General features: G+C 62.0%; 64 protein-coding genes and 1 riboswitch (2 of these 65 cut by a window edge). Of the genes, 29 read left to right on the top strand and 35 right to left on the bottom strand.

From position 1 onward, the window contains the following. From tldD to DFR46_RS10270, 7 genes are all read left to right on the top strand, one after another. Positions 1–433 carry the final stretch of a metalloprotease TldD gene (tldD, locus tag DFR46_RS10300; protein WP_116237280.1) on the top strand. Its footprint begins 998 nt before the window's first position, so 433 of the gene's 1,431 nt are visible here — the last part of the coding sequence; the start codon falls outside the window, past its left edge; it ends in the stop codon at positions 431–433. Continuing rightward, positions 430–981: a DUF924 family protein gene (locus tag DFR46_RS10295; protein WP_116236366.1), complete on the top strand. Its 552-nt coding sequence runs from the start codon at positions 430–432 to the stop codon at positions 979–981. The genes tldD and DFR46_RS10295 overlap by 4 nt, the downstream gene beginning before the upstream one ends. 31 nt (positions 982–1,012) lie before the next feature. After that, positions 1,013–1,573 carry a pyridoxamine 5'-phosphate oxidase family protein gene (locus DFR46_RS10290; RefSeq protein ID WP_116236365.1) on the top strand — a complete coding sequence of 187 codons (561 nt, stop codon included), beginning with the start codon at positions 1,013–1,015 and terminating at the stop codon, positions 1,571–1,573. Positions 1,574–1,575: 2 nt separating this feature from the next. Continuing rightward, a complete protein-coding gene (locus DFR46_RS10285; protein WP_116236364.1) occupies positions 1,576–1,788 on the top strand; it encodes a putative signal transducing protein in 213 nt (70 codons plus the stop codon). Then, complete coding sequence (locus DFR46_RS10280) at positions 1,785–2,597, top strand: patatin-like phospholipase family protein (RefSeq protein WP_116236363.1); 813 nt, start codon at positions 1,785–1,787, stop codon at positions 2,595–2,597. The genes DFR46_RS10285 and DFR46_RS10280 overlap by 4 nt, the downstream gene beginning before the upstream one ends. A 152-nt stretch (positions 2,598–2,749) precedes the next feature. Continuing rightward, positions 2,750–3,088: a P-II family nitrogen regulator gene (locus DFR46_RS10275; protein WP_116237279.1), complete on the top strand. Its 339-nt coding sequence runs from the start codon at positions 2,750–2,752 to the stop codon at positions 3,086–3,088. An 8-nt stretch (positions 3,089–3,096) separates the two neighbouring features. Next, a complete protein-coding gene (locus DFR46_RS10270; RefSeq protein WP_425453127.1) occupies positions 3,097–4,431 on the top strand; it encodes an ammonium transporter in 1,335 nt (444 codons plus the stop codon). Between the two features lie 52 nt (positions 4,432–4,483). On the opposite strand, the gene DFR46_RS10265 is transcribed toward DFR46_RS10270, so the two are convergent. The 5 genes from DFR46_RS10265 to DFR46_RS10245 all read right to left on the bottom strand — a co-directional run bounded on the left by DFR46_RS10265 (position 4,484) and on the right by DFR46_RS10245 (position 9,937). Beyond that, on the bottom strand, positions 4,484–5,416 hold the full coding sequence (locus DFR46_RS10265; RefSeq protein ID WP_116236362.1) for a sterol desaturase family protein: 933 nt from the start codon (positions 5,414–5,416) through the stop codon (positions 4,484–4,486). Between the two features lies 1 nt (position 5,417). After that, positions 5,418–5,810 carry a hypothetical protein gene (locus DFR46_RS10260; RefSeq protein WP_116236361.1) on the bottom strand — a complete coding sequence of 131 codons (393 nt, stop codon included), beginning with the start codon at positions 5,808–5,810 and terminating at the stop codon, positions 5,418–5,420. Then, positions 5,807–6,235, bottom strand: coding sequence for a protein tyrosine phosphatase family protein (locus DFR46_RS10255; RefSeq protein ID WP_116236360.1), 429 nt, complete (start codon positions 6,233–6,235; stop codon positions 5,807–5,809). Before DFR46_RS10255 ends, DFR46_RS10260 begins: the two co-directional genes overlap by 4 nt. 71 nt (positions 6,236–6,306) lie before the next feature. Further along, positions 6,307–8,070, bottom strand: a complete 1,764-nt coding sequence (gene recQ / locus DFR46_RS10250) for a DNA helicase RecQ (RefSeq protein ID WP_116236359.1) — start codon at positions 8,068–8,070, stop codon at positions 6,307–6,309. 55 nt (positions 8,071–8,125) lie between these two features. Further along, positions 8,126–9,937: an ABCB family ABC transporter ATP-binding protein/permease gene (locus tag DFR46_RS10245; RefSeq protein WP_116236358.1), complete on the bottom strand. Its 1,812-nt coding sequence runs from the start codon at positions 9,935–9,937 to the stop codon at positions 8,126–8,128. A 109-nt stretch (positions 9,938–10,046) separates the two neighbouring features. Between DFR46_RS10245 and DFR46_RS14845 the strand changes: the two genes are divergently transcribed. Next, a complete protein-coding gene (locus DFR46_RS14845) occupies positions 10,047–10,274 on the top strand; it encodes a hypothetical protein (protein ID WP_162843463.1) in 228 nt (75 codons plus the stop codon). A 12-nt stretch (positions 10,275–10,286) separates the two neighbouring features. On the opposite strand, the gene DFR46_RS10240 is transcribed toward DFR46_RS14845, so the two are convergent. Beyond that, positions 10,287–10,616 (bottom strand): hypothetical protein, encoded by a 330-nt coding sequence (locus DFR46_RS10240; RefSeq protein WP_147297669.1) that lies wholly within the window; start codon positions 10,614–10,616, stop codon positions 10,287–10,289. 193 nt (positions 10,617–10,809) lie between these two features. On the opposite strand from DFR46_RS10240, the gene DFR46_RS10235 reads away from it, so the two are divergent. Then, positions 10,810–11,439 (top strand): hypothetical protein, encoded by a 630-nt coding sequence (locus DFR46_RS10235; protein WP_116236356.1) that lies wholly within the window; start codon positions 10,810–10,812, stop codon positions 11,437–11,439. Here the strand turns inward: DFR46_RS10235 and DFR46_RS10230 are convergent. From DFR46_RS10230 to DFR46_RS10220, 3 genes are all read right to left on the bottom strand, one after another. After that, complete coding sequence (locus DFR46_RS10230) at positions 11,436–13,520, bottom strand: TonB-dependent receptor plug domain-containing protein (protein ID WP_116236355.1); 2,085 nt, start codon at positions 13,518–13,520, stop codon at positions 11,436–11,438. The two genes, DFR46_RS10235 and DFR46_RS10230, sit on opposite strands and share 4 nt — an antisense overlap. Positions 13,521–13,729: 209 nt before the next feature. Next, entirely contained in the window at positions 13,730–14,155 is a 426-nt protein-coding gene (locus DFR46_RS10225) for a hypothetical protein (protein WP_116236354.1), read from the bottom strand. 11 nt (positions 14,156–14,166) lie between these two features. Continuing rightward, the gene (locus tag DFR46_RS10220; protein WP_116236353.1) at positions 14,167–14,970 is read right to left on the bottom strand and encodes a DUF72 domain-containing protein; all 804 of its coding nucleotides are present in this window, start codon (positions 14,968–14,970) and stop codon (positions 14,167–14,169) included. Between the two features lie 93 nt (positions 14,971–15,063). Here DFR46_RS10220 and DFR46_RS10215 point away from each other — a divergent pair, with 93 nt between their 5' ends. The 3 genes from DFR46_RS10215 to DFR46_RS10205 all read left to right on the top strand — a co-directional run bounded on the left by DFR46_RS10215 (position 15,064) and on the right by DFR46_RS10205 (position 16,965). Then, positions 15,064–15,612 carry a thermonuclease family protein gene (locus tag DFR46_RS10215; protein ID WP_116236352.1) on the top strand — a complete coding sequence of 183 codons (549 nt, stop codon included), beginning with the start codon at positions 15,064–15,066 and terminating at the stop codon, positions 15,610–15,612. Continuing rightward, positions 15,609–16,262, top strand: a complete 654-nt coding sequence (locus tag DFR46_RS10210) for a hypothetical protein (RefSeq protein ID WP_116236351.1) — start codon at positions 15,609–15,611, stop codon at positions 16,260–16,262. The genes DFR46_RS10215 and DFR46_RS10210 overlap by 4 nt, the downstream gene beginning before the upstream one ends. A gap of 520 nt (positions 16,263–16,782) precedes the next feature. After that, positions 16,783–16,965, top strand: a complete 183-nt coding sequence (locus DFR46_RS10205) for a PspC domain-containing protein (protein ID WP_116236350.1) — start codon at positions 16,783–16,785, stop codon at positions 16,963–16,965. A gap of 76 nt (positions 16,966–17,041) precedes the next feature. Here DFR46_RS10205 and DFR46_RS10200 read toward each other — a convergent pair whose 3' ends face one another. Next, positions 17,042–17,566 carry a GFA family protein gene (locus tag DFR46_RS10200; protein ID WP_245953800.1) on the bottom strand — a complete coding sequence of 175 codons (525 nt, stop codon included), beginning with the start codon at positions 17,564–17,566 and terminating at the stop codon, positions 17,042–17,044. On the opposite strand from DFR46_RS10200, the gene DFR46_RS10195 reads away from it, so the two are divergent. Both DFR46_RS10195 and ung read left to right on the top strand, forming a co-directional pair. Continuing rightward, complete coding sequence (locus tag DFR46_RS10195) at positions 17,560–18,189, top strand: Pr6Pr family membrane protein (protein ID WP_116236349.1); 630 nt, start codon at positions 17,560–17,562, stop codon at positions 18,187–18,189. The genes DFR46_RS10200 and DFR46_RS10195 overlap by 7 nt on opposite strands. Further along, a complete protein-coding gene (gene ung / locus DFR46_RS10190) occupies positions 18,186–18,890 on the top strand; it encodes a uracil-DNA glycosylase (RefSeq protein ID WP_116236348.1) in 705 nt (234 codons plus the stop codon). The genes DFR46_RS10195 and ung overlap by 4 nt, the downstream gene beginning before the upstream one ends. Positions 18,891–18,896: 6 nt before the next feature. Here the strand turns inward: ung and DFR46_RS14695 are convergent, their stop codons facing one another. The 4 genes from DFR46_RS14695 to DFR46_RS10170 are packed head-to-tail and all read right to left on the bottom strand — an operon-like array spanning position 18,897 to position 21,832. Continuing rightward, positions 18,897–19,319 carry a hypothetical protein gene (locus DFR46_RS14695; protein WP_147297668.1) on the bottom strand — a complete coding sequence of 141 codons (423 nt, stop codon included), beginning with the start codon at positions 19,317–19,319 and terminating at the stop codon, positions 18,897–18,899. Between the two features lie 44 nt (positions 19,320–19,363). Continuing rightward, complete coding sequence (locus DFR46_RS10180; RefSeq protein ID WP_116236346.1) at positions 19,364–20,680, bottom strand: flavin-containing monooxygenase; 1,317 nt, start codon at positions 20,678–20,680, stop codon at positions 19,364–19,366. A gap of 45 nt (positions 20,681–20,725) precedes the next feature. Next, positions 20,726–21,343 carry a LysE family translocator gene (locus DFR46_RS10175; protein WP_211306415.1) on the bottom strand — a complete coding sequence of 206 codons (618 nt, stop codon included), beginning with the start codon at positions 21,341–21,343 and terminating at the stop codon, positions 20,726–20,728. Positions 21,344–21,370: 27 nt separating this feature from the next. Then, positions 21,371–21,832, bottom strand: a complete 462-nt coding sequence (locus DFR46_RS10170; RefSeq protein WP_147297667.1) for a hypothetical protein — start codon at positions 21,830–21,832, stop codon at positions 21,371–21,373. A 117-nt stretch (positions 21,833–21,949) separates the two neighbouring features. Between DFR46_RS10170 and DFR46_RS10165 the strand changes: the two genes are divergently transcribed. Further along, a complete protein-coding gene (locus tag DFR46_RS10165) occupies positions 21,950–22,543 on the top strand; it encodes a 1-acyl-sn-glycerol-3-phosphate acyltransferase (protein WP_116236344.1) in 594 nt (197 codons plus the stop codon). Between the two features lie 12 nt (positions 22,544–22,555). Here the strand turns inward: DFR46_RS10165 and DFR46_RS10160 are convergent, their stop codons facing one another. The 3 genes from DFR46_RS10160 to DFR46_RS10150 form a co-directional block, all read right to left on the bottom strand. Then, positions 22,556–24,064 carry a flavin-containing monooxygenase gene (locus DFR46_RS10160; RefSeq protein WP_116236343.1) on the bottom strand — a complete coding sequence of 503 codons (1,509 nt, stop codon included), beginning with the start codon at positions 24,062–24,064 and terminating at the stop codon, positions 22,556–22,558. Between the two features lie 110 nt (positions 24,065–24,174). Continuing rightward, positions 24,175–24,660 carry a DUF2505 domain-containing protein gene (locus tag DFR46_RS10155; protein WP_116236342.1) on the bottom strand — a complete coding sequence of 162 codons (486 nt, stop codon included), beginning with the start codon at positions 24,658–24,660 and terminating at the stop codon, positions 24,175–24,177. A gap of 14 nt (positions 24,661–24,674) precedes the next feature. Continuing rightward, entirely contained in the window at positions 24,675–25,973 is a 1,299-nt protein-coding gene (locus tag DFR46_RS10150) for an O-acetylhomoserine aminocarboxypropyltransferase/cysteine synthase family protein (protein ID WP_116237275.1), read from the bottom strand. A gap of 284 nt (positions 25,974–26,257) precedes the next feature. Here DFR46_RS10150 and DFR46_RS10145 point away from each other — a divergent pair, with 284 nt between their 5' ends. From DFR46_RS10145 to DFR46_RS10140, 3 genes are all read left to right on the top strand, one after another. Beyond that, positions 26,258–27,631, top strand: coding sequence for a S41 family peptidase (locus DFR46_RS10145; RefSeq protein ID WP_342769836.1), 1,374 nt, complete (start codon positions 26,258–26,260; stop codon positions 27,629–27,631). An 82-nt stretch (positions 27,632–27,713) separates the two neighbouring features. Then, positions 27,714–27,851, top strand: coding sequence for a hypothetical protein (locus DFR46_RS14840; RefSeq protein ID WP_162843462.1), 138 nt, complete (start codon positions 27,714–27,716; stop codon positions 27,849–27,851). A 3-nt stretch (positions 27,852–27,854) separates the two neighbouring features. Continuing rightward, positions 27,855–28,169: an alkylphosphonate utilization protein gene (locus DFR46_RS10140; protein ID WP_116236340.1), complete on the top strand. Its 315-nt coding sequence runs from the start codon at positions 27,855–27,857 to the stop codon at positions 28,167–28,169. A 24-nt stretch (positions 28,170–28,193) separates the two neighbouring features. On the opposite strand, the gene DFR46_RS14835 is transcribed toward DFR46_RS10140, so the two are convergent. Then, positions 28,194–28,718 carry a nuclear transport factor 2 family protein gene (locus tag DFR46_RS14835; protein WP_162843461.1) on the bottom strand — a complete coding sequence of 175 codons (525 nt, stop codon included), beginning with the start codon at positions 28,716–28,718 and terminating at the stop codon, positions 28,194–28,196. A 189-nt stretch (positions 28,719–28,907) separates the two neighbouring features. Between DFR46_RS14835 and DFR46_RS10130 the strand changes: the two genes are divergently transcribed. The 3 genes from DFR46_RS10130 to DFR46_RS10120 all read left to right on the top strand — a co-directional run bounded on the left by DFR46_RS10130 (position 28,908) and on the right by DFR46_RS10120 (position 30,291). Continuing rightward, positions 28,908–29,354, top strand: coding sequence for a GFA family protein (locus DFR46_RS10130; RefSeq protein ID WP_116237274.1), 447 nt, complete (start codon positions 28,908–28,910; stop codon positions 29,352–29,354). 39 nt (positions 29,355–29,393) lie between these two features. Then, positions 29,394–29,801: a globin family protein gene (locus DFR46_RS10125; RefSeq protein ID WP_116236338.1), complete on the top strand. Its 408-nt coding sequence runs from the start codon at positions 29,394–29,396 to the stop codon at positions 29,799–29,801. A gap of 64 nt (positions 29,802–29,865) precedes the next feature. Continuing rightward, positions 29,866–30,291, top strand: coding sequence for an ion channel (locus DFR46_RS10120; protein ID WP_116236337.1), 426 nt, complete (start codon positions 29,866–29,868; stop codon positions 30,289–30,291). 38 nt (positions 30,292–30,329) lie between these two features. Here DFR46_RS10120 and DFR46_RS10115 read toward each other — a convergent pair whose 3' ends face one another. After that, positions 30,330–30,710, bottom strand: coding sequence for a DUF6632 domain-containing protein (locus DFR46_RS10115; RefSeq protein ID WP_116236336.1), 381 nt, complete (start codon positions 30,708–30,710; stop codon positions 30,330–30,332). A 128-nt stretch (positions 30,711–30,838) separates the two neighbouring features. Here DFR46_RS10115 and DFR46_RS10110 point away from each other — a divergent pair, with 128 nt between their 5' ends. Then, positions 30,839–31,594, top strand: coding sequence for a sulfite exporter TauE/SafE family protein (locus tag DFR46_RS10110; RefSeq protein WP_116236335.1), 756 nt, complete (start codon positions 30,839–30,841; stop codon positions 31,592–31,594). Between the two features lie 30 nt (positions 31,595–31,624). Here the strand turns inward: DFR46_RS10110 and DFR46_RS10105 are convergent, their stop codons facing one another. The 9 genes from DFR46_RS10105 to DFR46_RS10065 all read right to left on the bottom strand — a co-directional run bounded on the left by DFR46_RS10105 (position 31,625) and on the right by DFR46_RS10065 (position 39,925). After that, positions 31,625–32,002: a hypothetical protein gene (locus tag DFR46_RS10105; RefSeq protein WP_116236334.1), complete on the bottom strand. Its 378-nt coding sequence runs from the start codon at positions 32,000–32,002 to the stop codon at positions 31,625–31,627. 236 nt (positions 32,003–32,238) lie between these two features. Next, entirely contained in the window at positions 32,239–33,498 is a 1,260-nt protein-coding gene (locus tag DFR46_RS10100; protein ID WP_116236333.1) for a PIN domain-containing protein, read from the bottom strand. A gap of 193 nt (positions 33,499–33,691) precedes the next feature. Further along, entirely contained in the window at positions 33,692–34,069 is a 378-nt protein-coding gene (locus tag DFR46_RS10095; protein ID WP_116236332.1) for a hypothetical protein, read from the bottom strand. 5 nt (positions 34,070–34,074) lie between these two features. Further along, positions 34,075–35,997, bottom strand: a complete 1,923-nt coding sequence (gene thiC / locus DFR46_RS10090; RefSeq protein ID WP_116236331.1) for a phosphomethylpyrimidine synthase ThiC — start codon at positions 35,995–35,997, stop codon at positions 34,075–34,077. A gap of 38 nt (positions 35,998–36,035) precedes the next feature. After that, the gene (locus DFR46_RS10085) at positions 36,036–36,455 is read right to left on the bottom strand and encodes a hypothetical protein (protein ID WP_116236330.1); all 420 of its coding nucleotides are present in this window, start codon (positions 36,453–36,455) and stop codon (positions 36,036–36,038) included. 227 nt (positions 36,456–36,682) lie between these two features. After that, positions 36,683–37,645 (bottom strand): toll/interleukin-1 receptor domain-containing protein, encoded by a 963-nt coding sequence (locus tag DFR46_RS10080; protein WP_116236329.1) that lies wholly within the window; start codon positions 37,643–37,645, stop codon positions 36,683–36,685. Positions 37,646–38,102: 457 nt separating this feature from the next. Beyond that, on the bottom strand, positions 38,103–38,744 hold the full coding sequence (locus tag DFR46_RS10075) for a hypothetical protein (protein WP_116236328.1): 642 nt from the start codon (positions 38,742–38,744) through the stop codon (positions 38,103–38,105). A 127-nt stretch (positions 38,745–38,871) separates the two neighbouring features. Next, positions 38,872–39,294, bottom strand: coding sequence for a VOC family protein (locus DFR46_RS10070; RefSeq protein WP_116236327.1), 423 nt, complete (start codon positions 39,292–39,294; stop codon positions 38,872–38,874). Position 39,295: 1 nt separating this feature from the next. Beyond that, entirely contained in the window at positions 39,296–39,925 is a 630-nt protein-coding gene (locus DFR46_RS10065) for a pyridoxamine 5'-phosphate oxidase family protein (protein ID WP_116236326.1), read from the bottom strand. A 78-nt stretch (positions 39,926–40,003) separates the two neighbouring features. Here DFR46_RS10065 and DFR46_RS10060 point away from each other — a divergent pair, with 78 nt between their 5' ends. Beyond that, the gene (locus tag DFR46_RS10060) at positions 40,004–40,888 is read left to right on the top strand and encodes a LysR family transcriptional regulator (RefSeq protein WP_116236325.1); all 885 of its coding nucleotides are present in this window, start codon (positions 40,004–40,006) and stop codon (positions 40,886–40,888) included. Here DFR46_RS10060 and dinB read toward each other — a convergent pair. Genes dinB through DFR46_RS10030 form a run of 6 tightly spaced genes read right to left on the bottom strand, consistent with a single transcriptional unit; the run spans position 40,885 to position 46,617 of the window. Beyond that, positions 40,885–41,988, bottom strand: coding sequence for a DNA polymerase IV (dinB, locus tag DFR46_RS10055; RefSeq protein WP_281270030.1), 1,104 nt, complete (start codon positions 41,986–41,988; stop codon positions 40,885–40,887). The genes DFR46_RS10060 and dinB overlap by 4 nt on opposite strands. 27 nt (positions 41,989–42,015) lie before the next feature. Next, complete coding sequence (locus DFR46_RS10050) at positions 42,016–42,444, bottom strand: DUF2141 domain-containing protein (RefSeq protein WP_116236324.1); 429 nt, start codon at positions 42,442–42,444, stop codon at positions 42,016–42,018. Beyond that, on the bottom strand, positions 42,392–43,165 hold the full coding sequence (locus DFR46_RS10045; RefSeq protein ID WP_116236323.1) for a sterol desaturase family protein: 774 nt from the start codon (positions 43,163–43,165) through the stop codon (positions 42,392–42,394). The genes DFR46_RS10050 and DFR46_RS10045 overlap by 53 nt, the downstream gene beginning before the upstream one ends. A gap of 32 nt (positions 43,166–43,197) precedes the next feature. Further along, positions 43,198–44,139: a cobalamin-binding protein gene (locus tag DFR46_RS10040; RefSeq protein WP_116236322.1), complete on the bottom strand. Its 942-nt coding sequence runs from the start codon at positions 44,137–44,139 to the stop codon at positions 43,198–43,200. Then, entirely contained in the window at positions 44,139–44,681 is a 543-nt protein-coding gene (locus tag DFR46_RS10035) for a hypothetical protein (RefSeq protein WP_116236321.1), read from the bottom strand. The genes DFR46_RS10040 and DFR46_RS10035 overlap by 1 nt, the downstream gene beginning before the upstream one ends. Before the next feature lie 13 nt (positions 44,682–44,694). After that, entirely contained in the window at positions 44,695–46,617 is a 1,923-nt protein-coding gene (locus DFR46_RS10030; protein ID WP_116236320.1) for a TonB-dependent receptor plug domain-containing protein, read from the bottom strand. Between the two features lie 175 nt (positions 46,618–46,792). Beyond that, positions 46,793–47,009: riboswitch (cobalamin riboswitch) on the bottom strand. A 134-nt stretch (positions 47,010–47,143) separates the two neighbouring features. On the opposite strand from DFR46_RS10030, the gene crtY reads away from it, so the two are divergent. The 4 genes from crtY to DFR46_RS10010 are packed head-to-tail and all read left to right on the top strand — an operon-like array spanning position 47,144 to position 51,233. Next, entirely contained in the window at positions 47,144–48,343 is a 1,200-nt protein-coding gene (gene crtY, locus DFR46_RS10025; protein ID WP_116236319.1) for a lycopene beta-cyclase CrtY, read from the top strand. Beyond that, a complete protein-coding gene (locus tag DFR46_RS10020; RefSeq protein ID WP_116236318.1) occupies positions 48,340–49,821 on the top strand; it encodes a phytoene desaturase in 1,482 nt (493 codons plus the stop codon). The genes crtY and DFR46_RS10020 overlap by 4 nt, the downstream gene beginning before the upstream one ends. A 30-nt stretch (positions 49,822–49,851) precedes the next feature. Beyond that, on the top strand, positions 49,852–50,754 hold the full coding sequence (locus DFR46_RS10015) for a phytoene/squalene synthase family protein (RefSeq protein ID WP_116236317.1): 903 nt from the start codon (positions 49,852–49,854) through the stop codon (positions 50,752–50,754). Positions 50,755–50,756: 2 nt separating this feature from the next. Further along, positions 50,757–51,233, top strand: a complete 477-nt coding sequence (locus tag DFR46_RS10010; protein WP_116236316.1) for a hypothetical protein — start codon at positions 50,757–50,759, stop codon at positions 51,231–51,233. Here the strand turns inward: DFR46_RS10010 and DFR46_RS10005 are convergent. Continuing rightward, on the bottom strand, positions 51,230–51,763 hold the full coding sequence (locus DFR46_RS10005; protein WP_116236315.1) for a sterol desaturase family protein: 534 nt from the start codon (positions 51,761–51,763) through the stop codon (positions 51,230–51,232). The two genes, DFR46_RS10010 and DFR46_RS10005, sit on opposite strands and share 4 nt — an antisense overlap. 65 nt (positions 51,764–51,828) lie before the next feature. Here DFR46_RS10005 and DFR46_RS10000 point away from each other — a divergent pair, with 65 nt between their 5' ends. Together DFR46_RS10000 and sucC are read left to right on the top strand one after the other, a co-directional pair. Continuing rightward, positions 51,829–52,188, top strand: a complete 360-nt coding sequence (locus DFR46_RS10000; RefSeq protein ID WP_116236314.1) for a hypothetical protein — start codon at positions 51,829–51,831, stop codon at positions 52,186–52,188. Positions 52,189–52,250: 62 nt separating this feature from the next. Next, positions 52,251–53,248, top strand: partial view of an ADP-forming succinate--CoA ligase subunit beta gene (gene sucC, locus DFR46_RS09995; RefSeq protein ID WP_116236313.1) — the 5' portion only. The gene runs 196 nt beyond the window's last position; only the first 998 of its 1,194 coding nucleotides appear in the window; it begins with the start codon at positions 52,251–52,253; the stop codon falls past the right edge of the window.

Here is a 53,248-nt window from a genome sequence, read left to right as displayed (position 1 = left end):
CCGGCTGATGGGCGTGCCGGCGACCGGCAACGGTCGGCGTGAGAGTTTCGCCCATGCGCCGATGCCGCGCATGACGAACACCTTCATGCGCGCGGGGAATGACGATCCGGCGGAGATTATGAGCCGGGTCAAGGACGGCATCTTCGCCAAGAGCTTCGGCGGGGGCCAGGTCGATATCACGAGCGGCAAGTTCGTGTTCAGCTGTACCGAGGCGTACCGGGTGAAGGATGGCAAGATCGGCGCGCCGATCAAGGGTGCGACGCTGATCGGCGACGGCCCCACCGTGCTCACCAAGGTCGCGGCGATCGGCAACGATCTGGAGCTCGACGAAGGCATCGGCATCTGCGGCAAGGCGGGCCAGTCTATCCCGGCGGGGGTCGGACAGCCGACCCTGCTGGTCGACGGGTTAACGGTCGGCGGAACGGCGGGGTGAACACCGTTCCGGCATGGGCGCGGGATATCCTCGCATTCTGGTTTGCCGAGCTGACGCCGAAGGACTGGTATCGGAAGGACGATGCTGTCGATGCTGCGATGCGCGAGCGCTTTCTTGGCGACTGGGAAGGCCGGCAAGGCGAACCGGCCGATAGCTTTATGGACAATGGCGATACGGCGCTGGCTGCCGTTGTCCTGTTCGATCAATTTTCACGCAATATGTTCCGTGACGATCCGCGGGCCTTTTCGTGCGACCCATTGGCCCGCGCCATAGCGAACGCCGCAATAGCACGCGGCTTCGACAGCGAATATGAAGAGAGCCATCGCCAGTTTTTCTACATGCCGTTCATGCACAGCGAGGACCTTGCCGATCAGGATCGCTGCCTGGCCCTGTTCGAGACATTTTCGGGAGAAGGCTCGCTTGGCTATGCGCGGGCGCATCGTGCGGTGATCGCGAGATTCGGCCGCTTTCCGCACCGCAATGCCGTGCTGGGGCGCGAGACGACGGATGAGGAAAAGGCGGCTATCGAAAGCGGCGCTATCTGGTAAGTTGTAACGGTTCTATGCGACGGAGGAACGAATGGCCGATTTTTTCGATGAGCTGACCGACAAGCACATCGCTTTTGTCGAAAAGCAGCCGATGTTCTTCGTCGCAACGGCGGCGCCGGAGGGCCGGGTAAACCTCTCGCCCAAAGGGTATGACGCTTTTCGTGTGCTTTCGCCCAGGCGCGTCGCCTATCTCGATCTTGCCGGGTCGGGCAATGAAACCCATGCTCATCTCGTCGCCGACGGCCGCATCACCCTCATGTTCTGCGCGTTTGAGAATCCGGCGCTGATCTTTCGCATCTATGGCCGGGGCGTCCCGGTGCTGCCGCAGGATGCGGGCTGGGACGAGCTTGCCGCGCATTTCACGCTGCTGCCGGGCACGCGCCAGATATTCGATATCGCTATCGATTCGGTGCAAACCAGCTGCGGCTGGGGCGTGCCGATCATGGAACTGGTCAACGACCGCGAAACGCTCGTCAAATATCACGCCCAGTCCGATCCCGAGGCCTGGACAGAAAAAAGGCAGGGGCGAACACGCAGCATAGACGGTTTGCCGGTCCGTCAGACGGATCGCTATATCGGGGCGGATGCATAGTCATGGCGCTGGTTGAACTTGGCCGGTTTTCGAACGGTGTGGAGGCTTCAATAATCCGCGGCCGACTGGCGGCCGACGGGATCGATGCCGTCTGTTTCGACGCCGGTATGAACATTGCCGAGAGCGTGGGCATCATGATTCCTGTCCGGCTCATGGTCGATGAGAACGACCTGGAAGCGGCGCGCGTCGTTATCCGCGAGGCCGAGGCGCAATGACAATCGCCCTCGCCCTTGGCGGCGGCGCCGGGCTGGGCTGGGCCCATATCGGCGTATTGCGCGAACTGGAAGCGGCGGGTGTCGGAATAAAAGCGCTGACCGGCACATCGATCGGCGGCGTTGCGGCCATCGCCTTTTCCTCGGGCCGGTTGGAAATACTTGAAGAGCTTGCCCATTCGGCCTCTTCGGTTCGCTCGGTGGTTCGCTATCTGGGGCTGAACTGGCGTCCGGGGTCGGTGCTCAGCGGCAAGGCGATTGCCAAATTGCTCGACACCCATCTCGGCGACCTGACTTTCGAATCGCTTTCGATCCCGACGGCGGTTGTCGCCGCCGATCTCCTGTCCGGCGATACGGTGATCCTCGATCATGGTCCGGTCACCGATGCGATACACGCGACGATTGCGCTGCCCGGCATTTTCCAGCCGGTCCTGCATGACGGACGGATCCTTTCCGATGGCGGCGCGGTGATGCCCGTCCCTGTCGTTCCGGCGCGATCGATGGCAGGTGGCAGGCCGGTCGTCGCGATCAATCTCCAGGGCGATTATAAAGCGCGCCGGAAAGCCGTTGGAATCAGCGATGCGGAAAATCCCCGGCTTACAACGCTTTCGGTGGTGCGCAGCGCCACCGGATTGATGCTTTCGCAGCTTACGCGCCTGTCGCTCGACCGCGATCCGCCTGACCTCGAACTCGCGCTTCCGGTCGGCCATATCGACACGTCCAACTTCACGCGGGCCGAGGATCTGATCGCGATCGGCCGGCGCGCGACGGCCGAAGCGATGCCGGAAATCGAGCGACTGGCTCAGGCCTGATCTAAAAAAGTTTGCACCCGCACACTTGTCGGAAAACAGGGATTTGCCGCCACATCTGTAATTAAATTACAAGAAAAACGCTATTCTTATTGCTTTTACCATTTGACAGCTATGTTGCGATGCAGCAATCTTGGGTCGAACAGGGAGGCGATATGAAACTCATTATAGCTATCATCAAACCATTTAAGCTGGACGAGGTCCGCGAGGCATTGTCCGATGTCGGTGTCCAGGGGATGACCGCGATCGAGGTGAAGGGGTTTGGCCGGCAAAAGGGTCAAACCGAAGTTTATCGCGGTGCGGAATATGCCACGAACATGGTTCCCAAGATCAGGATCGAAACCGTTGTGAGCGACGATCTCGCGCCGCGGGTTGTTGAAACCATTGCCGCCGCCGCCAATACGGACTCGATTGGAGACGGTAAGATTTTCACGCTCGATGTTGGTGCTGCACTGCGAATTCGCACTGGCGAAACCGACGATACGGCTTTGTAAGGGGGTTTATGATGCGACTTTTCACCAAAATTTCTGCTCTGACGATGGCGGCGCTCGCCGCCGCGCCCGTCTGGGCGCAGGATGCCGCCGAAGCTGCCGAAGAGGTGGCTGCAGCGGTGCCCAATCCCGGCAACAATGCCTGGATGATGACGGCGACGATCCTCGTCCTGCTCATGATCCTTCCCGGCCTTGCCCTTTTCTACGGCGGCCTCACACGCACCAAGAACATGCTCTCCACGATGACGCAGATCGGCGCGGTATCGGCGCTCGCGATGATTATCTGGGTTGTCTATGGCTACAGCACCGCCTTCGGGCCGGAAGGCAACAGTTTCGTCAGTTGGGGCAATCTGTTCCTGGCGCAAACCACGACAGACAGCACAGCCGCGACCTTTTCCGACGAAGTGATCTCCGAATATGTGTTCATCTCGTTCCAGATGACCTTTGCGGCGATCACCGCGGCGCTGGTGCTCGGCGCGCTCGTCGAACGCGTGAAGTTCTCGGCCGTCATGCTGTTCACGGCTATCTGGCTCACCATTGTCTACTTTCCGATCGCGCACATGGTCTGGTGGGACGGCGGTTTTCTGTTCGACATGGGTGCGCTGGATTTTGCCGGCGGCACCGTGGTGCACGTCAATGCCGGTATCTCGGCGCTCGTGGCGGCGATGATCCTCGGCAAGCGCACCGGCTATCCGAAAGAACCGATGCCTCCGCACTCGCTGACGATGACGATGATCGGCACGGGCCTGTTGTGGGTCGGTTGGTTCGGCTTTAACGCGGGCTCCGAACTCGAAGCGGACGGCACGGCTGGCCTGGCAATGATCAACACCTTCGTCGCCACGGCATCGGCCGCGCTGTTCTGGATGCTTGCCGAGGCAGTGAATGGCAAAAAGGCGTCGGCTCTCGGCTTCTGTTCGGGCGTTATTGCCGGTCTTGTCGCTGTCACCCCGGCTGCAGGCAATTCAGGGCCGTTCGGCGCAATCATCCTCGGCGCTGTTGCTTCTATCGTCTGCTATTATGCGGTGGCGTTCCTCAAGCCGAAGCTCGGCTATGACGACTCGCTCGATGCCTTCGGCATTCACGGCATTGGCGGCATGGTCGGCGCTATCGGCACCGGCCTTGTCTACCAGCCCCTGTTCGGCGGCCCCGGCGACGGTTCGGTCGCCATGGGCGAGCAGGTCTGGATCCAGATCGTGGCGGTCCTCGTAGCCATCGTCTGGGCCGCCATCGGCACGGCAATCGCCGCCACCATCGCCAAGCTGGTGACAGGCGGGCGGGTCAGCGAAGAGGCCGAACGCGAAGGCCTCGACCTCGCCGAACATGGCGAGCGTGCCTATAACTATTAGAAATTCGTTCCCGCGAATAACTGGGCCGGCGGAGCAATCCGCCGGCCCATTTTTATTCTGTAGGGAGGGTTTCGGACGGATTCGCGTTCGGCTTGCTCTCGCGATCCTCATCTTCCCGCCACCGCGCCTTGATCGAGTCGCTGGTATCGCGCGACCCGTCATGGCTCCAGCCGGGTGGGCGGATCATATAGTTGAGCTTGTTGCGTAGCCCCCGAACAGCGAACACATCTCTCGAGATGCCGACCCATTCATGGAAGGCCGCCCATATCAGGTTGAAGCTCCCGAGATTCTTGATGATGCCGTAGCGCGGCCTGTCTTCGTCAAGCTCGGCGGTGAACGTGCCGAACATCCTGTCCCAGATGATGAAAACGCCCGCATAGTTTTTGTCGAGATAGCGCGGGTTGGTCGCGTGGTGGACGCGGTGGTGCGAGGGCGTGTTCATCACCGCCTCGAACCAGCGCGGGAAACGCCCGATCATCTCGGTATGGATCCAGAACTGGTAGACGAGGTTGAGTCCCGCGCAGAAGAACACCATCGTCGGCGGGAAAAACAGGAAGAGCGGCAGCCGGAAGATGAAGGAGACGCTGATAAAGCCCGTCCATGTCTGCCGGAGCGCGGTCGAGAGATTGTAATGCTGGCTGGTATGGTGGATGACATGGCTCGCCCAGAACCAGCGGACCCGGTGGGCGCTGCGGTGAAACACATAATAGGCCAGATCGTCGAGCAGGAAACAGAGCGGCCAGGCCCACCAGACATAGCCGATCTCGACCAGCTGGAACTGCGCCACCCATAGCGCCAGCGCGAACACCGCCGTCCCCGTCAGCGCGCCGGCCACCGTACTCCCGGTGCCGAGCAGCAGCGAGGTCAGCGTATCCATCGGCTCATAGCGCGCCGGGTTGACGCGCCGGGCGACCAGCATTTCGATGAGCACCAACAGAATGAAAACGGGAACTGCTATCTCGGTCGGGCTGGGAAGATCGGGCATGTTATGGTCTCCCCAGCAGTGCGGCCCAGCGGGCAGCCTCGTCTTCACCGAGCATCAGCGCCGCGTCGCCGAACATCCTCTCGTCGGTGGCGATCGTCAGCGTGGACCCCTTCCGGGTGGCCCTTGGCGGAGTGCGGAAAACCCGTGCGGCAATCTGCGCGCCGTGCGGACGCAACAGCACCGCCTCCCCCTGCTCGCCCAGCACCAGCGCCGCGCGCCCTTCCCCGTCGAGCGCGACCTCCGTCGGCCGAAACCCGCTATGCGCTTCCCGGGCCTGCCGTGCCGCCGCCTCGGGGCTCTCGATCCGGGGTTGATTGCCGAGCTTCAGCAGCCAGGCAATGCCGGCAAGGGCCAGCACCGCTGCGATCGAACCGAGAAGCACGGCCAGGTTCATTTTGCCGCTGCGAAAGCATCCATGATCGAACGGATCGGGGAAACGTTATATCCTGCATTCGCCGCCTCGCCGGCCACGGTTTCCGGGTCGCGCCCGTTATGCGTTTCGGCGAGCGCCCATAACAGGGTCGAGCGGGTGCCGGAGCGGCAAAAGGCGAGCGTCTTGCCCGCATTCTCGTCAAGCGCGGCGCGCATGGCCTCCACTTGCGGCACGGAAAAGCCGGCATGGGTCACCGGAATCGCCGCATAGTCGAGCCCCGCCTCGCTTGCCGCAGCGGCGATTGCGCTACCGCTCGGCTGATCCGGATCTTCCTCTTCGGGCCGGTTGTTGATGATGAGCGTCACCCCCTGCGCCGCCGCCTCGGCAATATCGGCGGTCGAGATTTGCGGCGAGGCTAGAAAGCTGTCGGTCACGGTACGGAACATGGGGGATCTCCTTCGCGCCGCTCTTATGGCGAGAAGGGGGCGGGAGGCAAGCGGGGAGGCGGCGGAGGCGCCTAGCCATGCTCCGCGATAACGGCCAGGAAATCTTCGCCGTACCGCGCGAGCTTGGCTTGGCCGATGCCGGAAATCTGCGACAGGGCGGAAAGGGTACGCGGTTTTGCGCTCGCCATTTCGCGCAGGGTGGCGTCATGGAAAACCACGTAAGGCGGCACGGCATTTTCGGCGGCAATCAGCCGGCGTTTCTCGCGCAGCGCATCGAACAGCGGATCGCCGACGGGGTTGGCGGCGCGACCTGCCCGGCTCTTGCGGGCGCGCTTGGGGGGCAGGATCAGCGCGACCTCTTCCTCGCCTTTCAGGATGGCGCGCGCGCCGGGGCCGAGCGCCAGCCCGCCATGTTCGGTCTGGATAAGCGCGTCGCGGGTTTGGAGCGCGCGGGCGACGGGCTTCACCATCGCCTCCTCCTCGCCTTCGACAATGCCGAACACGGAGAGCCGGTCATGACCAAGGCTGAGGATGCGGTCATTTTCCCGCCCGGCCAGCACTTCGCCGACATGGCCCATGCCGAACCTCTGGCCGGTCCGATATACGGCGGAGAGGAATTTGCGCGCCGTTTCGGTGGCGTCCACGGTCTTGGGCGGGGACAGGCAATTATCGCAATTGCCGCACTGCGCGGGCGGGTCTTCGCCGAAATGTCTGAGCAGGATGGCGCGGCGGCAGTTTGCGGTTTCGACCAGTGCGCCCAATGCGTTCAACCTGGCGCGTTCGCCTGCGCGCCGATGCTCTTCGATCTCCGTCTCGACCCGCCGCCGGGCGCGCGAAAAATCGTCCGCTCCCCAGAAGAGACGGGCCTCGGCCGGATCGCCGTCGCGGCCCGCGCGGCCGGTTTCCTGATAATAGGCCTCCAGAGACTTGGGTATGCCGGCATGGGCGACGAAGCGCACATCGGGCTTGTCAATGCCCATGCCGAAGGCGATCGTCGCGCACATCACCATATCTTCGGAGGCAACGAAGGCCGCCTGGTTCGCGGCGCGCTCTTCGGGCGGGAGGCCGGCATGATAGACGCCGGCATTCCGGCCGGTGGCCGCGATCTGCCCGGCCAGCTTTTCCGTCGCCGCCCGGCTCGTCGCGTAGATAATCCCAGCGCCCGGCTGTTCGGCCAGCAGCGCCTTGACCTGCTGGCCGATCCCGGCGCGCGGGCGGATGACATAGCGGATATTGGGCCGGTCGAACCCGGCAATGATCGCGCCGCTTTCCGGAATGCCGAGCTGTTCGAGAATGTCGGCGCGGGTGTGTCGGTCGGCGGTGGCCGTCAGCGCGAGGCGGGGAACGCTGGGGAACTGGTCGAGGAGCGGGCGGAGCAGGCGGTAGTCGGGTCGGAAATCATGCCCCCATTCGGAAACGCAATGTGCCTCGTCGATGGCAATGAGGGAGAGCGGCGTCTGACGGAGCATGTCCTGGAATCCCGATCCGCTGGCGCGTTCCGGCGCGACATAGAGAAGATCCAGCGAGCCATCGCGGAACCGCGCCATGGTTTCAGCCCGGTTATTGTCGGCGGAGGTCAGCGTGGCGGCCTCGATGCCGACGGCTTTGGCCGCGCGCACCTGATCGTGCATCAGCGCAATCAGCGGCGACACGACGAGCGCGGTGCCCGGCCGGGCCAGCGCCGGGATCTGATAGCAGAGCGATTTCCCCGCGCCGGTCGGCATCACGGCCAGGCTATGCTCACCCGCCATTACCCGGTCGATCACGGCGCGTTGCGAACCGCGGAAACCGGCAAAGCCGAATGTGCTGCGGAGAATGGAATCGGGATCGCCCATGGCCTCCGCATATCGGGTGGACGGCCCGGGCGTCACCCCCATTCGTACGCATATGTTAGCGGGCGGCGTCGATAGCCCGCTCTTCGCGCTGGCGGGCCCACATTTCGGCATAGAGGCCGGCTTTGGCGATCAGCGCGACATGACTCCCGCGCTCGGCAATCCGGCCCTGCTCCAGCACAACGATCTCGTCGGCATCGACGATGGTAGAGAGGCGATGGGCGATCACTATGGTCGTGCGATTGCGTGCGGCCTGATCGAGCGTTGCCTGGATTTCGGCCTCGGTGCGACTGTCGAGCGCGCTGGTCGCCTCGTCGAGGATCAGGACAGGCGGGTCTTTCAACAGCGCCCGGGCTACGGCAACCCGCTGCTTCTCCCCGCCCGACAGTTTCAGGCCGCGCTCGCCGACGCGGGTCCGATAGCCATGTTCGAGGCTCATGATGAAATCGTGGATCGCCGCGCCCTTTGCCGCCGCCTCGATCTCCGCCTGGCTCGCGCCGTCCCGGCCATAAGCGATATTATAGCCGATCGTATCGTTGAACAGCACCGTATCCTGCGGGACGATACCGATCTCGGCGCGCAGGCTGTCCTGCTTGACTTTGGCGATATCCTGTCCGTCGATCAGGATGCGGCCTGAAGTGACATCGTAGAAGCGGAACAACAGGCGCGCGATGGTCGATTTGCCGGCACCGGAAGGCCCGACAATTGCAAGCTTGGTTCCAGCCGGAATGTCGAGGTCGAGGCCACGCAGTATCTGGCGCTCGGCATCATAGCCGAAGTCGACATTTTCGAAACGCACCGCGCCATGCGGCACGGCAAGTTCGGGTGCATCGTGCGCATCGACAATCTCGGCCGGCGTGTCGATCAACTCGAACATCGCTTCCATGTCGATCATGCCCTGCTGGATCGTCCGATAGACGGTGCCGAGAAAATCGAGCGGGCGGAACAGCTGCATAAGAAGCGCATTGACGAGCACGACATCGCCGACCGTGAAGAAGCCCTCGCTCCAGCCCCAGACGGTATAGCCCATTGCGCCGGCCATCATCGCATTGGTTAGCAGCGCCTGGCCGACATTGAGGAGGGCAAGGCTGTTTTCGCTTTTGACCGCCGCTTGCGCCCAGCTCGATACCGAGCGGCTGAAGCGCTGCGCCTCACGGGCTTCCGCGTTGAAATATTTGACCGTCTCGAAGTTCAGTAGCGAGTCGACGGCATGGCTGTAGGCGGTGGTGTCGAGGTCCACCATGTCCCGGCGCAGCTGCGTCCGCCAGATCGTCACCAGCCGGGTGAACGTGATGTACAGCGCAACCACGCCAAGCGTGACGGCGACCAGGCCCGGGCCGAATTTGACATAGAAGATGATGCAGACCGCAAGTAGCTCGACCGCAGTTGGCGCAATGTTGAAGAGCAGGAAATAGAGCATGGTGTCGATGCTCTTCGTACCGCGCTCGATGATCTTGGTGACGCCGCCGGTCTTGCGTTCGAGGTGGAAGCGCAGCGACAGGGCATGAAGATGCGTGAAGACATTTTCGGTCAGCCGCCGCGCCGCAGTCTGGCCGACCTTTTCGAACACCACATTGCGCAGATTGTCGAACAGAACCCCGCCGAAGCGGGCGCCGGCATAAGCGACGACCAGTGCGATCGCGAGCATGATCGCCGGATCGTTATTGCCGTCCATGCTGTCGATCACCGCCTTATAGGCGAAGGGCATGACCAGAATCACGGCTTTGGCGCACAGGACGAGCGCAAAGGCGCCAATGACGCGGGCCTTGAGGCCCGGATCGCCCTTGGGCCACAGATAGGGAAGGAACCGGCGCAGCAGGGCGAGGCCGGGTTGCTTCAGCTTGGCATTGGTTGGGGTATCGGGCGGCATGGACGGCCTAGATAGGGTATTTTGCCGAAACGACCAGCCTGTGATCTTTCACACAGAGGGAACAACCGGCCGGGTTTATGAATTGGTCCATTGAAAGGAAGGAACGATCATGGGTCCGGGTTTATTCGTTTTGGCTATTTTGGGATGCGGGGATAGCGCGGCGATGTGCCAGCAGGTTGCGCGCGATGACACTGTCTATCGCAGCGAAGCCGCATGCCTGGCGGGCAGCGAAGAGGTTCTTGTTCGGGAAAGCAGCCGCCCTTATCCGCTGCTGATGGCCGAATGCAGGCCTTATTCGGCGCAGTCGGCATCTTTCTGGGGAAACGGCGAAGGCTAGCCGGCCCGCCGATTACGGCAGGTCGAGAATGATCAGAGCGCAGCGCTGCTGTAAGCTGTCATCGGCGCAGTCACGGCGGGTGACCGCTGCGGGCGCAACGGCCAGCCCCGGTGCCCGGCCGAACTCCATGTCCATATTTTCCAGCTCCACCGCGCGCACCGATACCGGGCTGGCGATCGTGGCGCTTGCCCGCGCAAGGGAGGAGGCGCCGCGCACCGAATCATTTTCGGGCACGGCGCCTGCCGCCCCACTCGCGAACAATAGCGTCAGGCTTGCCGCACAGGTGGCAAGTCGCAGGGGGTATTTGCGGCTATCGGGACAGAGACGAGAAGGATCGTTCATGCACGGTCGACGATTGAACGCGCAAATGGTTGCCTGCCGAAAACCGGAACATCGCGCCGATTTCCGGGGTAACATGACGAAAACGGCCGATTCTCGGCTTTTCCGACCGTACGATGTTACCCGGGTTTAACCGTTACATAAGGTTTGGTGGCTATTGAGAAGGCAGCCGGGGGCGCGATTGCGCGAGGCTGAGATGACCGAAGTTGCCGCAAATGTGCCGAATACGGCCAGCAGCGAAGACATAACAGGGGAACTGCGCCGGATATTCGATGCGCCGCAGTTCAACCACTCTCCCGTCATGTGCCGCTTATTGTCCTACCTTGTCGAACAGACGCTGGCGGGCAATGGCCACCGGCTGAAAGCCTATACCATTGCCGTAGACGGTCTTGGCCGGGATGCGGACTTCGATGCGCGGATAGACAGCTATCCCCGTGTCCAGGTCGGCCGGCTGCGCAAATTGCTGGACGATTACTATGCTGCTGACGATGCGTACGCAGGTTTGCGGATCAACATTCCCAAAGGGGCCTATGTCGTCAGCTTCGGGAACCTGAAGCCTGCGGAAATCGCGGCAGCCATGCCAGAGCGCGCCCGGCCGCAGACGCCGCGTTTCCGAATGGCGGGTCTGGCGCAGTTTGCCGCCGCCGCGCTTGTCGCAGGCCTGGTCGGGCTGTTGGCGTGGCAGACGTTCGGCGGGCTGGCCCGGGCCGACCGCCCCCCCTTGCCCGCTGCCGTGCAGACGGGCGAAGCAGGCGATGCTTTTCGGCGGTGCGCAAAGCTGGTCGGTGCCGACCGGTGCCGGCCATCCCCTCCGGATGCCTCCTAGAAGCTGCCGCTTACCTGAAAAGAGAAAATCGGCCCGAATTCGCGGCTCCGGTCCTCGATAAAAGCTATCGGCCCGTCGCGCCGGTCGACAAAGAAGGTGCGGGTGAAATTCTCGTCCCTGTCGAGCAGGTTATAGACGCCGCCGCGAACGCGCAGGCCGAATACATCCTTATGTTCGATATAGGCGCCGACAAAGGCAGACGCGTTGCGATAGTCGTTGATCTGGGTGAGGCGGTAGCCATTGGCCTCCTGATAGTCTTCATATTCAAGGCCCCAGGCCCATTCTGTGCCGGGCACATCGTGCCGCAGTTCGATCTCGATATCGCGCTGCATGTCGTTGGATATGGGCCGGTTCTCGCCGGTCAGCGGATCGCGGACCCGGCTGCGCTGCAGCGTGAATTCGACATCGAGCCGCCCGCCGCGCCATCCCAGGGGATCGAAATTGAAGGTGCTGTTCCATTCGAGACCATAGCGTTTGGCACTGTCTATATTGCCCGGCGCTTCGGCCGTCGGGCTTAAGGGGATCTGGTCCACAATGTCGCTGATCTGCTCATAATAGAGCCGCGCCGTGATCGAACCGAAGGCACCCAGCTGCTGGGTGGCCTCGATCTCATAGTTCCAGCTTTGCGGTGGTACGAGGTTCGGGTTGCCGGCATCCTGGCTGTTGGTGCCAAGGTTGGTCGATGCGACGAAATCGGAGAAATTGAGCTGGCCCACCTCGCGCTCGACCCGCAAGCGGATGTCCAGGGTTTCACTGGCCGACCAGGCCAGCGAGACAAAGCCCTTGGGCCGGTAGAAGGACCGGGTAAGTCCGTTGGTGCCGCTTTGCATGATCGTTGAATATTCGCCGCCGAGCGATGCCTGCAGCGCAAGATTGTCGGTGATGGGGCGGCCATAGGTGATGTTGACCTCGGCCCGCTCTTCTTCGACGCGTGAGTTGGAATTGGGGAGGGCGACCGGCTGGAAAACGCCTGCGGTATCGAGCGCGAAGAGATCGGACTGGACATCGAGCGTATTGAGCGCGCCTTCAACGGCCACCTGCCATTCGCCGCCCATCGCCCAGCCATATTCGGCGCGCCCGATCCATTCGCCCTCGTCGAGCTGGCGCTCGAAGAGATCGCCGATCGATGGCGTTGCGTCCACAAAGTCTGTGATGAGGCTGGTCCGGAACGGGCTGCGTTCGAAGCTGCGGAGCCCGATCAGCTTGAGCCTGCCCGGCCCCAGTGCGAACTCGAAATCGCCGCTGATTTCGAAATTCCATTCATCCTCGCGATCCCGGAAAAAGCGGGTCCGGTCGGGCAGCCCCTGCCCGGTGCGTACGGAGTCCTCGGACCCGCGGAAATAGCGGCGGCCATAGGACAGGTTGAGGTTGCCGACCGAACTGCCCGGGCCGTCATACCGGAAGGTGCCGGAAAGCACCGGCGCGTCGCCGGAAAATGTCGCTATTTCATCATGCGTGGCGATGACCTGGCCCGTGGGATCGGTCACCAGTTCCAGTCCCTCGCCGCCACCGCGAAACGAATTATCGGTGTTGGAGAGGCTGAGCGTATAGTCGAACGCGCCCTGCGTGCCGCTGACCGAAATCTCGCCATTGGTCAGGCGCGGATTGGTGATGCGGCTGCGAAACTGGGGATTCCAGGAAAAATTTCCGCTTATCCCGCTCGTTTCGGCAATGATGTTGACGACCTGTCCGGAAAGCCCGGGAATATCCAGCGATGCGCCGTCCCGCACTTCTATGCGCGTCACATTGCTGGCCGAGATCCGGCCGAGGGTGGTGATCGCATCGTTCGATTTGCCTGAGACGCGTTCGCCATTGATGAGGACATTGTCGCCGCCCTGGCCGAGGCCCCGGCGATCATCGCCCTGCTGAATCGTGAAACCGGGAATCTGGCGCACCATGTCGAGCGCCGAGTTGGGGGAAAAGCGGGCGAAGAAATCCGGCGTGTAATCCTGGCCGCTTGTCGGCACGGAAGGGGTGCTGTCAACCGGGGCATTGGCGGCCTCAGCGGCTTCGTCGCTTTGCGCGAAAGCCGGAAATGCGAGCAGCGAGCTCGAGACCAACAACCAGGATGTACGCCGCATTGTATAAATTTCCTTCCCTGAGATGCAGCGTCCTTCGGGGAATGGCGGGCGATCATCCAGTGTCTGGCGGGGGCTTTCCGACAAGCGGCATCAATCTTTCGACAAATGTCGTAAAAGTGTCGTTCGTCGGAAAGCGGGTGCGACGAATGGAGTTGGGTTGGGCCGGGTATGCCGCTGTTCCGTTGCCGGATGCTGCTGGTTCCGGCCGCCTAGGCCGGGCATCGCATCCGGACCGACATGCTGCCGTCGGGCGAGGTTACGGTCAGCCGTTCGCCGTCTTCGCTCAAACTATAGGCCAGGGTCTCGGTCCATTCCTCGCCCTCGCCCGAGAAGCGGTGATCGACCGTCAGGGCGCCGGGGCCTGTTTGCGTAATCGTTTCCGGCGTCGCGCTGCTTTCATAATAGCTAATGCGATCGGCCTCGATATCGAGCCGCATTTCGCTGCCCGGGTCGGCGCATGTGTCTTCGGTGAAATCCCAGCGTCCCTGGAAGGCTTGGGGAATGGCCTCATGAGTCTCCGGAGCGACGATATCGGTGCCGGGTCCGGCAGTGTCCGGTTCGGCGGTGTCCGTTGTACTGCCGCCCGAACAGGCGCCAAGGGCCAGGAAGGTGGTGGCGATTGCCATGCTGCGCATCGATATTCTCCTCATGAAACCGTTCGCGCGATCAGGGCTTCGGCGGCGGCAGGCGCGCGGACCTTCGCTCCGTTTATGAAAAAGATATAGACGTCGCGGCCCTCGGGTGCAGGCGTGGGAGGTGTCAGATAATCCATTCCCCCGGCCTGTCCGCCATCGCGCCAGGCCTCGGCGATATCCGCCCAGCGATCGAGCTCCGGCTCGGGATAGCCGGTTGGAACATCTTCGCAAGCGCCGAGCAGCCGGGCATAGGAAAAGTCGGCGGTCTGATCGGCGATTTGCGGGTATTTCTCGCTGTCCGCACAGATAATCGCGGCACCATGCTTGCGTGCCAGTTCGACAAATTCCGTACAGACAAAGCTATCATGCCGTACTTCAAGCGCGTGGTGCAGTGTCAGCCCCTGATAGGTTTTCGGAAGCATGGCGAGGAACGTGTCGAACTCTTCCGGATCGAATCTTTTGGTCGGCATGAATTGCCAGAATAGCGGGCCAAGCTTGTCGCCGAGCTCGGCAATCCCCTGGCCCAGAAACCTCTCAATGCTCTCTCCGGTTTCGCGCAAATCCTTGCGGTTGGTGCAGTAGCGCGAGGCCTTGATCGTAAATTTGAAGCCTTCGGGTGCGGCGTCGCGCCATTTGGCGAAGCTTTCGGGCTTTTGCAGCCGGTAATAGGTGCCGTTGATCTCGATCGCGCCGAGCCGCCCGGCCGCATAGCTCAGTTCGTCGGCCTGGCGCAGCCCCTCGGGATAGAATGTCCCGCGCCATGGCTTGTAGGTCCAGCCGCCGATACCGGCGCGAATGTCGTGCACTTCAGTCATCGATTCTCCTCATCACGCCCTTATGCCACGAAGCATTGAGGGTGCGAAAGCGGTAGATTGGAATGGCAGCGCAATGCGCGCTAGGGCGCGATCATGAAAAGAGTGCGGCGACTGTTCGATGTGCTGGCTTCACTGGCCCTGCTGGCGGGGCTGGCCTTCGCCGCGCTGATCGTGCGCAACCATCTCTATCCGCCCGAGCTGCTCAGCGCCGGGCCCGCCGATGTGCAGGTCATCGATGGCGACAGCCTGCGGGTGGACGGACGGACCGTTCGTCTGCAGGGCATGGACGCACCGGAATATCGGCAAAACTGCCGCGATGGCGCAGGCGCGGAATGGCCGTGCGGGCGTGAAGCGCGGGCGGCGCTGGAGCGGCTGGCCCGGTCCCCTGGCCTGACCTGCGAGAGCCATGAGCAGGACCGGTATCGCCGTGCAGTGGCGCGGTGCCGCAATGCGGCGGGCGTCGATCTTGCGCACGCGATGCTCGGCGCCGGCTGGGCTGTCGCTCTGTCTCGCTATGCCTTTCCCGGTTATGAGCGGGCCGAAGAAACGGCGCGTTCCGCCCGGCGCGGCATCTGGCGCGGAGAATTCGACCGGCCGTCAGACTGGCGCGCCGCGCAAGCTATCGGTAGAGATGGCGCATGACCTATCCCTCTTCTTATCGTCCGGCGCTTCGGCGCGCGCGCCTTCCTCTCCATGCGACATTGGCGGCTTTGACGCTCGCAGCCTGTTCGCAGCCTGCACCCGAACCCGCAGACACCGAAGGGGAAGCCGATCCGCAGGTCGCGTTCATGGCGAACCTGTCCCAACATTGCGGCCAGGCTTTTGCCGGACAGCTTGTATCGACCGACGAAGCAGATGCGGACATCGCGAGCCAGCCGCTGGTCATGCATGTTGCGTCTTGTGCGCCGGATCAGATCCGCATTCCGTTTCATGTCGGCGACGATCGCTCGCGCACCTGGGTGATTACGGACACGGGCACCGGCCTGCAGCTGAAACATGATCATCGCCATGAGGATGGCAGCGAGGATGCGGTTACCCAATATGGTGGGGATACGGCCGAACCGGGAAGCGCCACCCGGCAGGAATTTCCCGTCGATGCCGAATCGATCGCTCTGTTCGAACGCGAAGGGCTGGCTGCATCCGTCACCAATGTCTGGGCGATGGAGGTCGATGATACGGTTTTCGCCTATGAATTGCGCCGGCCCGCGGGCGAGAATGAGCGCTTTTTTCGGGTCGAGTTCGACCTGACGACGCCGGTCGAGACGCCGCCACCTGCCTGGGGCAGCGAATAGATTTCCTGCCCAAATGGCAAATCGCCTGAATATTTTCCCATTGGTTCGGAAAATACCCTAACTCTCCGCACGTAATAATGTGTCGCGATAGGCAGCTTTTGGCCTAACAATATGTAATACAACGATTATGCAGTTTTGGCACGCATCCTGCTTAGTATGGGGCGAACCGGCAGAACGGTCTGTCGGGACCAACAGGAGCAAAACCATGTCGATCAATTTCAGCAACCTTCAGAGCGCCGCTTTCTCCGCAGTCGCTGCCTTCATCGTCAGCGCCGTGTGCATCACCGCCGCAGTCGGTCCGGTTCTTCCCGTCGCCTAATGGGCACGGGATCACCGATCCCCAAACCTTCATCCGAAAGACAACATCATGACCCTCAATCTCTCAAACCTTCAGAGCGCCGCTCTCTCCGCAGTTGCCGCCCTTATCGTAAGCGCAGCGTGCATCAGCGCCGCAGTCGGCCCGGTTCTCCCGGTTGCCTAACCACTTCCTACTGCAAATCCCTTCACGAAAGACCCGACCATGACACAGAATTTCGCCCTTGACCGCAGCAACGCCAAATTGATGGGCGTATGCGCCGGCTTTGCTCGCTGGACGGGCTGGAATGTGCTGGCCATCCGCATCGGCCTGGTCGCCCTCACCCTTTTCGCCCTCGGCCCGGTAGCGCTGCTCGCCTATCTGATTGTCGGCTGGGCTGCCAACTAAACCCCTTTCGGACGGCCCTTGAGGGTCCCCCTTCCCTCGGGCCGTCCGTCCCTCAAACAGATGCGTTCGGGACCAGTCAGCCAGACGGCGGATTGGTATCGAAACGCATTGCACCGGTATTTTCGGGCACCCAGGGCTGGGCGCTCTGGCACCAGAATTCGATTGTCGGTTTCAGTCCGCTTGTATCGTCGAGCGTCCCCGCCTTGATGAATGTCGCGCCGGGCATGGAGGGGATATGGGTCAGCACCGGAGATCCGCATTCCGTGCAGAATTTCCGGTCGACGCCGGCGCCGCTCTCGCCCTTGTCATGATAGGTTTTCAGTTCGCCCCTGGTCGTAACCGCATCCGCCGGGACGGAGATCAGGGCCGAATAGGCGCTGCCCGACTGGCGCTGGCAATTCTTGCAATGGCAGATCGCCGTCATCTGCGGCTCCGCATCGACGGTATAGCTGAACTGTCCGCATAAACATTGTCCGGTCATCGTCATCATGCTCTCTCCTTCTCGGCCGATCATGCCACAAAGCGCGGCGAACAGGACAGCGCAATCTGCGGCACACCTCTTGCGCCAGCCAACAAGGCGGACGAAAAGAAGCGATGACATCGAACCTCGCCAGACCGATCGCACTGCTGACCGCCCTCATCGCCTGGACGGGGCTGGCGATCCAGCTCGGCCTGCTGATTGCGCAGTTCAACGCGCAGGGGCTCAGTCCCGCCGCCGCGCTCTGGCGCTTTTTCGGCTTTTTCACGATCCTCACCAACAGCGGGGTTGCGCTGGTCGCCACCGCTATGGCGTTGCGCCCGCAGGGCCGGCTGGCCGGGCCGTTGAGTCGGATGGTTACGGCAGCCGCCATTCTCCTTGTCGGCCTGGTTTACTCCCTCGCGCTGCGCCATATCTGGAATCCCGAAGGGCTGCAGCTGGTGGCCGATCACATGCTGCATGACGCTACGCCGCTGCTCTTTGCCTTTGCCTGGCTGCTTTTCCCGCATGAAGGGCTGGGCTGGCGCGCGGGTCTATGGGCGGCTGTCCCGCCGCTTGCCTATTGCATTTACGCCTTTGCCCGCGGGGCGGCGGATGGCTGGTATGCCTATTATTTCCTCGATCCGACGCAGATGACGCTGGGCCTGCTGGCGGGAACCATGGCCATGCTATTGGCGGGCTTCATCGCCGCCGGGATGCTGCTCGTCGCCATAGACCGGATGCTGGCACGGCGGAGCGCTGCATGAGTCAGGCGATCAAACTCGACGAAAGCTGGAAGGAGCCGCTGAACGGAGAGTTCGAGGCGGAGTATATGCAACAGCTGCGCGCCTTTCTCGTTGCCGAGAAAGAGGCCGGCAAGCGGATCTTCCCTGCCGGTTCGCTCTGGTTCCATGCGCTCGACGCCACGCCGCTTCAAAAAGTCCGGGTCGTGATCCTTGGGCAGGACCCCTATCATGGCCCGGGCCAGGCGCACGGGCTCTGCTTTTCCGTCCGCCCCGGCGTCCGCCCGCCGCCGTCCCTGGTGAATATCTACAAGGAGATGGAGAGCGATCTCGGCATCCCGCGCGCGAACCATGGCCATCTGGAGCATTGGGCCGGGCAGGGCGTACTCCTCCTCAACAGCGTGCTGACCGTGGAATCCGGCATGGCCGCCTCGCATCGCGGGCGCGGCTGGGAACAATTCACCGACGCGATCGTGAGGCTGGTGGCGGAGAAAAGCGAGCCGGTCGTGTTCCTCCTCTGGGGCAGCTACGCGCAGAAAAAGGCGGCGTTCGTCCAGAGCGTGGAGCAGAGCGGGCGGCACCTGGTGCTGAAAGCCGCGCACCCGTCGCCCTTGTCAGCGCATAACGGCTTCTTCGGGTGCCGACATTTCTCGAAGGCCAATGCGTTTCTGGAAGCGCAGGGGTTGGAGCCGGTCGATTGGCGGCTGCCGAGCGCGGCTACCTAAACCGGCTTATTCGCACCTTACATAATCATTCACGTAATCACCGATCAGCCGTAGCGCGCGGCCGCTGGCTGATAGCGTCAACGTTTGGCCGGTGCGTCTCTCCGGAGGACTGTCTCCCGCTTCCTCATATGTCGCGTCATATTCGATTTTATTGTCACTGAGGACGCGGACTGCCGAAACGTTTTCGCCACTTTCGACATATTGGATTGCAGTTGCTTCGATGGTGATCGCGCCATCATCAAAACGCTCATTGACGGGCATTTCGCAAACAAAGGCAGAGGAATTCCAGACGCCGTGAAATTGGGCGGGGATCCTGTCATTTTCTTGAGCGGAGGCCGCTCTGCCGATTGTTATCGATATGAGGATGGCCGCTACGGTTAATCCAGATACTCTCAATTTCTGCATTTCTTTGTCTGCTTTCCGGTTCAAGGAAGTCGCTCTGTGGTTATTAAGCATACTGAGCGGTCAGTTCGTCAACTACCACTCTGCCCCGCACCTCGCCCAATCTCCTTCACCAAATCCCGGCAATATGTCCCGAAATCGACCTGAATCGTGTGCCGCTTGGACGCATAGAAATGGCTGAGGTGGATTTTCTCGTCCTCGACGATCACGCGTTCCATCTCTTCGGCTTCCGGAAACGCATAAGTGCCGGTTAGGGCGGCGGCCACCAGTTTGCTTTGCTGTTCGGCGAGGTTGACCAGCGTTGGAAGGGGCTGGGCCAAACCCAGGAAGAAGAGATTCTCGTAACCCGGCTTCACCATGCGCTTGTAGAGCGGATAGGCATTGTCTTTGGGCTGCAGCGCGGGGTCCGTCAGGAACGGAAAGCTGATCCTGTAGCCCGTGGCCCAGATGATCGCGTCCACCTGTTCCCGGCTGCCATCGGTGAAGATTACGCCGTCACCGTCCAGCCGCTCTATCGCGCCCTTGGGCAGGATATCGCCGCAGCCGACCCGGGTCAGGAATTCGCCCGAGACGCTGGGATGGCCTTCCAATGGTTCATGGTCGGGCTTGGGCAGGCCGTAATCCTCCATCCGGCCCAGCTGTTTCTTGATGACCCGCTGGGCGAGTTTGCGCCCGAATTTGGCCGGCATCCAGCTTGGCAGCACCGCCTTGTCCGCCGGCTGGCCGTTGGCATATTTGCCGAGCACCCAGACGCCGCGCCGCATCGAGATGAAGAGTTTCGCGGCGAGCGGTTTCTGCGACAGCTCCGAGGCGATATCCATCGCCGAATTGCCGCCGCCGACCACCATGACAGTCTCGGCGCGATAGTCATGCGGCTCGAAGGGGTCGGAATAGGCGTGGCTGTGTGTCTGGTATCCGTCGAAATGGCCGGGATAGTCGGGCGTGTTCGGGTCCCAATGATGGCCGTTGGCGACAATCAGCGCATCATAGTCGCGCGCCTCGCCGGTCGAAAGGGTGACGCGCCAGCTTTTGTCTTCGAGCTGCTCGGCCTTGTCGACGCGGGTGTTGAAGGTGATCGCTTCGCGCAGCCCGAAATGATCGACATAATCGTGAAAATATTGAAGCAATTGCGCATGGTGCGGGAAATCGGGCCAGTCGTCCGGCACCGGATAATCCTCGAACGCCAGCCGGTATTTGGAGGTGTCGATATGCAGGCTCTGATAACAGGCCGACATGCCGTTGGGGTTTTTGTAATACCAGTTGCCGCCGATATCGTCCGACGCCTCGAATTGATCGTATGTGAGGCCATGATCCTTAAGCCGCTTGGCCATGGTGAAGCCCGAACAGCCGGCCCCGATAATACAGATTTTGGGATGGGGGTCGCTCATGACGCGGGGTTAAGCACGGCGTTCGGCCGCGAACAAGTTCGGCGCTCATTGCGTGCTGATCAGGAACCATGCGGCGACGCCCGCCAGGATGATGGCAAAGCCCTTGCGCGCAACCCGCTGGCGTGCCGGATCGGCCAGCCAGCGCTGCGCGGTGCCGGCCAGCCCGACAATGCCGAGATGCACCGCTGTCGCCAGCGCAACATAAAGCAGAGTGAGGATCACGGCCTGCGGAATGAGCGGGCGGGCGGCCTCGGTAAAGCCTGGCAGGATCGCGACGAAAAAGAGGGCGGCCTTTGGGTTGAGCAGGTTCACGGTCAGTCCGCGGCGAAAATGCTGCGCAGCATTTTTGCGGTGGTTGGCGCGGCTGGGGGAGACTTCGCCGGCACCTGTCCAGGCTTCGAAAGCGAGCCATAACAGGTAAAGTGCGCCGCCCCAGCGCAGCGCTGCAAAAGCTAGTGGCGAAGCGGAGAGCAGCGCGGCCAGGCCGAATGCGGCGGCAAGGCCGACGATCGCCAGTCCCAGAGCAATGCCGATCGTCGTGGCCAACCCGGCGCGCCGTCCCTCAACGGCGGACACCAGGGCGAGATAGGCCATGTTCGGCCCCGGGGTCAGTTCGATCAGCAGCGCCGTTCCGAGAAAGGCGGCAAGGGTCGCGCTCAGCATCGGCGCCCCGTTATCGGCGCCACGCCGCTAATGGTTGTGATCTCCGTGCGGTCCATAGGAGAATTCTCCGATCACCAGGCTTGCGATCTCGAAGGCCCAGCGCCCGGCGATGATCCGCTCGCCCACCGGCACGGCGCTGGAGGGCACCGAACCGAAGCCGCCATTGCCGTTGCGGTCCGCCAGTGCATCGAAGTACAGGGTCTCGCCTGTGCCGTTCTCCATTTCAAGCCAGGTTTCACCGGCATCGGTGTAGAGGACGGCGCGGACCTCGCCGGGTGCGAGCGGCGTCGCCAGCGCCTCTTCGCCGCGATGGCGGACGAGCAGCAGCTGGTGCGAATAGCCTTCGCCAAAACCGAACACGACGCCCTCGCCGGGTACCAGTGCGATTGAGTCGACCTCCATATCGGGATCGGTCACTTCCTGCGCGGGGGCGGGTGTGGAAATCGGGGCCGCCATGGCTGCAAGTGTTGCCGCCAGCATGTTTCGCATATCGCTCTCCCCGGGGTCGTTGTCTGCCTCCGCCATTTGCTAGCAGGAATGCGCGGGACTGTCTGCCATGGGCAAGGCCATTGGCTATCGGCATGCTTTCGTGCAGAGCCTGTTGTTATGGATGCAACGGATCGCCCTGACGCACGGCCGATGGGCCTCCTCGCCCGCTTTGTTCTGGGCATTCTCCATTTCATCTATCGCTGCCACAAATTCACCGCCATCGGCACTCCGCCCGCAGAGCGCCGTTTCGTCATTATTGCTGCGCCGCATACGAGCAATTGGGATTTTCCCAACTATGTCGGGCTGACCCATGAACTGGGGCTCGATACGCATTTCATGGCCAAGGATTCGCTGTTCAAATGGCCGATGGGCAAATTCATGCGGCAGGTTGGCGGTGTGCCCGTCCAGCGCGGTATCAAGCGCGATATGGTCCAGCAGATGATCGACGAGTTCGCGCGGCGGACGGAGTTTGTCCTCACCGTCGCACCGGAAGGCACGCGCGGCATGAAAACGGCGCAGGAATGGCGTACCGGCTTTTATCGGATCGCCCATGGCGCGGGCGTGCCGATCGTCTGCGGCTTTATGGACTATAAGCGCCGTCGGGCCGGGGTCGGTCCGGTTATCGTGCCGACTGGCGATTATGACGCCGATATGGCCCCGGCCTTCGCATTTTACCGCGACATGCTCGGCAAGCGGACGGGCAACAGCTAGCCGCGCCGCCCGCTATGCATAGCGGAACGCCGGATCGTCCAGATCGATCTCGGGCAGTTCGTCCTTCTCCGTCCAGTAATCCTGGTTATGCTGCCATTCCGGCTTGTCGCCGCGCTTGGGCAGCAGGTGCATGCCGCGCATCATATAGCCGGGGTTGAAATTGTCCGGATCGAGCCAGTCGAGCAGCGGCATGTCGGCATCTTCGGGCCGTAGCGCGGGGGTAACGCTCTGCGCGCCCTTCTCTTCCATATGCCTGAGCAACCGGCAGACGAAATCGCTGACCAGATCGGCCCGCAAGGTCCAGCTTGCCCGGAAATAGCCGAACACCCACACCATGTTGGGCACACCGGTAAACATCATGCCGCGATAGGTGACGGTGTCGGAAAAAACGAGCGGCTCGTCATCGATGATGAAGGCGATGTCGCCCAGCACGTTGAGATTGAACCCGGTCGCGGTGATGATGATATCCGCTTCCAGCGTTTCGCCTGATTTGAGCAGGATGCCCTTCTCGGTGAAGCGCTCGATCTCATCGGTGACGACGCTGGCCTTGCCCGCGGCGATGCCCTGAAACAGGTCGCCGTCCGGAACGAAGGCAATGCGCTGCTGCCAGGGCCGGTACCGGGGCGTGAAATGTCTGGCGATATCGAAATCCTCGCCGAGAAACTCCTTCACGCCGGCCAGCAGTTCCTGCTTCACCGCTTCCGGCTCTTCCACCGCGCGCCGGGTCAGTTCGCGCTGGTCGAACAGCACTTTCCTGCGGACGATCTCGTGGATCCAGTCTTCCCGAATGTCGAGTTGGCGCAGCGTATCGGCCAGTTCATTCTCATTGCGGCCGGGAATGAAATATGTCGGGGAGCGCTGGAGCAGCGTGATATGCTCGCAATCCGCGGCGATCGCCGGAACCAGCGTCGCCGCTGTCGCCCCGGACCCGATGACGACGACCTTCTTGCCCTTATAGGCAAGGTCTTCCGGCCAGGTTTGCGGATGGACGATCTCGCCGGCAAAGCTCTCCATTCCTTCCCATTCGGGAGTATAGCCCTGTTCGTGCCGGTAATAGCCCTGGCACATCCACAGGAAATTGGTGGTGAAACGAACGGTTTCTCCGGTATCGGCGCGCACGGCTTCCAGCGTCCAGAGCTTGTCCTCGCTCGACCAGCGTGCCGTGCTGATCCTGTGGCCGTAGCGGATCCGGGGCCCCAGATCATTCTCCTCGATCACTTCGTTCATATAGCCGAGTATCTCCTCGGCCGAGGCGATCGGTGCGCCGACCCAGGGCTTGAAGCGATAGCCGAACGTATAGAGGTCGCTGTCGGAGCGGATGCCAGGATATGTATGGGTGATCCAGGTGCCGCCGAAACTTTCCTGAGCCTCGAGAACGACATAGCTTTTGTCCGGGCACTGGGTGGCAAGGTGATAGGCACCGCCGACGCCCGATATGCCCGCGCCGACAATGAGAACATCGAAATGTTCGGCCGCCTGTCCGGCGCCGGTATTGTCTGTTCTCGTTCGCGTATCAGTCATGCCGCTGCTCTCCCTGCCTGTCGGAAACACACTCCGACAGGTATATCAGTGGCGGGCCAGCGCGGCGGCAACATTGATTTCTGTCAAGATATGTCCGGAAGGGTTTCCGGTCACAGGCTCGCCGCGATATGGGCGACTTCGGCGTCCAGCCGCTTCCCGATATCGGCGGCCATGAATTTTTCCGCCATCCTGCCGACCATCGGGACGGTGCAGATAGCATCTGTTTCGCAGCGCAGCGTACAGCCATCGCCGTTCGCTTCGACGATGATCTCGCCCCTGGCCGAGGCCGGGAGCCCTTCGGGCCGGACTTCGATATCGCAGCGATAGGGACCGCCGGCTTCCCCGCTCCAGCTTTCCACCTGATGCACCTTGCTCCATTCGCCGATCACCGCCTGCAGCATCGGCGGCGCATCCATCGGTACTTCGCGCTCGCTGGTCACGATCTGCTCTCCATCGGTGCCCGGGCCGATGGAGAGGGTGACGGCGCGAGCGCCCAGCGCCCGGAACTTGGCGAGGACGAAATCCTCATCCCAGAAGCTTCGGCAGAAGAGGTCGATATCCGCAGCGATATCATAGGCGAGAGATATCCGTTGCATGCTCCCTGTCCGGTTCAGGCCTGCGCCGCGCTGAGCGCCTGATCGATATCGGCGATGATATCGTCGATATGCTCAAGCCCGATCGAGAGGCGGATATAGCCGGGAGAAACGCCGGTTGCGCGCTGCTGTTCCTCGCTGAGCTGGCTGTGGGTCGTCGAAGCGGGATGAATGGCCAGGCTGCGCGCATCGCCGATATTGGCGACATGGTAGAGCAGCTGCAGCGCGTCGATAAACGCCTTGCCCGCCTCGACCCCGCCGGCCAGTTCGAAACCGAGCAGCCCGCCCAGTCCGCCGGTCAGTACGGCCTCGGCCCGGGCTTTCTGTTCGCCTTCAAGCCGGGACGGGTGGATGACACGGGTGACGCCTTCCCGATTCTGGAGCCAGTCCGCCACCTTTTGCGCATTCTCGCAATGTTTGGGCATGCGCAGGGCCAGCGTTTCCAGTCCCTGGAGAATTTGGAAGGCATTCAAGGGGGACAATGCCGCACCGAGATCGCGCAACAAAACGGTGCGCGCGCGCAGGATATAGGCGATCGGCCCGAGCGGCTTTGCTGCTTCGGTCCACACCGCGCCGTGATAGCTGGGATCGGCGGTGTTTAGCATCGGCTGGCGCTCCGGGTGCGCGGCCCAGTCGAAATTGCCGCCATCGACGATCAGCCCGCCGATCGAGGTGCCATGCCCGCCGATATATTTGGTCGTCGAATAAACGATGATGGCCGCTCCGTGATCGAAAGGCCGGGCAAGCAAAGGCGCCGCGGTATTGTCGACAATCAGAGGGATGCCCATGGGCCGGCCGGCGGCCGCGATGTCCGCCATAGGCGCAACCACCAGCTTGGGGTTGGGCAGCGTCTCGAGATACCAGGCCCGCGTCCTGTCATCGCTCGCATCGACAAAGGCCTGCGGGTCGGATGGGTCGACGAACCGGGTTTCGATGCCGCAATCCTTCAGCGTGTTTGCGAACAGGTTGTATGTGCCGCCATACAGATCGGTGCCGCTGACGATATTGTCGCCGGCCCGGGCGAGATTCTGCACGGCATAGGCCGACGCCGCCTGGCCGGACGCCACGGCCAGAGCCGCCGCGCCGCCTTCGATGGCCGCCATCCGCTCTTCGAGGATCGCCGTGGTGGGGTTGCCGATGCGGGTGTAGATATTGCCAAGCTCGGACAGGGCGAAAAGGCTGGCCGCATGATCGGTGCTTTCGAACTGGTAGCTTGTCGTCTGGAAGATGGGCGGCGCAACGGCCCCGGTGCCGGGATCGGCTCGCCAGCCGGCATGCAGGGCGAGCGTTTCGGGGTGCAGGGTCTTGTCGGCCATCATCATCTCCTGTGTTTCGCGCCGTCCCTAGCGCAGCTTTTGCGGCGAGACACCCATGAAATGGAACCGGGATGTCCATTGCTTCCCGCTAGCGTCTTGCGCGCCGGATGCGTGCGGTTCAAACAGGTTGCAACCGGCTCCGTTTTCGATCGGGGCGCAGGCGAAGAAAGGGCGAGGCGATCAGGAAAGCGGGCAGGTTCGGCGCAGCATTGAGCGTATTGGCGCTGCTCGCGGCATGCGGCGGGGGCGGCAGCGGGGGTGGCGGAGGCGCGAGCAACCCGCCCATGGCAAATGCACCGCCGCCTCCTCCCCCGGCCAGCAGCGCCTGTTCCGTCAGCGCCCGCCAGCAATGGGCCGAAGCCCAGATCGATGAATGGTATCTGTTTCCCGAAACGCTGCCCGCCAATCGCAGCCCCACCGGCTTTGCCACCGTCAGCGCCTATATCGACAATCTGACCGCCACCGCGCGGGCGCAGGGGCGCGACCGCTTCTTCACCTATCTGACGTCCATTGCCGCGGAAAATGCCTTTTTCCAGCAGGGTGCCAATGCCGGTTTCGGCATTCGGCTCGCAGTCGACAGCGCCAACCAGCGCCTGTTCGTTTCCGAAGCCTTCGAGGGGGCGCCCGCCCTGGCGGCGGGAATCGACCGGGGGACGGAGATTCTCGCTATCGGCACGAGCAGCGCCGACCTGCGCACCATCAGCCAGATCGTTGCGGAAGACGGGCAGGCGGGGCTCACGGTAGCGCTCGGCCCGTCATCGGCCGGGGTACGGCGGACCTTGCGCATAACCGATGCCACCAACGGCACGCGCACGATTTCCGTCACGAAGGCCGATTACGATCTTGAGCCTGTGTCCTCCCGCTATGGCGCACAGGTCATCGCCGATGGCGGGCGCGAAATCGGCTATCTGAACCTGCGGACCTTTATCAGTACGGCAGATCCTGCGCTCACGGCTGCCTTCAACGATTTCAAGTCGCGCGGGATTACCGAGTTCATCATCGATTTCCGCTATAATGGCGGCGGACTCGTCAGCACGGCGGAACTGATGGGCGATCTGCTGGGCCGCAACCGGGTCAATTCCGTTTTCTCCCGGCTCAGTTTCCGGGCAAGCAAAGCGCAGTTCAACGAGGTAAAACGGATCTCGGCCAAGTCCCAGTCTGTTGCGCCGATGCGGATCGCCTTTATCGGGACAGGGGCTACGGCCTCGGCGAGCGAACTGGTCATCAACGCCTTCATTCCCTTTCTGGGCCCCGATCTTGCGCTTATCGGAAGCAACACCTTCGGCAAGCCTGTCGGCCAGATTGCGGAGGACCGGGAGCAGTGTGACGACCGGCTGCGCATCGTTGCCTTCGCCACACAGAATTCGCAGAGCAATGCCGATTATTTTGGCGGCCTGTCCGCCAGTGTCGAAGCGAGCTGCGCGGCGGGGGACGATATTGCCTTTCCGCTTGGCGATCCGCGCGAGAATTCGGTGGCCCGGGCGCTCGATTTTCTCGCCGGGCGAAGCTGCCAGCCTATTGCCGGTGCGAGCGCGGGGAGCAGTGCGCAGACCGGCGCGGTTGCGCCGCATGCTGCGAGTCCCGATCCCCTCCGCCGCTCCATGCTGATGCCCGCCCGGCCCAATCCGGCCCAGATCAACTCACCGGGAATTTTCTAGGGCGCAGATAGCGCGCGCATTTTGCAGACGATACGCCTAGCATCCGGCCGACGGGCATCCCGCCCGTATGAAGGAACGCGCCATGGCCAAAGGCCAGAAGAAATCCACCAAGGAAGCCCGCAAACCCAAAGCGGAAAAAAAGAAAAAGAACAATATGTCGAACCCCTCCACCAAGCCGGGTGTCGTTTCGGGCCTCGAACATATGCAGAAGAAGGGCTGAGTCGTGGCCGATACGGACGACGGGGCCTATGTCTATGATGAGGCCAGCGGCGAATGGATCAGCCCGGAAGAGACGGCCGAAAAGAGCGCGGCGGCGAATGCGGCCCCCGAAGTGCGCGATGCGGTCGGGAACCGGTTGGAAGACGGCGATAGCGTGACGCTGATCAAGGATCTGAAAGTGAAGGGGGCGGGCCAGACGCTGAAACGCGGAACCGTCGTGAAGACGATCCGGCTGACCGCAAACCCCGAAGAGATCGATTGCCGCACCGATGCAATCAAGGGCCTGGTGCTGAAGACGGAATTTGTGAAAAAGCGCTAGGGTGCAGCACCCTTTCCGGCAGGCCTATTCGGTGGCCTCACGCGATGCGCGGAGAGCCGCAATGAACGGCGCATAATCGGCGAAATCCCGGTGCGAGACGACAAGGCCGTCCTCGACGCGCAGGATGGTGATGAAGGGCATGACGCTTGCTACCTCGCGGCCGTCATCGAGCCGGAGCGTCCAGTCGAGCTCGCCTTCGAAAACCGAATGCTGCCCGGAATGGAATGTCCGCAGGGGGCGCAGCGACATCCGCGTGATCCCGGCATAGCCTTCCCGGAACAACGTCATCATCGCCGCTTTACCTTCCGCGCCGGCGCCTCCGAAAACGGGGTCTGCGGTTACGTCGCGAAAGGTGCCGGCATCGGCAAGCAGCGGCTCCAGCCTATCCCAGTCGCGCGCGATATAGGCGTCGAAATAGGCCTGGGTTATAGTTTGTGTGGCTGCGCTCATTTCCGCAAAGCTTGGCTGCTCCTGCGCGAACAGCGGCGCGGTCGGCGCGGCGAGCAGGGCGAGAGCGAGCGCGATCGGGGCGGTGGAAAGGAATTTCATGAGACCGGGGCCTTTTGTTGATTGCCGGGGAGGCGATGGCTGCTTTTCGGACCGCTTCACCCGGCCTGTCGAGCCGTCTTTCGACCAACGTTCGATGCCGGGCTGCAAAAGGGCCAGATTGTCAGTTGACCGACATGAACGCCGCGGGCGATATCTGGCGGGAAGGGCGAGCATGACGAGGAAGTGCAGATGAATGAGGCAAAGACATCCGGCGAAATAAGCGGCCGCTGCCTGTGCGGCGCGGTAACCATGACGGGCGTGCCCCAGCGGCCCCATGTCGAGGCATGCCATTGCGAGATGTGCCGGCGCTGGGGCGGCGGCGCCTTTCTCGGCATACAGTGCGGCGCGGATGTGCGCTTCACCGGCGAGGAACATATTGTGCGCTATGCCTCGTCCGACTGGGCCGAGCGCGGATTTTGCGGAAAATGCGGTTCCAATCTCTTCTACTGTTTCACGCCGGCATCAAACTATTCCTTCCCGGCCGGGCTGTTCGACGATCCCGGCGCGGTGACCCTGCACGAACAGATATTCATCGACGAGAAGCCTGCCTATTACAGTTTCGCCGAGGACAGTGTGAAAAAGACCGGTGCCGAGGTGATCGAGGAAGCCAAGGCGGCGGGTTTCAGCTTCGACTAGGCGCCCCTTGCGCCCCGCTCCGCAATAGGGTTGAATTGCATGATGACAGACAGCGCAACAATAGACGATTCACCCGCCATGATGGCCGTTATGGAGCGGGCGGGCGAGGCGGGCGTCGATATCGTCCCGATCATTTTCGACCGGTTCTTTGCCGAATTTCCCGAAACTCGCGCGCTCTTTCCCCATGTCGAGGCGGCCGCGGGCCGCATGGTCAATGAAACGCTGGAGGCCCTGTTCGGGCTGGCCGAAGGCGCCTGGTGGGTGAACACCACGATCGTCAATTTCGTCGACCTGCACCGCAATTACGGCGCCATCCCGATGGCCCAGTGGACGGCCTGGATCGACATGACGGTCGACGCGCTGCTCGAGGCCGCGAGCGAGAGTGCAGACGGCGGAGCCGCATGGCGGCGGCAGGCCGAGCGGCTGAAGGCGATGATCGATGCCTGAGCGATACCCCGCGCCCTTTTTCGTGAGGTCTTGACGGCTCCGCCCCGCGCCGGGAGAAGGCGGCATGCTGGCCTCGCTTATCGTTTCTACCCTCATGGTCGTGCTGACCGTCCTCATCCACGGCGTCGGCCTGTTCGTGCTGTCCCGCCTGCTCAGGCTTGAGGCGAAGGAGGAGGCGAGCGCCAACATCCACCCGATGTCGCCGCGCGGCATGGCCGTTACCCTGATGCTCGTCCTCGGCCTGTTCCTGGTGCATGGTGTGGAGATCTGGGCCTATGGCTTTCTCTATCTCTGGCTCGGCGCGCTGCCCAACCTTCCCGAAGCCGTCTATTTTTCCACCATCACCTATTCGACGATCGGCTATGACGATGAGGGCTTTCTCACCGCCTGGCAGATGGTCGCCGCGATCGAGGGCGTGAACGGCGTGATCCTGCTCGGCTGGTCGACCGCCTTCTTTGTCACTGTAGTCGCCCGCATGGGCCGCCGGTAAAGCCGGCCCCGCCGCTCATCCGCGCCCTCGTCCGCGCGTTAGCTTTGCGGTTTGGCCCGCATCAGCAACCCGAGCACGACCGCAACGAGCAGCAGCGCGGGCACATCGCCGGTCATATGGCCCATATGTTCCGGATTGCCCGTCGCCTGCACCGCCATGATACCGGCATGGACAAGGCTCGACCAGATTGTGAACCAGATCAGCGAGCGATGGGCCTGCGGATCGGCCGCAGCGCGGATCAGGAACAGGCCCAGCGTCGCATACACGCCGATAATCATCATATAATAATGCGAGGCCGCCGGCGGCCCCTCATGCCACATCCAGCCCGACGGCCAGACCAGGGCAAGCGGATAGACCAGGCAGAAAACCGCTCCGAACGCCACCAGGGCAATCTGCAAATAGCTATAGCGTCCAATCATCAAACTTCTCCCCCAAACGGCCCGTTATCGGAAGCCCCCCGGGGCCGAAGCGGAAGGCTAGGCCCGATCGCCGCCGCGCGCAAATGACGCGTCTTGTGCAATAGCGCGGGCCCGTTATGGCGTACGCCATGTCCTACGATCCCGCGACCATCGCCATTGCCTGCCTCGCCGTGTTCATTCTCGGCCTGGCCAAGGGCGGGTTTGCCGGGCTGGGCGCGCTGGCGACACCGATTTTCGCGCTCAGTGTCGCGCCCACCCGGGCCGCCGCGATCCTGCTGCCCATTCTCATTGTGCAGGATGTGGTGAGCGTGTGGAGTTTCCGCAAAAGCTGGAGCCGCTGGGCCGTTGGCTGGATGCTGCCCGGCGCGGCGATTGGTGTGGCGCTCGGCTATGCCTTTGCCGCGACGCTTCCCATATCCGCAGTCACCGGCGCGCTCGGCGGCATCACCTTGGGCTTCGGCCTGTACCGGCTCTGGCTGGAGCGCGGCGGGCGCATTGCCGCTGCCTCCACCTCGCCCGGCTGGGTCGGCAGCATCTTCGGCGTGGCGACCGGCTTCACCAGCCAGATCGCCCATGCCGGCGGCCCGCCGATGCAGATGTGGCTCACCCCGCAAAAAATGCCGCACCTGATGTTCGTGGGCACCAGCTCCGTCCTGTTCGCCGCGATCAACTGGATCAAGGTTCCCGCCTATGCCGCGCTGGGTGAGTTCACACCCGAAAACCTTACCGCCTCGGCAATGCTCATGCCGCTTGCGATTGTCAGCACCTTTGTCGGCGTCTGGCTAATCCGCCGGATGGACCCGGCGCGTTTCTACACGCTGGTTTATCTCCTCATGGTTCTCCTTGGCAGCAAGCTGATCTGGGACGCGGTGACCGGGGGATAATAGCCAAGGGCAGGGTGCGGCAGTTGACACTCAACGCCCCTTTTCCTGCCCGCGATCTGCCTCCCTGTGCGGCGCGGCGGGCGCAGGGCTGATCCGCCGGTCCGCCCGCTTCAGCATCCCGAAAAGCGCGGAACTGTCGGCTTTTCGCTCCGTCCCGATATAGCGGCCCCTGCGCAGGACAGGGCGATAGGTGCCGTGCCGGATGCGCTGCATCAGCCCATCGAGTGTGACCTTTCGCCGGGGCGTTCCGGGCGCGCCAAGGATGAAATCCCAGGCCGCACAAAACCCCTCCGCGCCCCGCTTCCGCCGTAACCGATACGCCCCCTCCCGGCTCATCCCGACCTTGGCAGCGGCCGTGCGCACACAGCGCGTCTCGGCCAGATAGCCGATAAACTCCGCCTGCCGCACCGGCGTCCACCCGTCACGACGGGCGCGCCCCGTTCGAGTATTGGCAGGAACGGGCGTAAAGGCGGGGATGCGCGAGAGACGGCGTGACTGGATTTCTGCGCTGCGAGGATGTGGGGTGGGAGTCATCCGACAGGATAGAACAGATTATATCCAAATAGGACAGGACTTTTGTTGCGCGCAGGTCGGAACAAGAACGATCTTCTGCGGAGCACTATTTGGTGCATTGTCGCCGTAATCTAAAGTCTACCCTGCTTGCCGTAGAGATTTCTAAAGTAACTATCAATTTCCTTTCGTCGATGATTCAATTTAATCAGCAGTTCTTGAGTATTCTCTTTTTCTTGGATGATTGCAGAAATTTCTGCATCGCTCAAATCTTGAAAATTTGTATTTGACATCAACCCATTGTTCTTAGAATGCCTTTTTGCCAAAATCGTCCACAATTCCTCTGCCTTGCTGCGCAGCTGCAGCAGAGAATCTCTACCAAGCGCGGATAAATTGGCCTTCATAATCCAGTTCATTTCGTAGCTGTCTTCCAATATTCCTTTGGTGTTTTCGATATCTGTCATTTTTCGTTCTCGAGATCGGCGTGCCACCTCGGTTATTTTTGTCTCTTCGATCACCGATTCTGCCGCGCCGAACTGCTGCAAAAATTCCGATAACGGGAGCAGATGGATTGTTTTTCCGCCACTTAAACGACGATATTCTTCTACGAGTTCAATTCTAGGTTGGAAAATACCCTCAGATTGAACCCACCAATCACCCTTCGCATCTTCCGTAACAAATATACAATGTTCTTCCTTCTGTTGCCCTATCTGCAGAATTGCTTTCCATATTAATAGGTCTCCAATGCCATCATCAGCTTTATTCCTATCTTTATATCCGGGTGGGATACTATGATTAAAGCGCCATTCCATTTCTTCGACCAAAGAAGCCTGAGCGTGATCTTCCATAGGAATTTCAAGAACGTTTTCTGCTAATAGTTCACCATAAAGCTTAGAAACGGGATCTGAGCCTAAATCCCTCCTGAGCCCAGCGGAAAGAGCTTTAATGCTTTCAGAGGCCAATTTTTTTAGATCGCGAATCTGTTCAGAGCACTTTACAAATTCTTGATATTTGTCGTCAGAATCTAAAAACCCCACTTTTTTATCTGCTGGAACAGTGATTTGACTGACTTGCTCATGCAGTGTGCGGACTATGTCGCGAATGTTATTGCCTCGATTCCGCAAAAATTCTCTTGCAGCTTGTCCGGGCACAAAAAGTCGATCTTCGCCCGATAGTGCAGCGTAAACTTTTCTAATCTCATCTAATGAATGTGAACCTAGACGATACGGCATCAAAAGCACGTTAGCATCTAGGACCACTATACATTGACCTTTGATGGCTTCGATGGAATCTTGTTCAAATAGAAAGCTTTCGGAGACATTTGGGTACACTTTGGAAAGCCAAAACTGGTCGAGATAATCCGTAGTCTTTTCGGACTTGGTTTCGTCTGGCATGCCGGTTCCTAAATACTAAATTCTTGACAATCGAAGACTAGACAAAATTGGTTCGTTTTCCGACAATTATCTAGTCTTGTCGACTTACGCGTTTGCTGCTCCATCGCTCTATCATCTGTTCGCTGATCCTCAATATTAATATCGAGGTTGCATCCCATTAAATTTATGTGGCTTCTATGCCATCCCCAGACATTCAACCCCGACCCGCCCGTACAATTCTCCCAATGATCCTGTGCGCGGTTTCCGGGTCTTCCAACGCCAGATACACAAAATTCAGATGGATCGCACCATCGCGGATATCCAGATGCTGGAAGTTGCCATCGGGCAGCCAGAAGGGTTTGGACTTGCTCCAAGCGTCGGAGAGGATAGCGAGCGGCATATGGGAGTAGGCCGCCCAGCACGCCGGACCGGCGACATTGGGGAGATAGACGGCGGCAATATCGTCTAGGCACTCTTGCAGCGCGCCGGGGGTCTCGATCCGGCGTTCGACCTTGATCGTGCGGGAATGCGGCGCGTCGAAATCGTCCCCGGCGGCAACGCTATCCCGGGTCAGGTGGAGGCTGGTCGGCATTGGTCTTAGTCTGCCTTCACATACAGCTCGCCGCCGCCCTCGTTAAACTTTTCGCTCATCTCTTCCATGCCCGCCTCGGCCTCGTCCGTCTTCACATTCTCGGCATTGCCAAGCACGCCGTTCGGGTTGTTCGCCGCGAACTCGCGAGCACGCGAGACTGAATCATCCCCCGGATGGTTCAGGCTTTTGCCTGCGGCAAAATCGCGCACTTCCTGGCTGATCTGCATCGAGCAGAATTTTGGCCCGCACATGGAGCAGAAATGCGCGGTCTTTGCGCCTTCGGCGGGGAGCGTCTGGTCGTGATATTGCTCCGCCGTGTCGGGGTCGAGGGAGAGGTTGAACTGGTCGCGCCAGCGGAACTCGAAGCGGGCTTTGCTGAGGGCGTCATCGCGGACTTGGGCGGCGGGGTGGCCTTTCGCCAAATCGGCGGCGTGGGCGGCCAGCTTATAGGTGACAACGCCAACTTTCACGTCATCGCGGTCGGGCAGGCCGAGATGCTCTTTGGGCGTGACGTAACAGAGCATCGCCGTGCCGTACCAGCCGATCTGGGCGGCGCCGATGCCGCTGGTGATATGGTCGTAGCCGGGCGCGATGTCCGTCGTTAAGGGCCCGAGCGTGTAGAAGGGCGCTTCGCCGCAGGCTTCGAGCTGCTTTTCCATATTCTCCTTGATCTTGTGCATCGGCACATGGCCGGGGCCTTCGATCATCACCTGCACATCCTGTTCCCAGGCGACCTTGGTCAGCTCGCCAAGCGTGTAGAGTTCGGCGAACTGGGCTTCGTCATTGGCGTCGTAAATCGAGCCGGGGCGCAGGCCGTCGCCAAGGCTGAAGGCGACGTCATAGGCTTTCATGATCTCGCAGATTTCGGGGAACTTCTCATAGAGGAAGCTCTCCTTGTGGTGGCTGAGGCACCATTTCGCCATGATCGATCCGCCGCGCGAAACGATGCCCGTCATGCGCTTGGCGGCCATCGGGACATAGGGGAGGCGCACGCCGGCATGGATGGTGAAATAATCCACGCCCTGCTCGGCCTGTTCGATCAGCGTGTCGGCGAAGATTTCCCAGGTCAAGTCTTCGGCCACGCCGCCGACCTTTTCGAGCGCCTGATAGATGGGGACGGTTCCAATGGGCACGGGCGAATTGCGGATGATCCATTCGCGGGTGTCGTGGATATTGCGGCCGGTGGAGAGGTCCATCACCGTGTCCGCGCCCCACCTTATCGACCAGACCATCTTGTCGACTTCATTGGCGACATCGCTGGCGACGGCGCTGTTACCGATATTGGCGTTCACCTTGACGAGGAAATTGCGCCCGATGGCCATCGGTTCGCTCTCGGGATGGTTGATATTGTTCGGGATGATCGCGCGGCCCCGCGCCACTTCGTCGCGGACGAATTCGGGCGTCACATAATCGGGGATGGACGCGCCGAAGCTCTCGCCGTCGCGGATATATTCGGCAAGGCGGGCCCGGCCGAGATTCTCGCGCTCGGCGACATATTCCATCTCGGGCGTGATGATGCCCTTGCGGGCATAGTGCATCTGCGAGACGTTCATGCCGGGCTTTGCGCGCAGGGGCCTCTTCACGACATTGGGGAAGGGGTCGACGCCGCCGGAGCGGTCCGGGCCGAGCTGGCCGTTATCCTCGGGCTTGGTGTCGCGTCCGTCATAGCTCTCGACATCGCCGCGTCCCATGATCCAGTCGCGCCGCAGCGCCGGGAGGCCCGCCATGATGTCGATATGAGCATTCTCGTCGGTATAGGGGCCGGACGTGTCATAGACGCGGACCGGATCTTCGCCCTCCTCCAGTTGGATCTCGCGCATCGCCACGCGCACGCCCGAGCCCGTCTGGGCGGCGACGTGGATTTTCTTCGAGCCGCGTATTGGGCCTGTCGTTACGCCGATCTCGGTGCGGGCGGGGATATCAGCCATGGGGGTTACTCTCTTTCAGGAACGGGTTGGAAAATGGATCAGACAAGGGTGACGGTGGTGCGTTCGACTTCGAACCAGCCGATGATGACAAAGGCAATTCCGAGCGCGAGCGCGATATAGCCCCAAAGCTTTGGGCCGGTTTTCATGAACGGACGCGCAATCGCCCACATGACCTGCGGCGCGGCGAGGAAGAGCAGCCCTTCGATGGCCGCGCCCCAGCCCATGATCGCGACGAGGATGTCGGGCCATCTGGCGTTTGTGGGATGAACGAGCAGGATTGTCGTGCCGATCGAGAAGACCAGCAGGCCGGCGACGAAACTGAGCGCCGGCGAGCGCTCCATCTCCGCGAACATCTGCTGGAAACGATCCGTCGTCATGGCCATGCCGAAGCCGGCGGCCATGCAGTACAGGCCGAACGCCATGATCAGCCAGCCGGTAAGCGTGAATTGGTCGGCCATGATGCACCTCTCTCCTTGCCTTGCCGGAAAGAAGGGGCGGATGGCTTTCGTGGCGCCGGGTGCCGCTCCCTCCCTCCGCCGGTAAGTCCCTGTTTGAAGAGGGGCCGGATCAGGTTCTGCGGGTCGCGCGGACTTGCACCGCACCTCTCAGCCTAAGGCTCCCCGGGGAATGGCCAGGAGATTAGGCACGGTCGCCTGCAATGTCCACAAGCTGTATTGTCGAGGCGCTATTCTGCCTGCGGGTTTCGGGAGCAGCCATCGGCACGAAACTGGCTGGGCGGCGACCGATCCCGCCGCATTGCAGTTTTCCCGCAGCAGGGAAATTTATAGACTTCCGCATAGTCCGCCGATCCGTCTGCCGTTTGCAGATGGATGGCCGGCTCCGGATGCCACAGGCCGTTATCGGCATAGAAATTCTCGATCGTCTCGATTTCAAGCCGGATATCGGCGGCGGTGGTGCTCACCCGAAACGATGTCTGCCGGTCCGCGGTGGCTGCCCTGGTTTGCAGATCGGCCACATGATCCTTCAATATGGGTTCGATCGTTTTCCCGAGAGCCAGAAGTTTTTCGCGATCATAGTCGGCCGCCATGCGTTCCATATGGCGGCTGGCTTCGATGAATTCGAGGATGACGGGTGAAATGGGCGGCGTGGAAGCGGGGCGGGCATTGGCCCATTTTTCAGCCGCCAACAGGTCTTCGCCCCTGAGCAGCTGGCCTATCCAAGAGCCGCCTTGCGTCCAGCGATGCGCGAGGTCGAGCAGACGCGAATGCTCCCTGATCCAGTCGATATCGCAACCCAGGGCGTCGCACAGACTCTGCACCGCATTGTCGAAGCGGTCCTGCTTGGTTGCGAAGATATAATTCAAGCGGGCCAGCATGGGCGGAATGTCTGCGCCCGCGACATCCTCGATCACTATCGGAGCAATTTTCTTGCTCAGCGAGTTGGCGAACTCCACCTCCCATGCGCAAATCTCGGAAACGGCCGATTGCGGGCTCAGAAGGAACACGATCGAATCCGCTTTGCGGATCAGCACCTCGAGCCGTTCGCGCCAGGCTTCGGTCGGCAGGATATCGTCCACATCCCGAAGCGTTTCGAATCCCTCTTCCCTCAGGCGGTTCACCAGCCGTTCGGCGATGTCCCGGTCCCGTCGCGAATAGGATACGAAAACCGAACCTGTGCCTTCCGCCATATTTCCCCTCCCATTGGCCGGATGCGGCTAAGTGGAGCCTGGAGAAGCCGCGCTCGCGCGCCCTCGTGCCCAACCGGTGTCGCAGCAACGGTAGCCGAAGCAGGTGCGTGCAGCCAGTGATGCCGCACCGGAATGGTCTCAGTCGCCCCGGTCCCAGCCCTGCTCGTTGCATTCGAACACCGTTTCCGAGCCCGCCTGTTCGACAAAGGAAACCAGACCGTAATAATCGTACATCGCGCCGTCTTCGCCGGAGCGCCGGACCGGGGCAGGAAGCGATAGCCGATGGCCGAGACGGTCAGGCCGCGCCCGGATCGGGCGATGGCGTGTCCGCTGCGGGCGTGGCGTCCGAACAGGCGGCGAGTGAAACGATACCGGCGCACAGGGCGGCAAGACATCCGCGGCGCATAGTCAGCTCCTCACCGATGCGTTGATGGCCCCCAATTCAAGAAGAGCCAAATCAATAGGAGAAGGTCTGGCCTTCATAGATATAGGGCTGATTGCAGAAAAAGACGGTTTCGTCGCCCTCCCGAACGACAGCCGATGCCATGACCATGCGTTCGCCGTCTTCGCTGGAAAGTTCGCGTTCACGCTGGCTGCCGTCGGCGCTGACATCGAACCCCGCCGCAGAAAGCGCTGCTGCGACCTCGGAAACCGGCGCATCGAAGCGAATGCCTTTGCTCCACACGCCGTCGCCTTCCTCGATAAATGCGTCGGAGAGGCCGGTGACTTTCAGACTCAGCCATTGTCCTTCGAAATCGAGATAGACCTGCACAAAGTCCGGTGCGTCGTCATAGGGGCGTTCCAGCCGGGCGGTGACCGGCGCGTCGAGACCGGCGATGGTCACCGTACCCGGACGGGAAACATAGTCGTCGCCAAAGACGCTTGCCTCTTCGAAAACGCGGTAGGCTTCCTCGCTCCATTCGCAATCACGGGCGGCGGCGAAATCGAGCCATGGCGACAGGTCGGCCAATCCGTCGGGCGAGCCGCTCTGGCCGGTTGCATTCTCGGCTTCGGCGGCGCCCGCCGCCGGTGCCTGGCCCGGCCCGCATCCGGCCAGCACGGCAAGCGTTGAAAGACCGCATGCAAGTATCCGAAACACGAAACTATCTCCCCCCGTTCAAGACATGGCCAAAATTTCCATTTTTCGGTCCAAGTCAACAGGGGGGTTCCACGCCGGGCGGCTTTGCTTTTCAAAAAGGGCGTTACGGCTCCAGGCCGGACGCCAATCAGGCAAAGGGCGTGGCGAATTCGATGCGGATGCCGCCGGGAATTGCGCAGATCATGTGGCTGGCGCTGGCACCCGGCCCCATCGGCCCTGGCGCGAACTCGATCGCCGTGCCGGGATAGGCTTTGACCCGTTCATGGACCGCAGCCAGCGCGTCATGATCGGCAACGGCCAGCGCGAGATGGTGGAGCCCGACATTGCGCCGTCGGTCGAAGGGACGGGCGGTGTCCGGATCCTCGACCTGCCACAGGGTGATCAGCGTCGTGCCGTCGGACAGGAAAGCGGCGGGATAGTCGGGTTTCTCGGCAACCAGTTCGAATCCGAGACCGTCACGGAAAAAGTCGCGCGCGGTATCGAGATCGGGCACGGCCAGCCCGACATGATGGGCGCCCAGGGTCAGGGGAGCGGCGAGCGGTTGGGTCATTTCAGTCTCCTTGGTCCGGGTGGGCGTTAAGCGCCACGATCCGGGATTTGAGATCGGCAATCTCGTCGTGCAGCGGCTGGACATGTTCGGCGATGGCCTCGCCGTCGAGCCGCGGCGTGATATGCTGCGGGCAGTTCCAGTCGAAGCCGACAATATCGATGAGGAAGCAGCGTTCGATTTTGGCGGGGTAGCCGGGGTCCTGCAGTGCCTGTGCCGTTTCAGGGTCGTCGTCGGCGTCAATGCGATGGGCATGGCCGATCATCTTCAATCGCCGCCGGTTCGGATAGTCCATCAGGAACAGCGCGACCCGGTCGTCCGCTTCGATATTGGCGACGCTCAGATATTGCCGGTTGCCGCGATAATCGGCAAATCCGATCCGGTTGCCGCCGAGCCGTTTGAGAAATCCCTTCGGCCCGCCGCGATGCTGGATATAGGGCCAGCCGTCGTCGGTGCGGCTGGCGATATAGAAGCTGTCGCGCGCGGCGATGAACGCGGCTTCCTTCTCGCCGAGCCGGTCCGGCCCGGGCGCGCCCGCGGCAATCATCCGGGCATAGCTCTCATAGGAGCCCCAGGCCTTTTGCTGGGCGATGGCGCCGGGGCGAAACAGGGTGCGGAGGAAGTTGCTTGCCATGCGCCGGGGTTTATAGAACCGTGATACAATGATAATCGGTCTAAGTGACAAATTAATATTCCATAATCAGGAATAATCATGGACCGACTCAAGGCGATGACGATTTTCCGCGCGGTGGCGCAGGAAGGCGGGTTCGCGGCCGCCGCGCGCCGGCTGGGCCTGTCGCCGCCGGTGGTGACCCGGGCTGTTGCCGATCTCGAGGCCCATCTCGGGCTGACGCTGTTCCATCGCTCGACCCGCCGCGTCGAGCTGACCGAGGGCGGCGCGCGCTATCTCGAGGATGCCGGGCGGATCCTCGAGCAGATCGATACCGCGGAACGGCGGGTGGCTGGCAGCAGGGGCGCGATCCGCGGCGAATTGAGGATCACCGCGCCGGTCATGTATGGCCAGCTCCACATCATGCCGGTCGTTGCCGCACTGCTCCGTGCCCATCCCGAACTCAATATCCAGCTGCTTCTGCTCGATCGCAACGTTCGCATGGAGGAAGAGGGGATCGACGTCGCGGTGCGGGTCGGCGCCCAGCCGGACAGCGCCTATCAGTCGGTGCGGATCGACGCCGTCCAGCAGGTCGTTGTCGCCAGCCCCGGCTATCTCGAACGCCATGGCACACCGCTGACGCCCGACGACATTGCCGGCCATGCGACGATCCTGTCGACCACGGTCGAGCGCAGGACTTACTGGCGCTTTGGCGAACGTGGCCGGATCCGTGTGCCGATCGCGCCGCGGCTGTCGGTCAACGCGATTGCCGCCTGTCTGGCCGCGGCGGAAGAGGGGCTCGGCCTTGCCTGTCTGTTCGACTATCAGGCCGCTGCGGCGCTCGAACGGGGTTCGCTGGTGACGGTGCTGGACCGGATACGGCTGACTCCGGTTCCCGTGCAATTGCTCTTTGCCGCGGACCGGACCCGGCTGCCAGCAGTGCGGGCCTTTATCGACGCAGCGAAAAGCGTGCGCGTGCCGGGCTAAAGTTCGAGGCCGAATTGTGCCGTTTCCGTTTCACCGTCCGCGTCTTCCGCGACCCCGAAGCCCGACATGGTCAGCCCGAGCAGGCGTACGCCGCGTTGGTCGGGGATCAGCGTGTCGAGTAGGGCAGTTCCCACCGCGAGCAGTTCGTCGCGGCTGGCGACCGGTTCCGGCAGGGACCGCGCCCGGGTTGGCGTTTCGAAATCGGCATAGCGCAGTTTCAGGGTTACGGTGCGGCCGAAGCTTTCGGATTTTTGCGCGCGCTCCCAAACGACATCGGCCACGTCGGCCAGCTTGGCGACCATCGCCTCACGGGTCTTCAGATCCTGGCCATAGGTGCGCTCCGCACCCAGCGATTTGCGGACGCGGTCCGGCTTCACCTGGCGGTCATCCATGCCCCGGGCGGCGCGGTAGTAATATCTGGCGCTTTTGCCGAAATTGGCCTGCAGGAATTCCAGGCTTTGCGCGCCCAGGTCCGCACCGGTCTCGATCCCCATCCGCTTCATCTTCTCGGCCGTTTTGGGGCCGATGCCGTGAAAACGCCGGACGGGCAGGCGCGCGACAAAGGCCGGGCCCTGTTTCGGCGTCACGACGCAGATGCCGTTCGGCTTGTTCTGGTCCGAGGCGATCTTGGCGATGAACTTGTTGTAGGAAACGCCCGCCGAGGCCGTTAGCCCGGTGGCCTCCTCTATCCGTTCGCGTATTTCCTCGGCAACGGCGGTCGCCGTCGGCAATTTGCGATAGTCGGTGACATCGAGATAGGCCTCGTCGAGCGAGAGCGGTTCGACAAGATCGGTATAGCTGCGGAATATGGCGCGGATCTGGTTGGAGACCGCACGGTATATATCGAAGCGCGCGCGCACGAAGATAAGGTCCGGACAGCGCCGTTTCGCCGTCACCGAGGGCATTGCCGAGCGCACACCGAACTGGCGCGCCTCATAGCTTGCCGCCGCGACCACCCCGCGTCCGCTCGATCCGCCGACCGCCACGGGCTTTCCGCGTAGCTCGGGATTGTCGCGCTGTTCGACCGATGCGTAAAAGGCGTCCATATCGATATGGATGATCTTGCGGAGCGGCGCGTTTTCGGGCGGGTCGGTGTTCACATCCGCCTTATGCCCCAGAATTGCCGCCTACAGGAAGTAGCGCATCCTTATACTCTGCACTTCTCCGCGATTGCCTAGGCTGAACCGGGCCGATGAGAAACGCGGCGGGCCGAAGGAGAATCGGGGATTGCGCGAAAAGCCGATGCCTTCGCGCGGAATTCCGGCAAAACGATCGAGCTGGTTGTTGCTGTTCTCGTCATGCAGGATGGCGATGGCATATTGGCCCGAGGGCAGGTTGGCGAAGTGGACGGACCGGGTATCGCGAACCCGGAAGCTCTCCTTCGTTGCTGCGGGATCGCCCGCGCAATCCGGAAAATGGCGTTCGTCGCGGGTTACGCAGACATGGAGCAAGCCCCGGTCCGAACGCAGCTCTTCGACATTAACCTCAAGCTCGCCGCTGGGGCTAACGCCCGCCAGAAGCAGAAACGCTGCGGCTGCTGCCCCGGCTTTCGCCATCGAAGCTCCCCAGCCCCGTATCGGTCCGGCAGAGCCGGTCCCAGAACCGGAAATATAACCCATAATTACACCTATAGTCCGCATGATGCCGCTGATGATGGCTTGCTGTTATCAGCCAGCGCCCTGCTACCCCCTTGACTATGAACCTAGGGAAAATCTCCCACCCCATATGATTTGTCACCCCCATTATCGTCATAATGGTCAAAACGATAGCCAAAGCGACGATATGGATGGGGATCAGGAAAACGAGCAGCGGCACGAAGATCGCCAGCGTCAGCGCTTCGAATGGGTGAAAGCTCATTGCCGCCCAGGCGGTAGGTGGGCGGCTGGCATGGTGGACGGCGTGGGCGATGCGAAAGACGCGCGGCCGGTGCAGCCAGCGATGCGTCCAGTAAAACCATGTGTCCTGCGCCAGCAGATAGAGAAAAATGGAAACCGGCACATACCAGAGCGGCCAGGCGGTGATGTCGCTGTAGATCAGCGTCCAGCCTTGGCTGTTCCAGCCCCAGGCGACGATGCCGGCAGGCACGCCGTAGATCGCCGCGCTGAGCAGTGACCAAGTGATTTCCCTGCCGATCTGCGGACGCAGGCTGGCATAGAGACCGGGACGGACACGCCCTGTGAGCCACGCGAAAAAGCCGCTTGCCGCCAGATAGCGGACGCCGACGATCAGCGTCATCGCGAGCGCGGAAACGAGGATGGCGGTGATGCTGCCGGTCATGCACGCCTGCATAGCCCGCCGTCCGTCCAGCGTCACCCGGAATAGCGCATCCAGTGCTGCGAGCCCGTTTCCGCTTCTCCGCGCCACGCCGCGATGATTTCGGCGACGATTTCGGCGGATTCGACGAGGCGCGGCCCCGGCCGGTTAAAGAAATGATGGCCGTCTGCGATATAAACCTGGCTTTCGCGGACCGCGCGCATCCGTTCCCAGCGCGGATCGCCCGCCACCGCCTCGATATCGGCCAGACTTTGCGGGATCTGATAGCCGCAGGGCATCAGGATCAGCAGATCGGGATCGGCGGCGACCAGTTCGTCCCAATCGAGAAAATCCGAATGCTCTCCCGGCTTGGCGAAAAGCGGTTTACCATCGGCGATGCGGATCAGTTCGGGAATCCAGTTGCCGGCGACCATCAGCGGATCGAACCATTCGATCGCTGCGATGCGCGGTTTGTGCGTTCCGGCGGTCCGCTTTCCGACGAGAGTGTTCAGTCGCCCCCGCAAATCCCGAACGACGGTTTCGGCCTTCACGTTGCAGTGCGCCGCAGCGCCGACCGAACTGATATCGTTCCAGACATCGTCCAGCGTATCGGGTGCGGTGGAAATCAGCTCCGGCGGCTCGCCCATCCAGTCGGCGAGCGCGGTTTCGAGATCGTCCGGCGTCACTGCACAGACCGCACACGCCGTCTGTGTCAGGATGATATCGGGTTTCAGCGACCGGAGCAGTTCGGCATCGACCTCGTACATGGAGAGGCCCTGGGTCACGATTTCCTGCACGCGCCGGTCGATCTCTGCCGAGCGCAGCCCCTTTTCGAGCCGGGTTCTGGTGCAGACCGGCAGCGCCGTTACCGCCGCCGGAAAATCGCATTCGTGCGAGCGGCCAACCAGATTGTCGCCAAGGCCGAGCGCCACCGCGATTTCGGTGGCGCTCGGCAGGAGCGAGACGATCCTGAGATCGTCGGCACCGCGGGATTCCATCAGGCGATCCGCAACGGTGTTGGTGCGCCGAACTGGCCGGGCAGGGTGCGGGTCAGAAGCTGATGTGCCAGCAACAGGCCCGCGAACCAGAGCGCTTCGTTCGAACCGATAAGTATAACGATCTCGGCGGTGAACATATCGGTGCCGCCATAGAGATGGGCCATCGCATAGAGCGCGACTTCATAGGCGGCGAAGCAGAGGAGCCCGGCGAACAGCATCCGGCCCAATGCGGGCGCCGCTGCGGCGAAGAGCCACCGGGCGAGCGCAAAGGCGATCAGCGTCGATGCACAAAGCGCGAAGCCGGAGCCGATGGTCGGCGCATTGACCGGATAACCGAGCAGGCCGAACCCGACAATCTGGTTCGCCATCCAGACCGCGACCACGGTGATCAGGCCGCGCCGGCCATCGAGCGTGCCGGCGGCGATCACCGCTACGGCGACAAAGGGCATAAGGCAGGCTGCGGCAAGGCTGCCAAGGACCGCTATTGCGGCAAAAGTCGGCGGCCACGCCCAATCGCGACCATGTGTAGCCAGGGTATCCATGCTGTCCTCCTTCTCAGAAATGCGCGCGGACGCCGGCAAAGGCGCCGATGCCGGGATTGGTGAAGCTGAAAACCTGCTCATAGGATTGGTCGAGCAGATTTTCGACGCGAGCCGTCAGCTCGACGCCCTCGGTCAGCCGCAGCGAACCGGCGAGCGAAACGAGGGTGAAACTGTCCAGCCTGACCGTCGTCGGCACGAAACTGGGATCGAGAAAGGCGCTGTCGGTTTGCGAACCGCTGTGCCGGACGACAAGCGTCAGGCCGCCGCGCTCTTCCGGCGCCTGCCATGCGATCGCGACATTGGCGGTGTCGCGCGGACGGCGGACTTCGCGGGTGCCGTTTTCCCGCGATGTCAGCCGCGTATAGCTGGCGTCGATCCGCCATTGCGGGCCGAGCTGCGCGCGCAGAAATGTTTCCACGCCATGCTGGCGCGATTCCGTGGTCCGGTTGGCCGGCGTTGCGACGAAAGTTGGCGGCGGGAAGTCGGTGAATATCTCGTCTTCCAATGTGCTTTCGAAATAGGTCGTGCCGATGGTGATCGCGCCTTCGGCAAGCGTCTGCTCCAGCCCGATCTCCCAGCCTTCGGAGCGTTCGGGCTTCAGGGCGGCATTGCCGATAAAACGCCCGTCGACAAAACCGAACAGTTCGAAAAACCCCGGATTCTTGACCCCCGATCCGGCGGCGGCGCGCGCCCGCAAGCCGAAATCGAAACTGTAGCTGGCCTGTACACGATAGGTTGTCGTGTCGTCGAAGCGTGAATTGTCGTCCCAGCGCAGCGCGGCATCGAACGAGAGGCGGTTATCGAGGATCAGCCCATATTCGGCGACCAGACCCAGATTGCGGATCTGGCGGCGGCCATTGAAAGCAAAGCCGCCGGGTGTCGTGTTGCGGAAACGCTCGCGCTCCCAGTCGCCGGCAAAGGTGAGGGTGTGGCGCACCGCGTCCGTGCCTAGGCGCAGGCTGGATGTGTAGGAGCCTTTGAGCCTTTGCCCCTCATTGCCTGAATTGCGGACATTGTTGCTGAAACCGTCGCGGTCGATATCGGCGATCTGGGCCGTCAGGCTGTGCGTCCAGCGATCGTCGAGCAGGTCGATCTCGCCACTGACCAGCGCATAAAGCCCTTCGGCTTCGGTATAGGTGCCGGGCGAATCGATGGCAAAACCGAATGTCGGGCTGCCGGGCGTGAAGTCCTGATTGTTGAACTCGCTATCGGTTGCCGAATAGCGGCCGACGATCCTGACCCGGGCATTGGGTGCTGGCGTCCACAGGGTGTTGAAGGACAGCGTGTTGCTTGTCTTGTCGAGGCTGCGCGTGCCGCCGCGTGTGCCGACCGTGCCATCGGTGCCGAGATGGGTTGCCGAGATTGCATAGTCGAGGTTGCCGGCGACGCCGCCATAGCGGGCGGCCGCGTTGAAGGTGCCGAACGAGCCGCCCTCGGCGCGCAGCCGCAGGCCCGGCGCCTCGCTGCCCGGCAGGGTGATATAATGGATGACGCCGCCAATCGCGTCCGATCCGTATAGCGCGCTTTGCTGGCCGCGCAGCACTTCGATCCGCGCCGCTTGGTCGATGGCGAGACTGCCGAAATCGAACTCGCCGAAAAACGGGTCTGACACTTCGATTCCGTCGATCAGAACGAGCGTATGATTGGCTTCGGTGCCGCGAATACGAACCTGGGTCTGGCCGGCGATGCCCGATACCGAAAGCCCCGGCACGTCGCGCAGGATGTCAGCAATCTCGCGCGCCTGGCGCTGGACGAGCGCTTGGGAATCAATAACGGTTACGGAGCCGCCTTGTTGATCCAGTTGCAGGGGGTCGGCCGCCCGGGTGCCGGTAACGATCAGGGTTTCGCCGGGGGTTTGGGGAGGTCCGGCCTGCGCCGGGGCGATAGCGGGAGTGAGGAGCGCTGACAGGGCAACGCCATAGGTAAATTTGGTCATGAGTCTTCGGTCTCCGCATGCTGAGCGCGATGTGGCGGGACCTCCACGCAGATGCGTGGCCTCTCTGCGAAAGCGGGCGGCATGCCGCGCCCGTTCGCACAGGTCGAAACGGCCCCAGCCGCTTCATGTCGCTCAGACAGAAACCGTTCCGCGCCTGACCAATCCTTGAGCCCGGCAAGAGCGACGCGCGTCGGTCGGTCTCCTGGCTCACGGGTCATCGCGCCTCCTGCGCCTTCCCAGATAGCGTTCCGGCGATTGCCGGAACATCCAGTGGCTGCGGACCCGAAGGGCCGCGTGCAGGATGCGCTCGCCGCTTACAGTTACAAGGATAGCTGCAGATTTGAGCCCGGGGCTCGCACTGCATTCCCGCTACCGGCGCGCATTGGAAAGACGCCTCCGGTTACCCGGTATTGCCCATCAGGGGCCGAAATACCGCCTTTGCCGGATTGTGCAAGCGCCAAAGCGCGATCCCGCTGGCCAGTTACGGGCTGTTCGCCGTGCCGGCTTTTCTGTAGAGCGCAGCGCCATGGGTCATGCAGAGGCCGGAGCCGGCCATAATCTGGACTGCGATATTGCGATACTCGGCGGCGGCCTCGCTGGCGGGCTGATTGCACTGGCCTTGCGCCGGGAGCGCCCGGATCTGCGGCTTCAGGTGATTGAGGCGGGCCCGGTTCTGGGCGGCAATCATATATGGTCCTTTTTTGCAGGCGATGTGGATGCGCGCGGCATGGCGTTGCTGGATCCTCTGATCACCCATCGCTGGGACGGCTATGACGTGCGCTTTCCCGCGCATCGGCGTATGCTGGACACAGCCTATCATGCGATCCGCTCGGACCAGTTCGATGCGGGCCTTCGCAAAATGCTGTCCGAAGGCACGATCCGGACAGGTGCTGCGGTCACTTCGGCGACCAGCGACAATGTCGTCCTGGAAAGCGGGGAGGAGATTGCAGCGCGCGCGGTTATCGATTGTCGCGGTGCCGGCGATCTCGACGCGCTGGAAGGCGGCTGGCAGAAATTTGTCGGGCTGGAGCTCGAACTGGCCGCGCCGCACGGTCTGGAACGGCCGGTGATCATGGATGCGACCGTCGAACAGATAGACGGCTACCGCTTCGTCTATCTTCTGCCCTTCGGCCCGAACCGGATATTTGTCGAGGACACCTATTATAGCGACGGACCGGAACTCGATGCGGCGCTGATCGAGGAGCGCGTGCTTGGCTATGCGGTGGCGCAAGGCTGGCGGGTGGCTGAGGTCGTTCACCGTGAAAAGGGTGTTCTCCCCGTGGTCTGCAACGGGGCATTCGGAGAATATTGGCGCTCGACGGGCGCAGTGCCCAAGGCGGGGGTTCGCGCCGGACAGTTTCACCCGGTGACCGGATACTCACTGCCGGATGCGGTGCGCAGCGCACTCTTCATCGCCGGCCATGCCGATCTTTCGGGCGAAGCGCTGCATGGCCGGCTGTTCGCACGGGCGGCGCAAAGATGGCGCGAGACAAGCTATTACCGGATGCTGGACAGCATGATGTTCTACGGCGCCGACACATCAAACCGATATAAAATCCTTGAGCGCTTTTATCGGCTGAGCCCGGCCCTTATATCGCGCTTCTACGCAGGGCGCAGCCGCTGGACCGACAAGCTGCGCATCATATCCGGCAAGCCGCCTATCCCGGTTGGCCGTGGCATCCGGGCCATCGGGAAGAACATGAAACGAAAGAGCAGGGACGCATGACCAAGGCAGCCGTGATCGGCGCGGGTTTTGGCGGTTTGGCGCTGGCCATCCGCCTGCAGTCGGCAGGGATCGAGACGACAGTCGTCGAAGCGCGCGACAAGCCGGGCGGCCGCGCCTATTATTGGGAGCGCGAGGGGTTCGTCTTCGATGGCGGGCCGACGGTGATCACCGATCCCGACTGCCTGACCCAGCTGTGGGAGCTGACCGGCGCGGACATGAAAGACGATGTCGAGCTGGAGCCGGTTTTTCCTTTCTATCGCCTCAACTGGCCGGACGGCACGAATTTCGATTATTCGAACGACGAGGTCGATCTCACCAAAGAGATCGAAAAGCTCAACCCCGCCGATGTCGAGGGCTATCGCCGGTTCCTCGAATATTCGGCCGGCGTGTATGAGGAAGGCTATCTGAAACTCGGCGATGTGCCGTTCCTCGATTTCAAATCCATGCTCAAGGCCGCGCCCGCGCTGGCCCGTAAACAGGCCTGGCGCTCGGTCTACTCTATCGTCTCGAGTTTTGTCGAAAACGAAAAACTCCGCGAGGCGCTGTCCTTCCACACGCTGCTGGTTGGCGGCAGCCCGATGAAGACCAGCTCCATCTATGCGCTGATCCACAAGCTGGAAAAGGATGGCGGCGTCTGGTTTGCCAGGGGCGGCACGAACAGGCTGATCGCGGGCATGGTCGCGCACTTCGAGCGAATTGGCGGCATTGTGCGGACCGGCGATCCGGTCGTCGATATCGCAACCAGGGGGGACCGGGCAACCGGGCTGCGCTGCGAGAGCGGCTGGCACGACGATTTCGATGCGGTCGCCAGCAATGCGGATATCGTGCACAGCTACCGCGACCTGCTGACCAGTTCGAAGCGCGGCGAGCGGGCGACGAAAAGCTTGCTCAGGAAACGCTATTCCCCGTCGCTCTTCGTGCTCCATTTCGGGGTGGAGGGCACATGGCCGGGCATCCCGCACCATATGATCCTGTTCGGCCCGCGTTATGACGGATTGCTCAGGGATATTTACGACCATGGCGTGCTGGCCGAGGATTTCTCCCTCTACCTGCACCATCCGACGATCACCGATCCCTCAATGGCGCCCGACGGCTGTTCGACATTCTATGCGCTGGCTCCGGTTCCCCATCTCGGCAAATTTCCGGCGGACTGGGACACGATCGGCGAGGATTATGCGAACCGGATTCTCGACCATATCGAGGCGCGGCTGATCCCGGGCCTGAAAGACCGGATCAAGACCAAATTCTGGTATACGCCCAAGGATTTCGCGCAGGATCTGAATGCCCATCAGGGCAGCGCCTTCAGCCTGGAGCCCATCCTGACGCAGAGCGCCTATTTCCGCGTCCACAATCGCGACGATATTATCGACAATCTCTATTTCGTCGGTGCGGGCACCCATCCGGGGGCGGGCATTCCGGGCGTGGTGGGCAGCGCCAAGGCAACCGCCGGGCTGATGATCGATGATCTCGGGCGCTAGTCTCCCTCCCGTTCAGGGCAGGAGCTAGCGATGTCCGGCCGCGAAGCCCTTGTCGCCAGAGCGCGCGAGACGATCGGACGGGGCTCGCAGAGCTTCGCCATGGCTTCCCGGCTGTTCGATAAGGAAACCCGCGAGCGGGCCTGGCTGCTCTATGCCTGGTGCCGCCGCTGCGACGATTTGGCGGACGGGCAGGCGCTCGGCCATGACATGTCGGTCGTCGCCGATCCTGTCGCAAGGCTCGACGAAATCCGGACCCGTACGGACAAGGCCCTGGCCGGAGTGCCCGCGGGCGACTCGAGTTTCGATGCGCTGGGCCAGGTGGCGCTGGAATGCAGTATTCCGCGCGCGATGATCGACGATCATATCGCCGGATTTGCACTCGACGCAGCGGGCTGGATGCCAGAAAATGAGGGCGATCTTCTGCAATATTGCCACCATGTCGCCGGGGTTGTCGGGCAGATGATGGCGCTGGTGATGGGCGTGAAGCCGGACGATGCAGACACGCTCGCGCGCGCCCGCGATCTCGGCCTTGCCTTCCAGCTTGCCAATATCGCCCGCGATATAGGGGAGGATGCGGCGAACGGCCGCTGCTATCTGCCGATGAGCTGGCTTGCGGAGAAGCATGTCGATCCGGCGGCGCTTGGCGATCCTGCGAACCGCGCGGCCCTTGCCGGCCTCTCCCGCCGCCTGGCCGAACTGGCCGAGCGCTACGAAGAGAGCGCCCGGCGCGGCACGGCGGCGCTGCCCTTCCGCTCCGCCTGGGCGGTGCTGGCGGCAGCGGGGATTTATGGCGATATCGCCCGCAAGGTGAAAGCGCGCGGAGAAGCGGCGCTGGACGAGCGCGTTTTCACGACGCGGCGCGAAAAGCTCGGCTGGCTGTTCAAAAGCTGGCGGCAGGCATTGAATCGCGCCGCCTATGCCCCAGCTAGCTAGCCATGGAATTTAACGGCCATCTGACGATCGATCGCCCCGGCGTTGTCGACCGGATTCGCGAGGTGCTGCCTGACCGGCTGGCTGGTGACGGTTTCGCCATTTTCACTGCGGTACCGCTGCGGGGGCAGCGCAAACTCAGCTGGTTGCAGCGTTTCCGCCGCGCATTCCGTCGGCGCGGCAAGCTCGATTTTTCGGTCCGTATGGCAAACAGCGTGCGGTTCGAAATGCCGTTCGGGCCGACCGGCGCAGTTTCCTACACGGTCGTCGTTCCGCATCATGGCCGGGTGATCGGCGCGCTGATCCTTGTCGCGGCCCTGGCCGCCTATTGGCTCGATGGTTTCTTCCCCGCGCTCTTCATCGCGGTGGTTGGCAGCGGGCTGGTCGGGGTCGGCCTGCATTATGCGATGCGCAAAAGCGTCGTGCGCTATCTCGGGCTGTTGCCCGGCCAGTATCGCGAGCACCGGCTTTCGATGGGCTAGATATGCTCCGATTGCCGGTCGGACTCGTGAAAGGTGCCGACCGGGGCCCGTACGCCTTCATAGCCGCGCCGCTTGAGCTCCGCTTTCAGAGCCTCCGGCTTCGGTGCATAGAGAAAGCCGTAACTCACCGTACCATGTTTGGTTTCCACCACATGGTGAAGCCGGTGCGCCTGGATGATGCGCTTCATGTAACGGGATTTGGGAATGTAGCGATGGTTCAGCCGCTTGTGCACGATCACGTCGTGAAAGCCGAAATAGATCGCGCCATAGCCGGCGATCCCCGCGCCGATCCAGGTAAAACCCGGCCACCAGCCCAGCTGCACTCCGCCGAGCAGCAGCAGGAAGGAGGGCACCGCGAAAATCAGCGCGTAGAGATCGTTGAGCTCCCAATTGCCCGTGCGCGGCCGGTGATGGCTTGCGTGCAGGAACCAGCCGAACCCGTGCATCACCCAGCGATGCGCGACATAGGCCACACCCTCCATGAAGAGGATCGTGCCGAAAAAAAGCAGGATGCCGAGCGACCAGTGCATGACTTGTCATATAGGCCCGGTTGCCCGGCCTTGCCACCGCTCTCATGGAATAGGAGAAGACCCGGATGAAGAAAATTCTGCTCGCCATCCTCGCCCTTGTCATAATCGTCCCGCTGGGTTTCCTGTTGATTTACGGAACGCCGGAAAGCCGCATGCGGGCGGCATTTGTCGAGGCGGGCCTGGAAGAGCCGGTTGCCGAGTGCATGGCCTCCCGGCTCGCAGACGATCTGAGTTACACGCAGCTCTGGCGTCTGTCTTCGCTCAGCGTTTTTCGCGATCGTCCGGCACATGACCTGACGATCGGCGAATTCGTCGACGCGACGGGAGGATTGCGGGATCGGGACGTGCTGATACTGGCCGGGCGGGCGGGCGCCGTTTGTGCGCTGCGGACGCGGCGGCTGGAGGGTCTTTCCATACGCCGGTGACTATGCTTTAGCGCCCAGCGAACCCTTCCGACTCCATTTTCTTTCAGGAGCGCTTTGCCGCCATGAACATCCATGAATATCAAGCCAAGGAACTGCTCGCGAAATTCGGGATCGGCATCCCTGCCGGTGTGGCTGCGACCACGGTCGATCAAGCAGTGGCCGGCGCCGAAACGCTGCCCGGCCCGCTCTATGTCGTAAAGGCGCAGATTCATGCGGGCGGACGCGGCAAGGGCAAATTCAAGGAACTGGGCGCAGACGCCAAGGGCGGTGTGCGGCTGGCGAAATCGATCGACGATGTGCGCGGTGACGCCGAAGAGATGCTTGGCAACACGCTGGTCACCGCCCAGACCGGCGATGCCGGCAAGGAGGTGAACCGTCTCTACGTCACCGACGGTGTCGATATCAAAGAGGAATATTATCTGGCGCTGCTTGTCGACCGGGCTTCGGGCCGGGTAGCCATGGTCGTGTCGACCGAGGGCGGCATGGATATTGAGGCTGTCGCGCATGGCACGCCGGAAAAGATCACGACCATCACCATCGATCCGCTGGCCGGTTTTACGGACAGCGATGGCCGCAAGGCTGCCGATGCGCTGGAGCTTTCCGGCGATCTGGCCGATGCCTGTGTCGCGCTGACCGGCAATCTCTACGAAGCGTTCCTCAAGCTCGACTGCGCGATGCTCGAAATCAACCCGCTGGTCGAAACCGATGACGGGCAGCTGCTCGTTCTCGACACCAAGATGAGCTTCGATTCCAATGCCGAGTTCCGCCATCCCGAATGGGCGGCGCTGCGCGACGAGAGCGAAGAGGATCCGATGGAGCTCGAAGCCTCCAAGCACGATCTCGCCTATATCAAGCTGGACGGCAACATCGGCTGTATGGTGAATGGTGCGGGCCTGGCCATGGCGACGATGGACATCATCAAGCTCAATGGCGCCTTCCCGGCGAACTTTCTCGACGTTGGCGGCGGGGCTACCAAGGAAAAGGTTACCTCCGCCTTCAAGATCATTCTGTCGGATCCGGCGGTCGAGGGCATTCTCGTCAATATCTTTGGCGGCATCAT

It is taken from the genome of Parasphingopyxis lamellibrachiae, from assembly GCF_003385775.1.
In the GTDB taxonomy this organism is placed as follows: domain Bacteria; phylum Pseudomonadota; class Alphaproteobacteria; order Sphingomonadales; family Sphingomonadaceae; genus Parasphingopyxis; species Parasphingopyxis lamellibrachiae.
The sequence above is the reverse complement of the archived record's forward strand: the minus strand, read 5'-3'. Positions and strand labels throughout refer to the sequence as shown.

Bases quoted from the DNA above. Each gene is read 5' to 3' on its own strand.
- DFR46_RS10215 (WP_116236352.1), top strand. From the start codon at position 15,064: ATGAAAAGAGTGCGGCGACTGTTCGATGTGCTGGCTTCACTGGCCCTG.
- DFR46_RS10165 (WP_116236344.1), top strand. From the start codon at position 21,950: ATGGATGCAACGGATCGCCCTGACGCACGGCCGATGGGCCTCCTCGCC.
- DFR46_RS10155 (WP_116236342.1), bottom strand. From the start codon at position 24,660: ATGCAACGGATATCTCTCGCCTATGATATCGCTGCGGATATCGACCTC.
- DFR46_RS10120 (WP_116236337.1), top strand. From the start codon at position 29,866: ATGCTGGCCTCGCTTATCGTTTCTACCCTCATGGTCGTGCTGACCGTC.
- DFR46_RS10145 (WP_342769836.1), top strand. From the start codon at position 26,258: ATGGCAAATGCACCGCCGCCTCCTCCCCCGGCCAGCAGCGCCTGTTCC.
- crtY (WP_116236319.1), top strand. From the start codon at position 47,144: ATGGGTCATGCAGAGGCCGGAGCCGGCCATAATCTGGACTGCGATATT.
- DFR46_RS10015 (WP_116236317.1), top strand. From the start codon at position 49,852: ATGTCCGGCCGCGAAGCCCTTGTCGCCAGAGCGCGCGAGACGATCGGA.
- DFR46_RS10040 (WP_116236322.1), bottom strand. From the start codon at position 44,139: ATGGAATCCCGCGGTGCCGACGATCTCAGGATCGTCTCGCTCCTGCCG.
- DFR46_RS10050 (WP_116236324.1), bottom strand. From the start codon at position 42,444: ATGGCGAAAGCCGGGGCAGCAGCCGCAGCGTTTCTGCTTCTGGCGGGC.
- DFR46_RS10110 (WP_116236335.1), top strand. From the start codon at position 30,839: ATGTCCTACGATCCCGCGACCATCGCCATTGCCTGCCTCGCCGTGTTC.
- DFR46_RS10205 (WP_116236350.1), top strand. From the start codon at position 16,783: ATGACACAGAATTTCGCCCTTGACCGCAGCAACGCCAAATTGATGGGC.
- recQ (WP_116236359.1), bottom strand. From the start codon at position 8,070: ATGGGCGATCCCGATTCCATTCTCCGCAGCACATTCGGCTTTGCCGGT.
- DFR46_RS10035 (WP_116236321.1), bottom strand. From the start codon at position 44,681: ATGGATACCCTGGCTACACATGGTCGCGATTGGGCGTGGCCGCCGACT.
- DFR46_RS10275 (WP_116237279.1), top strand. From the start codon at position 2,750: ATGAAACTCATTATAGCTATCATCAAACCATTTAAGCTGGACGAGGTC.
- DFR46_RS10280 (WP_116236363.1), top strand. From the start codon at position 1,785: ATGACAATCGCCCTCGCCCTTGGCGGCGGCGCCGGGCTGGGCTGGGCC.
- DFR46_RS10100 (WP_116236333.1), bottom strand. From the start codon at position 33,498: ATGCCAGACGAAACCAAGTCCGAAAAGACTACGGATTATCTCGACCAG.
- thiC (WP_116236331.1), bottom strand. From the start codon at position 35,997: ATGGCTGATATCCCCGCCCGCACCGAGATCGGCGTAACGACAGGCCCA.
- DFR46_RS10010 (WP_116236316.1), top strand. From the start codon at position 50,757: ATGGAATTTAACGGCCATCTGACGATCGATCGCCCCGGCGTTGTCGAC.
- DFR46_RS10095 (WP_116236332.1), bottom strand. From the start codon at position 34,069: ATGCCGACCAGCCTCCACCTGACCCGGGATAGCGTTGCCGCCGGGGAC.
- DFR46_RS10225 (WP_116236354.1), bottom strand. From the start codon at position 14,155: ATGCGCAGCATGGCAATCGCCACCACCTTCCTGGCCCTTGGCGCCTGT.
- DFR46_RS10230 (WP_116236355.1), bottom strand. From the start codon at position 13,520: ATGCGGCGTACATCCTGGTTGTTGGTCTCGAGCTCGCTGCTCGCATTT.
- DFR46_RS10005 (WP_116236315.1), bottom strand. From the start codon at position 51,763: ATGCACTGGTCGCTCGGCATCCTGCTTTTTTTCGGCACGATCCTCTTC.
- DFR46_RS10260 (WP_116236361.1), bottom strand. From the start codon at position 5,810: ATGAACCTGGCCGTGCTTCTCGGTTCGATCGCAGCGGTGCTGGCCCTT.
- DFR46_RS10235 (WP_116236356.1), top strand. From the start codon at position 10,810: ATGACCGAAGTTGCCGCAAATGTGCCGAATACGGCCAGCAGCGAAGAC.
- DFR46_RS10290 (WP_116236365.1), top strand. From the start codon at position 1,013: ATGGCCGATTTTTTCGATGAGCTGACCGACAAGCACATCGCTTTTGTC.
- DFR46_RS10160 (WP_116236343.1), bottom strand. From the start codon at position 24,064: ATGACTGATACGCGAACGAGAACAGACAATACCGGCGCCGGACAGGCG.
- DFR46_RS14840 (WP_162843462.1), top strand. From the start codon at position 27,714: ATGGCCAAAGGCCAGAAGAAATCCACCAAGGAAGCCCGCAAACCCAAA.
- DFR46_RS10130 (WP_116237274.1), top strand. From the start codon at position 28,908: ATGAATGAGGCAAAGACATCCGGCGAAATAAGCGGCCGCTGCCTGTGC.
- DFR46_RS10065 (WP_116236326.1), bottom strand. From the start codon at position 39,925: ATGGCAAGCAACTTCCTCCGCACCCTGTTTCGCCCCGGCGCCATCGCC.
- DFR46_RS10180 (WP_116236346.1), bottom strand. From the start codon at position 20,680: ATGAGCGACCCCCATCCCAAAATCTGTATTATCGGGGCCGGCTGTTCG.
- DFR46_RS10085 (WP_116236330.1), bottom strand. From the start codon at position 36,455: ATGGCCGACCAATTCACGCTTACCGGCTGGCTGATCATGGCGTTCGGC.
- DFR46_RS10210 (WP_116236351.1), top strand. From the start codon at position 15,609: ATGACCTATCCCTCTTCTTATCGTCCGGCGCTTCGGCGCGCGCGCCTT.
- DFR46_RS10030 (WP_116236320.1), bottom strand. From the start codon at position 46,617: ATGACCAAATTTACCTATGGCGTTGCCCTGTCAGCGCTCCTCACTCCC.
- DFR46_RS10080 (WP_116236329.1), bottom strand. From the start codon at position 37,645: ATGGCGGAAGGCACAGGTTCGGTTTTCGTATCCTATTCGCGACGGGAC.
- DFR46_RS10060 (WP_116236325.1), top strand. From the start codon at position 40,004: ATGGACCGACTCAAGGCGATGACGATTTTCCGCGCGGTGGCGCAGGAA.
- DFR46_RS10240 (WP_147297669.1), bottom strand. From the start codon at position 10,616: ATGAACGATCCTTCTCGTCTCTGTCCCGATAGCCGCAAATACCCCCTG.
- DFR46_RS10195 (WP_116236349.1), top strand. From the start codon at position 17,560: ATGACATCGAACCTCGCCAGACCGATCGCACTGCTGACCGCCCTCATC.
- DFR46_RS10255 (WP_116236360.1), bottom strand. From the start codon at position 6,235: ATGTTCCGTACCGTGACCGACAGCTTTCTAGCCTCGCCGCAAATCTCG.
- DFR46_RS10070 (WP_116236327.1), bottom strand. From the start codon at position 39,294: ATGACCCAACCGCTCGCCGCTCCCCTGACCCTGGGCGCCCATCATGTC.
- DFR46_RS10245 (WP_116236358.1), bottom strand. From the start codon at position 9,937: ATGCCGCCCGATACCCCAACCAATGCCAAGCTGAAGCAACCCGGCCTC.
- DFR46_RS10150 (WP_116237275.1), bottom strand. From the start codon at position 25,973: ATGGCCGACAAGACCCTGCACCCCGAAACGCTCGCCCTGCATGCCGGC.
- DFR46_RS10115 (WP_116236336.1), bottom strand. From the start codon at position 30,710: ATGATTGGACGCTATAGCTATTTGCAGATTGCCCTGGTGGCGTTCGGA.
- DFR46_RS10285 (WP_116236364.1), top strand. From the start codon at position 1,576: ATGGCGCTGGTTGAACTTGGCCGGTTTTCGAACGGTGTGGAGGCTTCA.
- DFR46_RS10220 (WP_116236353.1), bottom strand. From the start codon at position 14,970: ATGACTGAAGTGCACGACATTCGCGCCGGTATCGGCGGCTGGACCTAC.
- DFR46_RS10020 (WP_116236318.1), top strand. From the start codon at position 48,340: ATGACCAAGGCAGCCGTGATCGGCGCGGGTTTTGGCGGTTTGGCGCTG.
- DFR46_RS10125 (WP_116236338.1), top strand. From the start codon at position 29,394: ATGATGACAGACAGCGCAACAATAGACGATTCACCCGCCATGATGGCC.
- DFR46_RS10265 (WP_116236362.1), bottom strand. From the start codon at position 5,416: ATGCCCGATCTTCCCAGCCCGACCGAGATAGCAGTTCCCGTTTTCATT.
- DFR46_RS10175 (WP_211306415.1), bottom strand. From the start codon at position 21,343: ATGCTGAGCGCGACCCTTGCCGCCTTTCTCGGAACGGCGCTGCTGATC.
- DFR46_RS10045 (WP_116236323.1), bottom strand. From the start codon at position 43,165: ATGACCGGCAGCATCACCGCCATCCTCGTTTCCGCGCTCGCGATGACG.
- DFR46_RS14845 (WP_162843463.1), top strand. From the start codon at position 10,047: ATGGGTCCGGGTTTATTCGTTTTGGCTATTTTGGGATGCGGGGATAGC.
- ung (WP_116236348.1), top strand. From the start codon at position 18,186: ATGAGTCAGGCGATCAAACTCGACGAAAGCTGGAAGGAGCCGCTGAAC.
- DFR46_RS10200 (WP_245953800.1), bottom strand. From the start codon at position 17,566: ATGTCATCGCTTCTTTTCGTCCGCCTTGTTGGCTGGCGCAAGAGGTGT.
- DFR46_RS10170 (WP_147297667.1), bottom strand. From the start codon at position 21,832: ATGCGAAACATGCTGGCGGCAACACTTGCAGCCATGGCGGCCCCGATT.
- DFR46_RS10000 (WP_116236314.1), top strand. From the start codon at position 51,829: ATGAAGAAAATTCTGCTCGCCATCCTCGCCCTTGTCATAATCGTCCCG.
- DFR46_RS10270 (WP_425453127.1), top strand. From the start codon at position 3,097: ATGATGCGACTTTTCACCAAAATTTCTGCTCTGACGATGGCGGCGCTC.
- DFR46_RS14835 (WP_162843461.1), bottom strand. From the start codon at position 28,718: ATGAAATTCCTTTCCACCGCCCCGATCGCGCTCGCTCTCGCCCTGCTC.